We start from the raw sequence: 57671 nt of genomic DNA, 5'->3' as shown, positions 1-57671 counted from the left end.
GACAAAGATAGCTACCAGTGAGAGGACGTATAACGTGGTTCTGGATGTGAAAGGGCTGTTGGAAACAAAGAAACAGTATAAAAATCAGATGATCGATGCGACTGTCGATGCACTGTGTGAAGCGTTCGGCCTTGAGGAGACACAGCTTAGAGAGCAGATTCAGGAGGAGAAAGAAAACAGATATCTGACACTGATCAAAAATGCTGGCTATGAAGAAGGGCAGGCATTTAAAAAGCTGGAGAACGAAAATAAAATGATCGGAGCGGTTACCCTGGAAGATACATATGTAAGAAAATATCCATACAGCACACTTGCGTCGGACGTGATCGGATATACATCTTCCGGAAATGTGGGAACCATTGGACTGGAGGCATATTATAACGAAGAACTTAACGGGACAGACGGAAGAAAAACGGGATATCTGAATTCAGATTCAGACTCCGAAAATGTGATTCAGAATGCGGTGGACGGAAATAACATTGTCACGACCATTGATGTGAATCTGCAGGCCATTGTGGAAAAGCATATCAAAGAACTGAATGATCGGCTCAAAGACAATGCGTACGAAGGAGAAGGCACGAAAAATACAGCTGTCATCATGATGGATCCAAATACAGGAGCGATTCTCGCAGAGGCGAGCTATCCGAATTTTGACCTGAACAATCCGAGAGATCTCAGCCAGTACTATACAAATGAGGAGCTGGAGGCAATGTCCAAAGAAGAAAAGTTGGATGCTATGAATGCTCTCTGGCGGAATTTCTGCATCAGTGATACGTTCGAACCGGGTTCCACTATGAAGCCTTTCACGATGGCAGCAGGATTTGAGACTGGGAAACTGACCGGGAATGAGACTTTTGTATGTGGTGGGTCGTACAAGTACGATGGCGTGCCGCAGCCGGTAGCATGTATTGCTACAAGCGGACATGGAACACAGACGCTGAAACAGGTGCTTGAGAACTCCTGCAATGTCGGTATGATGGAAATCGCCGAAAAACTGGGGGCTGAAGATTTCAGCAGATATCAGCATATTTTCGGGTTTGGCGAATATACCGGGATCGATCTCCCAGGAGAAGGGGATACATCGAGCCTTCTCTATTCTCCGGAAAATATGAAACCGATCGACCTTGGAACAAACTCTTTCGGACAGAACTTCAATGTGACGATGACACAGCTTGCAGCAGGTTTCTGCTCTCTCATAAACGGCGGAAACTATTATGAGCCATATGTGGTAAAAGAGATTCAGGATGCCAACGGAGATGTAGTCTACACAAAGACGCCTGTTCTGGCAAAGAAGACAATATCAAAAGAGACAGGCGAGATACTGAAAGATTATATGCTGGGTGTTGTAGAGGAAGGTAGCGGAAAATCCGCTCAAGTGGCTGGATATGCGATCGGCGGAAAGACAGGGACTGCCGAAAAACATCCACGAAGCGAGGGGAAGAACTTAAACTCCTTTATCGGATACGCACCTCAGGAGAATCCGGAGATCATGATCTATGTTGTTGTAGATGAACCAAATCTGGAACAGCAGGCAGCCAGCTATCTGGCTACCGGTCTTGCGGCTGATATCATGAAAGAAGCGTTCCCGTATCTTAACATTACGAAAACAGAACAAACGCAATAAAAAAGAATAACCTCACAAAAGGATTAATAATCTGTATTAATCGCTTCTGTGAGGTTTTTTGTATGAAGAACAAAACATACAATAAAAGAAAAATCTGTATTGTATTTGCGCTGGCAGTCATCATGATCGTGGGGCTGATTGGAAGGCTTTGTTATCTTATGATTTTTGAAGCGGAATATTATCAGAAAAAAGCGGAGGCTCTCCATGAAAGAGAAAGAGATATTAAGGCGGCAAGAGGAGAGATTGTAGACAGAAACGGGAAAGTGTTAGCGACTAACAGGACGGTGTGTACGGTGTCTGTCATACACAGTCAGATCAAAGAGCCCGAGAAGGTCATAAAATTACTCTCGGATACACTTGGGATGGAAGAGAAAGAAGTAAGGAAAAGAGTGGAAAAAGTATCTTCCATGGAGCGGGTAAAAACGAATGTGGATAAGGAAACAGGAGACAAAATCCGGGAGATGGAGCTTGAAGGGGTAAAAGTCGATGAGGATTTCAAAAGGTATTATCCGTATGAAGAACTGGCAAGTAAGGTTCTGGGATTTACAGGGGGAGATAATCAGGGGATCATAGGGCTGGAAGTAAAATATGAAGATTACCTGAAAGGAGAGAATGGAAAGATCCTGGCTACGACAGACGCCAGAGGGATTGAACTTCCAGACATTGCGGAAGACCGGATTGAGCCCCGGGCAGGGAACACGCTCCGGATTAGTCTGGACTATAATATACAGGAATACGCTCAGCAGATGGCACAGAAAGTTATGGAAGAAAAGCAGGCAGACAAAGTGGCAATCCTTCTGATGAATCCGCAGAACGGAGAAATACTGGCTATGGTTAATTATCCGGAATTCAATTTAAATGAGCCATTTGAGCTGAACACAGGAGGCGATGTGCAGATGGATGATGAAAAAAAGCAGGAACTTCTCAACCAAATGTGGAGAAACGGGTGTATCAATGATACATATGAACCCGGTTCTGTTTTTAAGATCATTACAGCAAGCGCCAGCCTGGAGGAGGGAGTTGTGGAGACGGACGACCAATTTTTCTGCCCTGGATATAAGATCGTGGAAGACCGCAGAATCCGCTGCCATAAAGCAGGAGGACACGGAAGCGAGACTTTTGTTCAAGGGGTTCAAAATTCCTGCAACCCGGTGTTTATGGAGGTTGGGCAAAGGCTTGGATCGGAACGGTTCTGTGATTATTTTGAACAGTTTGGCCTCATGGAAAAGACAGGGGTGGATCTGCCGGGGGAGGCAGGAACTATCATGCACCGAAGAGAAGACATTGGGGAAGTAGAGCTTGCAACCATGTCATTTGGACAGTCTTTTCAGGTTACGCCAATCCAGATGGCAGCTACGGTAAGTTCTCTCATTAATGGCGGAAAACGGATTACTCCTCATTTTGGTATGGAGGTAAAGAGTGCAGAAACAGGTAAGACGATAAAAGAATTTCCTTATAAAAAAGAAGAACGGATCGTGTCAGAAGAGACATGCGAGACAATGCAGAAAATTCTGGAAAGCGTGGTATCGGAAGGATCCGGAAAGAATGGCTATATCGAAGGATACAAGATTGGGGGAAAGACAGCCACATCCCAGACACTGCCGAGAAGCGCCAACAAATATATCTCCTCGTTTCTGGGATTTGCCCCGGCAGATGATCCGCAGGTGCTGGGAATGTGTATCATTTACAATCCGCAGGGAATCTATTATGGAGGGACGATAGCAGCTCCGGTCATGAGGCAGATTTTTGATGCAGTTCTCCCGTATCTTGGGATTGAGAAGACCGGAAACGGCAGAAAGTGAAAAATAAGGGGGAATTTCTTGTAAACAAAGCTTAAATACGGTATAATTGTACGCAGGCATTGTGCCTGTTTAGAAACAGAAGGATGAAGAGGTGTGGATATGGATTATACGTTTGTAATTCCGGTACTGGTAGCCTTTGGGTTAAGTGTTGTCATGGGACCGATTGTGATTCCGATACTCAGGAAGATGAAGATGAAACAGACTGAACGGGTAGAAGGGGTGGAGTCTCATCTGAAGAAAGCAGGGACGCCGACGATGGGGGGTGTCATGATACTTGCTTCGATCGTGATCACGTCTCTGCTCTATGTGAAAGATTATCCCAAAATTATCCCGATCCTGTTTGTGACACTTGGATTCGGACTCATCGGATTTCTGGATGATTATCTGAAGGTTGTGATGAAGCGTTCAGATGGACTTTATCCAAAGCAGAAATTTGCGCTTCAGATCGTAGTAACGGCAATTTTTGCCTATTATCTTGTGAAAGTGACGAATATTCCGCTTACACTTTTGATACCATTTTCAGGAGGAAAATACTGGGATATTGGTTGGGTAGCGATACCGCTGCTTTTTGTGGCCGTGATCGGTACGGTAAATGGAGTCAATTTCACAGACGGACTGGACGGACTTGCATCCAGTGTGACAGTTCTCGTAGCAACATTTTTTACTGTGGTAGCTGTTGGGACGAAGAGCGGGATTGAGCCAATCACATGCGCAGTTGTAGGAGCTTTGCTTGGGTTTCTTCTATTTAATGTATACCCGGCCAGTGTCTTTATGGGGGACACAGGTTCTCTGGCACTGGGAGGTTTTGTGGCGTCCACTGCATATATGCTGCAGATGCCGATTTTTATTATCATTGTAGGGCTTGTCTATCTTGTGGAAGTGGCCTCTGTTATGATACAGGTTACTTATTTTAAAAAGACAGGCGGCAAAAGAATCTTTAAAATGGCTCCTATCCATCATCATTTTGAACTGTGTGGATGGTCGGAGACGAGAGTAGTCGCAGTGTTTTCCATTGTGACCGCAATCTTATGTCTGATTGCTTTGATGGCGATCTAAGGTACGAAAGGACGGAGACGAAATGTTTGAATTTAAAGGAAAGACGGTACTTGTGTTCGGTTCTGGGAAAAGCGGGATCGGTGCGGCAACACTTTTGGACGCGAAAGGTGCCGCCACGATATTATATGACGGAAATGAGAATCTGAATGCGAAGGACATCAAAGAGCGTCTTCCGGAGTATGCAAAGACACAGATTCTCCTGGGAGAACTCCCGGAAGAAGTGATGGATACGCTGGATCTTGTTGTTATGAGTCCCGGAGTTCCGACGGACCTTGCGGTTGTTGAAAAGATGCGAGCAAGGAATATTCCGATCTGGGGCGAAGTGGAGCTTGCGTACTGCTGCGGAAAGGGAGATGTGCTTGCGATCACAGGTACCAATGGAAAGACGACGACAACGACACTTCTGGGCGAGATCATGAAAGCGTATGCAGACGAAGTGTATGTAGTGGGTAATATCGGGAACCCATACACGCTGGAAGCTATGAAGATGACGGAAAAGGCAATAACCGTTGCGGAGATCAGCAGTTTTCAGCTTGAGACGATCCATAGTTTCCGCCCGAAAGTGAGTGCTATATTGAATATCACGCCGGATCATTTGAACCGGCACCATACGATGGAAAATTATATCGCGGCAAAAAAAGCGATTGCATCCAACCAGACAGAGCAGGAAGCGTGTGTGCTGAATTATGAGGATGAAGTTCTGCGTGAGTTTGGGAAAAATCTGAGTGCAAAACCGTTCTTTTTCAGCAGCAAGCGAGAACTGGAAGAAGGAATCTATCTGAAAGATGGAGCCATCGTATATCGGAACCCTGAAACGGTCAAAGTGTGCGATGTACAGGAACTGAAACTGCTCGGAATACACAACTACGAAAATGTGATGGCTGCTGTAGCTATGGCGGCTCTCTACGGGGTACCGATGGAAACTATCCGCGTTGTCATCCGCAATTTCCAGGGTGTGGAACACCGGATTGAGTATGTGACAGAAAAATACGGGGTAGCTTACTACAATGATTCCAAAGGAACCAATCCGGATGCCGCGATCCGTGGAATCTGTGCGATGAATCGCCCGACTGTACTCATCGGAGGAGGATACGATAAGCAGTCGGAGTACAAAGAGTGGATTGAAAGTTTTCAGGGAAAAGTGAAAAAGCTGATTCTCATCGGGGAGACAAGACAGAAGATCGCAGAAGATGCCAAAGCATGTGGATTTTATGACTTTATCTTTGCAGATACCTTCGAGGAGGCGGTAAAGATGGCAAGTGAGATCGCAGAGTCCGGCGATGCCGTTTTGCTTTCTCCGGCATGTGCAAGCTGGGGCATGTTTAAGAATTATGAAGAACGGGGAGAGAAATTCAAAGAATTAGTAAAATCTCTGTAAGGAGTGGATAGAGTGGAACAAGAGGAAAGACGGAGCCAGGGAAAGACTGACAAAGTTCTCCTGGTCATAGTTTTCTTACTTGTGATAACAGGACTTGTCATCCTTTACAGTACAAGTGCCTATAATGGCAAGACAAAATTCGGCGACTCCTTTTACTATTTGAAAAAACAGCTGTTTGCCACATCACTCGGACTGGCAGGAATGTACGCAGTGGCAAAAACAGATTACCATATGTGGGAAAAACTGGCAGTGCCGGCATACATCGGAGCAGTGTTGCTCTGTGTGGCCGTAATGCTTGTCGGAGATGAATACAACGGATCCAAGAGATGGCTTTCTCTGGGTCCGTTTTCCTTTCAGCCGTCTGAGTATGCCAAAATTGCGCTGATCATCTTTCTTTCATGGATCGTAACGAAAAACGTAAAGAAGATAGGAAAGCTTGGCACACTTCTGAAAATCATGCTTTGGGTACTGCCGGTTGTGGGACTTGTGGGGGCAAGTAACCTCAGTACCGCAGTGATTATCCTTGGGATTGCTGTGATACTGATATTTGCGGCCAGTCCTAAATATGCCCAGTTTGTGTGGATGGCTGTACTTGGATGTGGATTTATGGGAATCTTTCTGGCACTGGAAAGCTACCGCCTGGAGCGGATTGCTATCTGGCAGAACCCGGAAAAGTACGAAAAAGGGTATCAGACACTCCAGGGACTTTATGCTATCGGTTCAGGAGGGCTTTTTGGAAAAGGGCTCGGAAGCAGTATACAGAAACTGGGATTTGTACCTGAGGCGCAAAATGACATGATATTTTCTATTATATGTGAAGAATTAGGTCTTGTAGGCGCCTCCTTTATTGTCATTTTGTTTCTTTTGCTCATATGGCGTTTCTTTGTGATCTCCACCCATGCGAAAGATCTGTTCGGCGCCCTTATTGCGGCGGGAGCTATGGCGCATATGATGATCCAGGTCATTTTGAATATTGCTGTTGTGACCAATACGATCCCGAATACTGGGATCACACTGCCGTTTATCAGCTACGGAGGTACTTCTGTTGTGTTTCTTCTCGTGGAAATGGGGCTTGTATTCAGTGTAGCCAGTTGGTAAAATAAGAGTTATCATTGGTCTACAATGTACAATATGGATGTAAAACAGTACAAAATAAGGAGGAACAGCCATGAGCGATCGTATCGCACAGAGGGACGGGACGAGGAAAAGACTGAAAAAAGCCCGGAGAAAACAGCTTTTGATAAGACTTGGAACCGCCGTTGGAGTGGTGGCTCTTTTGATTGCCCTGGCACTGATTTTTCAGGTCAGGACGATCCATATTACAGGAAATTCATTTCTTACGAAAGAAGAAATACTGCAGTATATAGAGAAGCAGGGGGGAGCAGACAATTCCCTGATTCTTCTTGCCAGGACCAAATTTGGATCATTTCCGGTTCCGGATACGGCAGAGTCGATACAGTTTACCATGAAAAATCCGTGGACGATCCAGGTAAAGGTGACAGAGAAGACGCCTATCGGCTATGTGGAATCAGATGGAAAATATGTGTATTTTGATGAGGAAGGATATGTTCTTGGAATACTGGAGGAACTAAGGGAAGACGTCACAAAGATTGAAGGACTGGATGTAAAGAAGGCGTCCAAGGGAAAAAAACTTTCGGTAAAAGATGACGCTGTGTTCGGATATCTTGTCCAGGTAATCGACCTTCTGGAAAGGAAAGAGCTCGCCAGTGACAGGATTCTCTGTGACGGGGAAAATATCACACTGTATTTTGGAGAAATCTGCGTTGAGCTTGGGAGCGGGAATCCGGAGGAAAAAATAGCACAACTTCCAACGATACTTCCTATGCTGGAAGGACAAAAAGGGACGCTTCATCTCGAACATTTTGGAGATAGTACAGACACGATCAGCTTTGAAAAAAAGTAGAAAATTCGTAAAAATTCTATTGAAATTTGCTGTGAAAGACTATATTATATTGTATATATGGCAGAAATATATATACTTGTGGGTGTATAAATAATAAAGCATGACAAAGGAGGAGACACTCTTGTTAGAAATCAAGACAAATGAATCAGAAGCTGCAGCAAAAATTATCGTTGTTGGTGTAGGCGGAGGCGGTAATAATGCTGTAAACCGTATGATAGATGAACAGATTGCCGGAGTAGAGTTTATTGCGATCAATACTGATAAGCAGGCACTTCAATACTGCAAAGCACCAACACTGATGCAGATTGGAGACAAGATCACAAAAGGTCTTGGCGCTGGAGCAAAGCCGGAAGTTGGGGAAAAAGCAGCAGAAGAAAGTGCAGACGAGATTGCATCCGCATTGAAAGGTGCAGACATGGTGTTTGTCACATGCGGTATGGGAGGCGGAACAGGGACAGGAGCGACGCCGGTTGTAGCACGTATTGCAAAAGAACAGGGTTCTCTTACAGTAGGTGTTGTTACAAAACCGTTCCGTTTTGAATCCAGGACACGTATGAACAATGCACTTGCAGGAATTGAAAAATTAAAGGAAAATGTAGACACACTTATTGTGATCCCGAATGATAAACTGCTTGAAGTTGTCGATAGAAGGACAACAATGCCGGATGCTCTGAAGAAAGCGGATGAAGTTCTTCAGCAGGGTATCCAGGGTATCACAGACTTGATCAATGTACCGTCACTGATCAACCTTGACTTTGCAGACATCCAGACTGTCATGACAGATAAGGGTATCGCTCACATCGGTATCGGTCACGGAAGAGGAGATGACAAGGCGCTGGAGGCAGTAAAACAGGCTGTTGCAAGCCCGCTGCTTGAAACGACGATTTCCGGTGCTTCTCATGTGATTATCAATATTTCCGGAGATATCACTTTGATGGATGCAAGCGATGCAGCAGAATATGTACAGGAACTTGCAGGAGAAGAGGCAAACATTATCTTCGGTGCGATGTACGATGAATCAAGAACGGATGAGGCTACTATCACAGTCATTGCGACAGGGTTACATAATGCGGAGAATTCCGGATCCAGACTGAAATCCAGAATAGAAAGCGCAAAACAGAACAGTTCTATGTTTGCGGAGACAAACGAGACACATTCCCAGGCATCTTCTCCGAAGACAGACATGGGAAGAGTAACACGCATGCCACAGCAGCCAAGAACTGCAAGAACATCTGACAATATCACACGGACAGTACCGACACAGACAACTTCCCAGACAGCGACAGGAGGAAGGGTAAAAGAGCAGTCCATCAAGATTCCAGATTTCTTCAAGAGATAGATAAAAAAGAAAAGTGAAATTATTTAGGCGTGCCCGCCAAAAGTGGGCGCGCTTTTTTGTTGTCTTAAATCAGAGATTCTCTTTTTTCTGTATAGACGAACTTCCTCTGAGACATTCTAAATGTGAAAAGGAGCAGATTTTATGGAGGATATCAATTATGAAGGAAATAAAAGAAGATGCGGTCCGGATTTCAAGAAAAGCAAAGATCCTGATGGCGTTTGTTCTTTTGCTTGTCGTTTTGGCTGGTGCATTTACGTATTTTCATTTTCAGAGAAGAATATTGTCAGCGGTTAAACAACAGGCAGACTATACACTGCAAAATGTGAGCATACAAAATGCCAAGCTTGTGGAGACCAGGTTTTATGATCTGAAGAATCTGCTCCGCTCCATTGCTGAAGAAATCGGAAGGACAGAAAACGAAAATACGGAAAGTATCGTGGATACATTGAAAAGTTATGCCCGGCATATGGGAATGTACAATATGGGGATCATTGACAGAGAAGGAATGTGCCGTACAACAAAAGGAGAAGTGCTTGATTTGAGCGGACAAGCTTACTTTAAGGAAAACATGGAAGGCAAGGAGGTTGTGACAGATAAACGCCTTTCCCAGGGAGGGAAAGAAGAAGGCCATATTTTTACTGTGCCGGTACGAAAAGACGGAGAGGTAAAGATGGTTGTTTCTGCGGTCTACCGTGCTTCGGACTTTTTACGCCTCATAAATATTCAGTCTTTTGACGGAAAAGGCGGAAGCCTTATCCTGACGGAAGAAACGGATAACGGAGAAACCAAAGAGGGAACATTGTTTCGGTTTCAGAAGGGAAAAGAGTCCTATATGGCTTGTGAGCATGACCTTTCGATCAACAACTGGAGACTGCTCTCATACGTACAGGAAGATTACCTGTATCGGCACACAAAGACTCTGAAGGAAAATATATTTGTGCTTGTCTTGCTTTTGTATTTACTTCTCGTAGTGGTTTCTGTCATGTATATGACAGTATATCAGAAATTTCAGAAAAGGATTCTGGATATCGTATTTCGGGACAGACTGCTGGGAGAGTGGAATTATCGTTATTTTCGGCAGCAGTTTAGCAAATTGAGCAGTGAGGATAAGAAGGACAGGTATCTGGTCAATTTTGATGTGGACAAATTCAAGATGATGAATCTTCTGTATGGAAAAGAAAAAAGCGATGATGTTTTGAGAAAGATTTATCAGATTTTCCGGAATACATTGCCGGAGGAAGCACTTTATCGCTATCACAGCGATATATTTGTGGCTGTCATAAAAGGAAATAAAAAAGAAGAAGTATGCTGTAAACTGGAATGTTTTTGGAAAAAAGTGCAAAAAGAGATGGATGAAGGAAGGATTGTACAGTGTACAATGTCGTTTGGTATTTGTCCACTCTGTGAATTTGGGGATATTGGGATCATCTACAGCAACGCAGTTTTAGCAAAGCACAAAGCAAAAAGGAGTATAACTGAAAAATATAGTTTCTATGAAGATATAGTAAAAGAAGAGATTGAATCCAAAAATATTGAGATGGATTTTAAGGAAGCGCTGAAGGAAAAACAATTCCACGTAGTCTATCAACCCCAAGTGGATATGCGCACAGGCATGATTTGTGGTGCCGAGGCTCTTGTGCGATGGAAGAAAAAGGATGGCACCCAGGTTTCTCCGGCAAAATTCATTCCGGTTTTCGAGGCGACAGGACAGATTGTGGAGCTAGATGAGGAGGTTGTCCGTCTCGTCTGCGCTGATATCTGCGAGGCAAAAAATCAAGGACTTTCTATGGGAATTGTATCGGTAAATCTTTCCAAACTCCACATTATAAAAGAAGGAATTGCTGACAGGATCAGTCAACTGACAAAATTATATGGGGTAGATGCGGCGGAACTATCTTTTGAAATTACGGAAAGTGCTGAAAAATGCCATGGTAAGAAAGAGATGGACAAATTGGTTGACAGCCTGCACCAAATGGGATTTCAGGTGGAAATGGACGACTACGGGACAGGAAGTTCGACTTTACAGTCGCTTGCGGACACACATTTCGATGTTCTGAAACTCGACAGGTCTTTTGTAAACCTGATTGGTATAAGAAAAATGAATATCATTTTGCAGTCTACGATCAGGATGGCAAAGGAGCTTCGGATGATAGTTGTGGCGGAAGGTGTTGAGACGAAGGAGCAGGCTTGCTTTTTGGTGCGTAATCATTGTTTCATAGCTCAGGGATATTACTTTTACCGGCCTCTTTCTAAAGAACAGTATTTGGAAAAGCGAAAAAAGCAGACGTGGAAGGAACACGAAGAGAACTGACAGGAGGTAAAATTTATGAAAAAATTATATCGAAGACTGGCCATCATACTTCTGTTTTCCACAGTCCTGATTCTTCTATTTTTTACGATAAGCCTGTATGAGAGGAGCAGAAGAGGAAACTATCAGTATTTGAGCCAACTTTTGGGAAGTGTAGAGACGAATATCCGCAATGCATCGAATGAGTATGAAGAGCGTCTGGAGCTTTTAAAAGATGATTACCTCAATCGTGCTCTGGCCGTAGAATATATCCTTTCCAGCGATTCCCAGATGATTTTCGACCGTGGGCTTGATATAGTAAAAGGGCTCATGGAAATCAAGTCCATAAGCGTATATGATAGTTCGGGAAAAATGATAGGCAGTACAGAAGATAGTATGAAGGAGAGAAGCGCAAAACAGGTAAAATCGGAGGAATTTTGGCTGGAAAAAGACGGAAAGCCCTACCATATTCACATTGATCAGGCAGAATTTGACACAATCCCCTCTTCTTTCTACGTCATCGTGCAATCAGATTCCCCACATTTTTCATTCGTGCGGATTGATATGGATACAGAAAATCTGGAGTTTTTAAGCCGAAAGGAACTGATTGAGAAGACACTTAAGCAGGCGACGACAGAATATGATACAAGTGTCATTGCTATTGGAAGAGACAGCGGAAAGATCGTGGGAATGACAAAAAACAATCAGCAGGTAATCAGGATCAGTGGAGGAGAAAATGCGAAAGATTTGCTTTCACTCCTGGAATCGTTGGAGGAAGATAAACCCATTCTTCTGCGGATCAATGGAAAGTACCAGAGAACGGTCATCACAAAACAGGAAGGAATGTTTCTTGCCGCATTTACCGATTTAAGTCAGCTGTACGGCGATATTGCATGGACTTTTTTTGAAGGTCTTATTGGAATCGGCACGATCAGCGTCCTTACGATTGTGATCGTGAGAGTTTATTTGAAAAAATATTTGTTTGGACATTTTGAACTCGTAAAGACGAGTATCCGGGGAATACTGGAAGGTGGAAATGATACGGATATCGAGGAGGCTGGCATACCGGAACTGAAGGCTCTTGTGGAGACGATACTGGAGCTGGAAAAAGGATATATCAGTAAGTCGGAAGGCATCAGCCGAATGGAAGATCAGCTTTCCGTCGCTCAAAGTGAGGCAAAATCCGACAGGCTGACCGGACTTTACAATCGAAATGGTTTTGAACGCCATGTAGAGGAATATCTGCTGCAGCCGAATCCGTCAGGGGTACTTGTACTTTTTGATCTGGACAATTTTAAGCGTGTCAACGATATGGAAGGACATCCGGAAGGCGACAGGATATTGGAACGGTTTGCTGAATGTTTGAGCGTAGGGTTTCGCAAGACTGACTGTATCGCGAGACTTGGTGGGGATGAGTTTATCGTACTCGTGCAGAACCGGGTATCCCAAGGGATATTGGAAGATAAATTTGAAGGAATCCTGACGTCTGTGAGGGCTGCGCTTGGAAATTATTATGCAAAATATGGGGTGTCGGTCAGTATCGGTGCCGTACCTGTAGATGGAACGATAAAAAGCTATGAAAAACTGTACCGCTGTGCGGATACGGCTTTGTATATTGCAAAACATCTCGGGAAAGACCGGTTTTATGTCAATTACAAAAAGATTTCGTGTATGAAAAGAAAATGCATTCAGTGCAGAAAGGACTGTCCAAGAAGTAAAGTGTTGGAGCTGAAAAATGAGAAAAAAGCAGAAGAGGAGTAGGAAAATGGAAGGAATTTATATCATCATACCGGCTCTGGAACCGGAGGAGAGACTGTGCAGTTACGTTTCTGAGCTTTGCAGGAAAATACAGGGACATATCATTGTAGTGGATGACGGATCAGGAGACAGGTATCAGCCGATTTTTGACAGGATTCGGGCAAAGCAAAAATGTACGGTACTAACTCACAGCGAAAACAAGGGAAAAGGAAGAGCGCTGAAGACAGCCTTTGGTTACGTAAAAGAAAAAGGCGGTAAGGGGAGCAGAATCCTCTGTGTGGACAGTGATGGTCAACATGCAGCTGTGGATGTGTTCCGGATACTGGGAAAAATGTGTGACGAGCCGAAGGGAGTTATCCTTGGAGAGAGGGATTTTTCGCGTGGAGGAATTCCCTTTCGTTCCTGGATTGGAAACCGGGTGATCTCTCTTATGTTCTGGCTGGAAAGCGGTAAGTGGCTGCGGGATACACAGACTGGGCTGCGCGCCTTTGATGGAGAGTATCTGGATGTCATGCTGGAAGTGCCAGGTGAGCGGTTTGAATATGAGATGCAGGCACTGCTGACCTGTATCCGGGAGAAGATACCGATAAGGACAGAGAGAATCTGTACCATTTATGAGAACGGAAATGCAGGTTCCCATTTCCGTCCTATACGGGACAGTGTCCGTGTAGTAAAGGTATTGTGTCCTACGCTGTTTCGTTTTATCTTCTCTTCCATATTTTGTACCTTTCTGGATCTTCTATTGTTTTGGATCAGTTTACAGATATTGGAGAAGACATCCCTTGCGGTAGTTTTACAGATTACGGTTGCTACATATGTTGCAAGGGCCGGATCTGCAATGTCCAACTACATCTTAAACAGGATTGGAGTTTTTGGATGTAAAGATGATGGAGCTTCTTTTCTGCGATATTTGTTGCTTTGCTTGTTTTTGGGAGCTGGTTCTGCGGCATTTGTGTCTGCAGTAACTACATTTTTCTCGGTAAATCCGGTTTGCGGGAAAATACTATGCGACACGATCCTTTTTTTCCTGTCCTATCGGATGCAGAAAAGCTGGGTATTTCAGAAAGGAACGAGGGGAAATAGATGAAGAAGGAGACCAAAAGAAAGCTCTTGTTTTTATGCACTATGGTATTTTCCGCCAATTATTTAATCTGGAGGTTTTTCTGTACGATTCCGTGGTCGGAGGGAAAGGTACAGGTGGCGGCAGGTATCCTTCTTGCAGCAGCAGAAGCTGTCACGATTCTTGGTATGTTTGAGTTGATGGTCAGCAAGATGGGGACGGAGGGGAGTGAACTGTGCCTACCGTCTTTACCGGACACAGAATATCCAGATGTGGATGTGCTGATCGCTACACATAATGAGCCGGCGCGTCTCCTGTACAAGACCGTCAACGCATGTACTTTCCTGGAATATCCGGATAAGAAGAAAGTCCACATTTACATCTGCGATGACGGAAACAGAGCCGAGATACGCAAGCTTGCCGAAAGTATGGGAGTCGGTTATCTGGGACTTTCGGACAATCGGCACGCAAAGTCCGGAAATTACAATCATGCCCTCTCCAAGACGGGCTCTCCTCTTGTTGCAACGTTCGATGCGGACATGATACCACGCAGGAAATTTCTTCTGAAGACAGTGCCTTATTTTTTCATTCCGGATAAAAAAATCGGACTTATTCAGACTCCTCAAAGTTTTTATAATCAGGATCTGTTTCAGTTCAATCTGTTTTCAGAGAAAGATATACCAAATGAACAGGACTTTTTTTCCAGAGAGATCAATATTATGAGAAATGCTTCCAACTCAGCCGCCTACACAGGAAGCAATACTGTGATTTCACGGGAAGCATTGCAAGAAATCGGCGGCTTTCCATATGGGACCATTACGGAGGATTTCGAGACAAGTCTGCGTATGCAAAAAGCCGGCTATATCACGTACGCCACATCCGAGGTGCTGGCTTCCGGACTTTCCACAACCACGGTGGAAAGCATGATTGCCCAGAGGAGACGCTGGGCCAGGGGAGTGATTCAAAGTATACGAAATACCAATGCGGTGTTCACGACAAAACTTTCTTTGGCAGGGAGGCTTTCCTATTTGAACGCATATCTGTACTGGTGGTCATTTTTTAACCGGATGGTATTCATCATGGCTCCCATCATGTTTGCCCTATTTGATATAAAGCTTGTGGAATGTGGATTCCTGGAATTATTATGTTTCTGGCTCCCATATTACCTGACTTACAATATGTCCGTAAGATATTTAAGCACCAATATAAGAAATATGCGTTGGAGTCAGGTTATTGATACGATTTTGGCCCCTTATCTGATTGTTCCGGTATTTCTCGAATCTATAGGCATCCGGCAGCAGAAATTTAGAGTTACGGAAAAGAGAAAAACACGTGGGAGGACGACATCGGCTGCTTATATCATTCCTCACGGGATACTGATCGTCCTTACGCTGGCGGCCATTTTCCGATATGTGCACGGAAAATATGGTATGGCACTTGTATACAGCAGCGTTATTTTATTTTGGCTCTTCCACAATATGATTACCCTTGTCTATGCGGCATTTTTTATGCTTGGGAGGGATTCGAAAAGAAAATACGAACGGATCCGGGCAGAAGAAGAGGTCCGCATTGAAATACGGGGAGATGTATTGTACGGAAAAAGCGAAGATGTCTCAGAAGAAGGAATCGCGTTTCGCATGGAAAAGATGCGAAAAATAGCCCCTGGAGAACGATTCCGGATCCGTGTGAGGACAGAATTTTATGAGACGTCTCTGTCGGCCAGGCTGGTATACCAAAAAGAAACGGAAGGGGAATATCTGTATGCGGCGATGGTGGAGCCGGAAGAAGAAAAAAGCAGGAAAAACTGGATGCAGATCATTCATGACAGAGAACATTCCTTGCCAAAAGAGATCGATCCGTGGATGACTGTCTACGATGAAATAAGCCGAAATATCCGGATGCGGATGAAAGACTGGAAAAAAAATCAGGAGAAGGGGGTGCGATAAAATGGAATGGATAAAAGGAGCGGGATTTCTGTTATCATTTTTAGGGTATTTGTATATCGGACTTCAAAAACAGAAGAAAGAGACGTTCTTTGTTCCCATATCGGTTATTGCGGCTCTGGGACTTGTCTTGTATGCGGGAGCGCTTTTAGGGTTCCTTAAAACAACGGCCTCGATTTTGTATGTGGGAGGTTTGGGATGCTTTGGATGGCAGATGATACACGGAAAGGTCTGTCTGCCAAAATGGAATACATTTAGGGTTTGTTTTTTTTCCGGAACGATCGTTTTCGGAAGTTTGATCCTGAGCATGAGACTTCTCCACTATGACAATTTTTCCCACTGGGCTTTGATAGTAAAATATTTGCTCTCTGTAGATGCGCTGCCGGAGGCAGACAGCGTACTTGTCTCCTTTCGCGATTATCCGCCTGGATGTTCACTTTTTATTTACTATGTGTGCCGCTTTCTCGGCCGCTCTCAGTCAGTCATGCTTCTTGCACAGAACAGCATTCTCTTTTCGTGTTTTCTGGCAGTATTCGGAATTGTCAGGGAAAAGAGGAGATTTCTTTGTTATTCTTTTCTTGGGATGGGGTGCTGCATGCTGTCGTATCTGAACCTGACAATACGGATCAACAATCTTTTGGTTGATTTCCTCCTTCCGCTTCTTTCCATGGCAGCGATGGCGGCTGTCTGGCGTTTTGGCGAACAATGTATGAGAGCGTCCGTGACTGTGGGGCTGATTCTTGGATTTACAGTCATCGTGAAAGATACAGGAATTCTGTTTGCTTTGGTTCCGCTTCTTTTTTATCTGTCTGTTTATTGGAAAAAGGAAAAACGAAGTGTAAAAACGGTCACTGCTTCCAGTCTTACAGCCGCTTTTTCCTTGCTCCCTTTCTTTTTGTGGCAGCTGCATGTGAATGAGCGTTTGGCCGGAGTAAACCGAAAGTTTGGCGCTTCTTTTGGGCAGCAGACGACAGGTGCAGTTCCGAAAAAGCTTTATGGACAGGTCATCCAAGAGTTTGTGGAAGAGGCGTTTGACTTGTCAGACCGGGCGTTTCAGGTGTTCATATTATGTAATCTGGCCGCTGTTATAGCTGTTATCCTTGTGAAGACTTTGCTGAAAAAGAAATGGAAACTTGGGAAAGCATTGATTTTTGCAGATATTCTGGTTCTGATATATTATTTGGGAATTTTATGGCTGTATCTGTATGACATGCCGGAGAAAGAAGCACTCAGACTGGCGGGATTTGAGCGATACGCCTGCAGTATCATGACCCTTTTTGCAGGGATTCTCCTCCTGTGTGCAGAACAGGATCTGGAGAACTCGTTTTCAGTGGGAATCGATGAAAGGGGCCCTTACCGGGCGTTTTTTTCCCCGGAGACGAAGCGATATTATCAATATGGTGTGCTTGCAACTCTTCTGATAGGAATCAATTTTTTGTATTCGGAATGGAATGGGCTTGTATTTATCAGAGAGTCTTACACAACTTCTCTTCCTGGGATAATGGAATCTGTCACAGGAGACAGATGGTATGAGGGCAGTCAGGGAGATACGGGGACATATCTGATAGCTGCTTCAGATGAGAGCGGAAAGGTATCGGACTGGAGTGTACAGTATGTGGGAAGATATTTCCTCTATTCGGATAACGTGGATGTGACGGAACAGATCGATTCGGGGAATATTGAACAGATCGTGGACGCTTACGACTGTATCATAGTTCTGGATAGAGAGACGGTACAGCTTGGACGCAAGGATCCCGGATATGAGATTTTACAAGAACCTGGGATGTATCCGACGAAATCGATCGCGTCAGACTTCATGCCTTGAAAAAGCAAAAATACAGCAGACAAATCCGGAATGCAGAGAGTATTTCGGATTTTTTTGTCGAAAGAAAAATCATTTCTCTGTCAGCTTCTGACAAATTTTCAAAATCACATTTTTTATAATATGGGTTGTTCGCACAGAATCGATTTGGCAGCGAAAGGAAAAGAGGGTAAGACGTGTATTACGAAGTGTACATCGATCTGTTGTTCCTGATCAATTTTATGATGGACTATCTCCTTCTTCTTGCAGTCAGGAAGATAGCAGTCTTTGACTCGCCACGCGTACGGATTTTACCGGGGGCGCTTGTGGGAGCCTTTCTGACTTGCCTTACGGTGGCGGTCCCGCTCCCTGCTGTTGTAAAGATGGTCTGCTTTCATCTGCTTATAAACAGCGCTATGATTCTGACAGGGCTCCGCATCCGTTCTCTTCGACAATTTGTGCGTGTGTACCTGATGCTTTATGCAGGGGGATTTTTGCTTGGAGGAATTTTTGGATTTTTCCGGCAATATATTCGTACAGGAAGTCTCTTCTTTCTCTTTGCAGTCATCAGTTATGAGCTGCTTGGAATCATCTGGAAGCTTATGAGGCATATGCAGAGAATGGGGACATATACATGCAGGATCCAGCTTCGGATAGGAGACAAAATGACAGAGATTACAGGACTTTTTGATACGGGAAATAACCTGGAAGATCCCCAGACAGGTAATCCTGTCTGTGTGGTTGAGAAAGAAGCGGTCAAGGATCTGCTGACAGAAAAGGGAGAACGGCCGGTCCGGTATATATGTTGTCGGTCTATAGGGGACGAAAATGGGCTTCTCCCTCTGGTAAAGTTTGATTCTCTACATATTTCAGGAGAAGAAGACCGAACGATAGAGGACGTATGGATCGGAATTTCCGACACGAAGATCTCAGCGAATGGAATTTACAAAATGATTTTAAATCCAGATATTTTAGTAGGAGGGGTAAAATAATGATAATGAATCTTGCAATTGCATATCCGTTTCGGCAGAAAATACTGCCTGCGGTCCGGACATGGCTTTTTCCGGAAAAACTGGATATCCACTACATAGGAGGTTCAGACATCCTTCCGGCTCCGCTGGAACTGGAAGAAGAGACGAAAGCCATTGAAAAGCTTGGATCCGAGCAGAACGAGTATGCAAGAAAACAGCTGATCGAGCATAATCTCCGGCTAGTCGTATACATCGCCAAGAAATTTGATAATACAGGGGTAGGAGTGGAAGATCTTATTTCCATAGGGACGATCGGTCTGATCAAAGCCATCAATACATTCAATCCGGAGAAAAATATCAAGCTTGCCACGTATGCATCCCGGTGTATTGAAAATGAGATTTTGATGTATCTCAGACGAAACAGCAAGACGAAGCTGGAAGTGTCAATCGATGAGCCGTTGAATGTAGACTGGGACGGAAATGAGCTTCTTTTATCCGATATCCTTGGAACAGAAGAGGATACAATATATAAAGATATGGAGACAGAGGCGGAGAAGACGATGCTCATAAGAGCCGTGGGGCGGCTGTCGAAGAGGGAGAGGATGATCGTGAAGATGCGTTTTGGACTTGGCAGAGCAGACGGAGAAGAGATGACGCAAAAAGAAGTGGCCGATGTACTTGGGATATCACAGTCTTATATTTCCAGACTGGAAAAAAAGATCATGGTAAGATTGAAAAAAGAAATTGCAAAATTTGAATAAAATTTCAGAAAAATAAGGAAAATCAATCCGAAAAGTGGTACAATATCTACAAATACCAATGACAGGAAGTGGGGCGATTTTATGAAACTGAAGTTTATCGGCGCGGCACATGAGGTAACAGGAAGCTGCCATGTTCTGGAAGCATGCGGCAGGAATATTCTGGTGGACTGTGGAATGGAGCAGGGACCTGATCTTTATGAAAATCAGGAACTTCCGGTATCCGCGTCTGAGATCGATTTTGTCCTTTTGACTCATGCACATATCGATCATTCCGGCAACCTCCCTCTGCTTGTAAAAAAAGGATTCAAAGGGGAGATTGTAACTACGTTTGCCACAGCAGATCTCTGCAGCATCATGCTCCGTGACAGTGCTCATATACAGGAGTTTGAAGCAGAATGGAGAAACAGAAAGGCAAGGAGGAGCGGGGCGCCGCTTTATGAGCCTGTTTACACTATGCAGGATGCTGTCGATACGATGGAATTGTTCGCTCCCTGTGACTATGGACAGAGAATTACGCTGTGCCAAGGTGTGGATGTAAGATTCAATGACGTGGGACATCTTCTTGGATCGGCAAGCATAGAAGTGTGGATTACGGAAGATGGAGAGACGAGAAAAATTGTATTTTCCGGAGATGTGGGAAATATCAATCAGCCAATCATCAAAGATCCGTCCAATGTATCGGAAGCAGATTATGTCGTGATCGAATCCACTTACGGCAACCGGATCCACGGAGAAGGGATACCGGATTACATAGGAGAGTTCACAAAGATCGTGAGGGAGACATTTGCCGTAGGAGGCAATGTTGTGATTCCGTCGTTTGCTGTGGGACGTACCCAGGAAATACTGTATTTTCTCCGGGAGATCAAGGAGAAAGGACTGATACCGGAAAATCCGGATTTTGAAGTATATGTGGACAGTCCGCTTGCCATCGAGGCGACGAACGTATTTAACAAAAATATGTACGGGTGCTTTGATGAGGAGGCGCTGGCACTTGTGAAGCAAGGGATCAATCCACTGCGCTTTCCAGGTCTTAAGCTTGCAACTTCGACGGAGGAATCTAAGCAGATTAATTTTGACGACCGCCCGAAGATCATCATTTCGGCATCCGGAATGTGTGAGGCGGGCAGGATCCGACATCATCTGAAGCATAATCTCTGGAGAAACGAATGCACCATCCTCTTCGTTGGATATCAGGCCGCAGGGACACTTGGCCGCAAGCTGATCGAAGGAGCCGAGTGTGTCAAACTTTTCGGAGAAAACGTGGAAGTGAATGCAAGAATCTGTTCTCTGAAAGGGATCAGCGGACATGCGGACAAGAACGGACTTTTAAACTGGCTGTCCGCCTTCGAGACGCCAATTCGTCACGTATTTGTCGTTCACGGCGAAGATCAAGTTACAGATGAATTTGCAAAAACGATCACAGAGACATTAGGGTACCCTGCTTTTGCGCCTTATTCCGGAGGCTGTGTGGATCTTTTGAAGGATGAAGTTATAAGCGAAGGAATCCGGATACCGAAGAAAGCAGCTGAGAAGCCGGCAAGGATCCGGGCAAACATGGTATTTAACCGTGTTGTGGCAGCAGCCAAACGTCTGATGGAAGTGGTCATGAAAAACGAAGGACTTGCCAACAAAGATTTGGCAAAATTGGAAAGTCAGATCTTAAACCTGGCCGACAAGTGGGACAGAAACGACTAGAGAAAGAAGAATTGTCAAGGGTAAAAACTTTTTTTATTTTTTCGAAAATCGAATAAGAGACTGTGCGTATGTACATCATTCTAAGTAGAACGGCAGTATGCCGATGCAGGAGGATGTACAATGGTGCCAAACAAGGTAGAAATATGCGGGGTCAATACATCAAAGCTCCCGCTTCTGAAAGAAGAGGATAAAGAGGCGTTGTTTGCCAGGATCAAAGCGGGAGATGAGCAGGCGAAAGAAGAATATATCAAAGGAAACCTGAGACTTGTGCTTAGTGTGATCAAACGTTTTTCGGGAAGCAATGAAAATCCGGATGATCTATTTCAGATCGGATGTATTGGCCTTATCAAGGCTGTCAACAATTTCAATACGGAACTGGACGTAAAGTTTTCTACTTATGCGGTTCCGATGATCATCGGCGAGATTCGGCGCTACATGAGGGACAACAATTCCATCCGGGTAAGCCGCTCTTTGAGAGATACGGCCTACAAGGCCATATACGCAAAGGAAAACTATGTGAAGAAAAATTTGAAAGAGCCAACGGTTCAGGAAATCGCGGAGGAAATCGGAATCTCCAAAGAAGATATCGTTTTTGCACTGGATGCCATTCAGGCTCCGGTAAGTCTGAATGAGCCGGTCTATAACGACAGCGGAGACGCACTTTATGTCATGGATCAGATCAGTGACAAGAAGAACAAAGAGGAGAGATGGGTGGAAGACCTGTCTTTGGAAGCCGCGATGGAGCACTTGAATGAGCGGGAAAAATACATCATCCGGCTTCGGTTTTTTGAAGGTAAGACGCAGATGGAGGTGGCAAAAGAAGTTCATATTTCCCAGGCGCAGGTAAGTCGTCTGGAAAAAAATGCCCTGAAAACGATGAAGCAGTATCTTGTGTAAAAAGGAAGAGGAGACAGAGTATAAGAATACGGTCTCTTCTTTTTTTGTTGAAATTTTTCTTGTGTTATATTATGCTTTATGTGTACAGAAAATCCAAAACAGGAATGAGGCGACAGAGATGATTAAGACTTGTATATTTGATCTGGATGGAACGCTGACGGACACACTGGAGTCCATTACCTATTCGGTCAATCTGACTTTGAAAGAGATGAAGTTACCTGCCATTACGATGGAACAATGCCGTATGTTTGTGGGCAACGGTGCAAGAGTACTGATGGAAAATGCGATGAAGGCGTGTGGGGATACCGATCTTTTGCGGATTGAAGAGGCAATGCAAATATACGGGAGAGTGTTTTCTGAAAACTGCACTTACCGCGTAAGGCCATACGACGGAATAACGGAGACTTTAATGAAGCTCAAAGAAGAAGGAGTCCATCTGGCGGTACTGTCCAATAAGCCGGACGGACAGGCGGTGGATGTCGTACATACCTTTTTTGGCAAAGAGTTGTTTGATTACGTACAGGGACAAAGAGAAGGGATACCAAGGAAGCCGGATCCGGCAGGAGTTTTTCTGATCATGGACAGAACAGGATCAAAAGCATCGGAATGCCTTTATATCGGGGATTCCGATGTGGACATGCATACGGGCAAAAATGCCGGAATGAAAACGATTGGTGTAAGCTGGGGCTTTCGTTCTAGAGATGTACTGACAGGAGCGGGGGCGGATGTGATCATAGACCGTCCGCAGGAACTTCTCTCGTTTACAGAAGAAAAAAAGGAATAGGAGGGATTTGCATGTACGAGTACAGCGAAGAATGTCTGCAGACGTTTTTAAAAAAGCAATCTCAGCTTTTTGATGAGCCGGTGGCAGAGACACAGGAAGAAGCAGAAGCATTTTTGGAAGACTGTATGGCGGTTGTTCTGGATTCACTGGAAGAAGTAAAAGAATATCTGGAAGAGTCCGGAGCCGATGTGGATGGAATGACACTGGATGAGATCGAGGATGCATCGGAAGTATTTTCACTGCCTGGCGGACAGTACCTGGTAGTAGAAGGGTAGTATGACAAAGTAAAGAAAGCAAAAAAAGCCGGGATCACTTCTCCTCGGCTTTTTTTAATGCATCGTTTATGGCATCTGTGATGAGTTTGGAAGTATAAGAATCTTCCGAACTGGATGTGATATTGTCGGTGGTCTGGTTCTTTACTACCTGATCTGCGACGTCCTCCATGGCAGGCTGGATCAGAGGGTACATGGTTGTTACCGTCTCATCAAGATTGGAAAATCGTACGGAGTTGATGTGATGCTTATCTACCGAGACTTCCACCTGGAGTGGTGTGTTGTTCAATGTAATGCTGGATGTATAGATGCCTGGCATATACTCTTTAGAAGAAGATTTCTCCTTGGAATCATCGGGGAGAAACATGAAAAGCAGGATGAGTATGAGCAGGATGCCAAGCAGCGCAAACACTGCGGTGTAGATTATTTCTTTCATGTGAAGTACAACGATCTTTGTTTTGGAACTCATGGGATAGATTGCCTCCTTTGGTAAAATGATTTCCGCTTGTTTGGATTTCCCTTTTTATACTATATGATGGGAAAAGGATCCTCATGCAAAAATGTACATAAATACGTAGGGAAACGCCGTTGCCAAAGAGATGGTTTTGGTTTACAATAGAAAGACAGCAAAAAAGGAGAGATGAGAAAGATGTTTATAATTGTAGGGTTGGGGAATCCATCCTCCCGCTACGAAGGCACGAGACATAACATTGGGTTCGATGTCATAGACAGGATTTCGGAGGAATACCATATACCAGTTGACACAAGAAAACACCGGGCGCTGATCGGAAAAGGTGTGATAGACGGGACGAAAGTCATCCTGGCAAAACCTCAGACATTCATGAATCTGAGCGGTGAAAGCGTGCGGGAACTTGTGGATTACTATAAGATCGATGAGGAGAACGAACTGATCGTGGTCTACGATGATATCAGCCTGGATGTGGGAAAAATCCGCATTCGCAAAAAAGGGAGTGCCGGCGGACACAACGGCATCAAAAATATTATTGCGCATTTGGGACATGATGTATTTATGAGAGTGAAGGTCGGCGTGGGAGAAAAACCAAAAGGGTATGATCTTGCAGACTATGTGCTTGGACATTTCTCAAAAGAAGAAAGGGAAGCCATGGATGAAGCCTGCGAAAATGCGGTTCAGGCAGTAAGCATGGCAGGCCGCGGCGAAGTGGACGAGGCCATGAATAGGTTTAACCGAAAAGGATAAGGAAGGAGAACGTTCGATGAAAGCTTTTACGGAACCTCTTCTGGAACTGGCAGAATTTGAGACCATTCAGAAAACAAAAAAGCAAAAAACGGGCTTGCTGCAGATTGCGGGCTGTACAGGTTCCCAGAAGACGCATCTTGCTTACGCCCTGGCTGAGGATGGAACACGCAGTCTCTATGTTCTTTCCAATGAAGAACGTGCAAAAGAGGTGTACGAGGAATATCGCTTTCTGGATCCGGATGTGTACTTTTATCCAGCCAGAGATTTTTTGTTTTATCAGGCAGACATCAGAGGTATTTTTCTGACAAAGCAGCGCATGGAAGTAATGCGCGCACTTCTTGAAGAAGAACGCGCTACAGTCATCACTACCATTGACGCTTTGATGGATGCCGTCGACTCTCTGGAGGCTATCCGGGCAAAGGTGTTTTGCATGGAAGTAGGACAGACTATGGATTTCGAAAAGCTGAAAGAGACGATCGTGTCCATGGGGTACCGCAGAGAGGAACAGATTGAAGGGCCAGGGCAGTTTGCGGTTCGAGGCGGAATTTTGGATTTCTTTCCGCTTACAGAGGATCTGCCTGTCCGGATTGAATTTTGGGATGATGAGATCGATTCCATCCGTTCCTTCGACACGGATACGCAGCGATCTGTAGAAAATATGGAGAGAATCACTGTCTTCCCGGCCGGAGAAATGTCAGATGATAAGGATAAAGTATCGTTTCTGTCTTGTTTTGAACGGGAAGAAACTCTTATTTTTCTGGATGAACCTCTCCGCCTCTCAGAGCGTGGAAGTGAAGTGGAGGAAGAAGTGCGCCAGGCGGAGGAAAACCGGAAAAATGCAGAACAGACAAAGGCTCAAAGTAAGAGAGAACCAATCTGTATCTTCCGGATAAAGGATGTCATACAGGAGCTGAATCTTTTCCCGTCCATCGGATTTACAGCCCTTGAAGTAAAAATAAAAGAATTTCAGATGCGTGCGGCATATAGTATCCAGGCGAAAAATGTCAATCCGTATAACAGTAGTTTTGAGGTGCTCACGAAGGACCTTGCGAGGCTGAAACGCAGCGGATACCGGGTCATTTTGCTTTCCGGATCGCGTACGAGAGCCAGACGTCTGGCAGAAGATTTGAGAGATTATGGACTCAACAGTTTCTACGATGAAAATCTGGATCGGCTCGTGAAACCAGGAGAGATCATGGTCTCTTACGGGCATGTGACGACCGGATATGAGTACCCGCTTCTGAAATTCAGTGTGATATCGGAAACGGATATTTTCGGAAAAATCCGGAAAAAAAAGAGGCATAAAGTATATGAAGGGGAAAAGATCCACAGTTTTACAGAATTAAAGCCTGGAGATTACGTTGTACATGAGAATCATGGTATCGGTGTATACCAGGGGATAGAGAAAGTGGAAGTGGACCGTGTTGAGAAAGACTATATGAAGATCTCATACGCGGGAGGCGGGAATCTCTACATTCCGGCAACACAGATGGATCTGATCCAGAAGTATGCAAGTGCGGATGCAAAAAAGCCGAAGCTCAATCGTCTTGGAGGACAGGACTGGGGACGGACAAAGACGAGAGTAAAAAAGGCGGTTCAGGAGATCGCAAAAGATCTCGTGAAGCTGTACGCAGCGCGGCAGCAGAAAGAAGGGTATTCTTATGAGCCGGATACCGTCTGGCAGAAGGAATTTGAGGAAATGTTCCCGTTTGAGGAGACAGATGATCAGATCCTTGCTATCGAAGCAACAAAAAAGGATATGGAAAGTCATAAGATCATGGATCGTCTGATCTGCGGGGATGTGGGATTCGGAAAGACGGAGGTGGCTATAAGGGCTGCCTTCAAAGCGGTGCAGGAGAATAAGCAGGTGGCTTTTCTTGTGCCGACTACGATTTTGGCCCAGCAGCACTACAATACACTCATCCAGAGGATGAAAGACTTTCCCGTCAGAGTGGACCTTCTGTGTAGGTTCCGTACGCCTTCTCAGCAAAAGAAAACCCTCTCGGATCTGGAGAAAGGGCAGGTGGACATTCTTGTCGGGACACACCGGATCCTAAGTCAGGATGTCCGTTTTAAAGACCTGGGACTTTTGATCATTGACGAGGAACAGAGATTTGGAGTCCAACATAAGGAAAAGATCAAAAAACTGCGGGAAAATGTGGATGTTCTGACACTCACAGCCACACCGATCCCAAGGACACTCCACATGAGTCTCATCGGAATCCGTGATATGAGTGTCCTGGAAGAAGCTCCTATGGACAGAATGCCGATTCAGACGTATGTCATGGAGTATCAGGATGAGATGGTGCGGGAAGCTATCACACGAGAATTGTCGCGACAGGGACAAGTGTATTATGTGTACAATAAAGTCAAAGATATTGCCGAGATCGCCGCAAAGATCCAGAACCTTGTGCCGGAGGCGAGTGTGGCGTATGCCCACGGACAGATGAAAGAACATCAGCTGGAGCGGATCATGTACGATTTCATCAACGGAGATATCGATGTTCTTGTGTCTACCACAATTATTGAGACCGGGCTTGACATCTCTAACGCAAACACAATGATCATTCACGATTCCGACAAGCTGGGGCTTGCCCAGCTCTATCAGCTGCGGGGAAGAGTCGGCCGTTCCAACCGTATGGCCTACGCTTTTCTTCTATACCGGAGAGACAGGCTTTTAAGAGAGGTGGCGGAAAAACGTCTCGCAGCAATCCGGGAATTCACGGATCTCGGATCCGGATTCAAGATTGCTATGAGGGATCTGGAGATCCGGGGAGCGGGGAATCTTCTGGGAGAAGCACAGCATGGGCATATGGAGGCCGTTGGATATGACTTGTACTGTAAGATGCTGAACGCGGCAGTCAAGAGCATGAAAAACGGGGAAGAGGAGGACGAGATCGAAAGCTACACTACCACGATTGATCTGAATGTCGATGCTTTCATTCCGGCATCCTATGTGCCGAATGAATATCAGAAGCTGGATATCTACAAGCGGATCGCCGCCATCGAGACAGACGAGGAGATGGACGATATGATGGAAGAACTCATTGACAGGTTCGGAGATATCCCGAAAAAAGTCCAGAAGCTGATTCTGATCGCGAGGCTTAAAGCACTTGCACACTCTGTCTATGTCACGTCAGTGGAACAAAAAGGCAATGTGCTGAAACTTGTCATGTACGAAAAAGCAAAGGTAAAGGTAGAAGAGATACCGAAACTCCTGGAAAGAAGAAAAGGAGAGCTTGTGTTTAAGACGGATTTGGCACCTTATTTTCTCTATGAAAAGAAAAATAAGAACAGAAAAGAAAAAGATCCGGATATTCTGGAAGTCGTGAAAAATCTGTTAAATGATATAAAAACATTGATTGTATAGAGGAAAAAAGATATAATAAGAAGGCTAAATATACGAAGGAGGCTTTTGGAATTATGAAAAAGCGTTTTGCAGCACTTCTGCTTGCGGGTACTCTCGCGATGAGTACACTTGCCGGATGTGGAGGGCTTGAAGATAGTGATGTTATGGCTACGGTAGGAAAAGAAGAGATCACAGGAAATGTGGCGAATTTTTTTGCAAGATACCAGCAAGCCATGTACGAGGCCACCTATTCATCCATGCTTGGCGATAATATGTGGGAAACACAGATTGAGGCGGGAAAGAGCTACGAAGAAACTACAAAGAAAAATATCATGCAGTCTCTGGAAGAGCTCTATCTCATCGATCAGCATAAAGAAGACTACAATGTAAGCCTTACGGATGAAGAGAAGAAGAAAATTTCTGATGCGGCTGATGCTTTTGTGAAAGGCAACAGCGAAGAGGCAAGGAAAATGATCTCAGGAGACAAAGAGACGATCGAAAAGATTTTGACACTTTTGACAGTCCAGAATAAAATGCAGCCGGAAATGATCAAGGATGTGGATCAGAATGTATCTGACGAGGAGGCGGCACAAAAAAAGATGCAGTATGTCTATTTCCTTTATTCCAAGGATGCATCCTCAGAAGACTCTTCTGCAGAAGGCGAGACAGACACCGATACTAAGGATGAGGCAAAGACAAAAGCAGATGCTTTCTTAAAAGCAGTCAAAGAGGGAAAAGACTTCAGCGCGTCTGCCGAAGAACAGGGGGCTACGGCTTCGGAGCTCACATTTGATTCTTCCTCACAGTCTCTGGATGAAAAGGTTATAAAAGCGGCAGATGCACTGAAGGCCGGAGAAATGACAGATGTTATCGAAACAGACACCGGTTTTTATGTGGCAAGATTAACTTCAGACTTTGACCGGGAAGCAACGGACAGCAAGAAGCAGCAGATCATTGATCAGAGAGAGCAGGACAGATACGACGAACTTCTGAAAGAATGGAAAGAAGACACAGAGATCAAAGAATACGGGAAAGAATGGAAAAAGATCGATTTTGTGAAACAGGGAGTGAACGTAAAGGCCGCTGAGACAACGGAAGATACGTCTGAGAACACAGAGGAAACTACGGAAGAAAACACGGAAGATACAACGCAGGAAAACTCTGAGAACACAGATGCAGAATAAAGATCAAATATACGAATATACAGGGCATCCGGATCCGAAGAAATCTGGATGCCCTGTTTTTCTTCTACTCAAAAAAAGTGCTGACCATTTCGTTTACGAGCTTTCCGTCCGCTTTTCCTTTTACTTTCGGCATCAGCTCTTTCATGATCTTTCCTTTGTCTTTTCCGGTTGGGTGTTCAAGGCCCAAGTCGGAAAGGACAGATGCGATGACAGATCGGATTTCTTCCTCATCCATCATTTTTGGTGCGAATTCCTCCAGGACAGAGATACGTCCTTTGCATTCTTCGATGATCTCGGTCCGGTCTGCAGGTGTTAATTCCAGGGTTTCTTTTGTCTGTTTGATCTCTTTTAAAACAACTTGTACTTCTTCTTCCTCTGTGAGGTCTGCTCTTTTGTCGATAGCCTTATTTTTGAGAGATGCCAAAAGAAGGGAGAGAGTTTCTTTTCTGGCTTTGTCGCCGGATTTCATGGCAGCCACCATCTGTTTTCTGACTTCTTCTATTTTGCTCATACGGATGTCCTCCTAATTATTATTTTCCTTTATTTTACACGTTCAAATAAAAAAGTGCAATGCGGAAAACTTCTTTCGGCGGGAAAGAAGCGCATAAAAAAGAAGTTTTCACAGATAATAGAAGTATTACCAAGGAACAGGAAAAAATGGCAGATGGAGGAAAACAGATATGAAAGCGACAGGAATCGTAAGAAGGATCGATGATCTGGGGCGGGTAGTCATTCCAAAAGAAATCAGAAGAACACTCTGTATACGGGAAGGTGCTCCCCTTGAAATATTTACCGGAAGAGAAGGGGAGATTGTGTTGAAAAAATACTCTCCTCTTGGGGAAATCCACTCTTTTGCGGAGCAGTACGCAGAAAGTCTCTCGCAGACGGCAGGGCTCCTTGTTTGCATTACGGATATGGAAAAGATCATTGCAGCCTCGGGGGCAGGAAAAAAGGAAATGTTGGAAAAAGAAATATCGGAAGAGCTTATGGATGCGGCGGAAGGGAGAAAACCGATAATTGCAGAAATCGGCCAAAAAGAGTACATTGCGATATCGAAAGCAGAACAGACCTCCTATCAGGAGGAGATCATCTATCCGATTCTATCAGGAGGAGATGTCATCGGAAGCGTCATATTTTTGAGCAGGGAAAAAGGAAAAGAAAGGGAAGTTCGCCAGAAACTTGCCGCATGTGCGGCGATGTTTCTCGGAAGTCAGATGGAAGCGTAAAGGCGTTTGAGTCATAAATCCCGAAAAAACATCATACAATAGTCTTAGAAAAAGGACAAGGAGGGTGTGATGGGGAAAAGTCAGAAAACAGGAATTATGCGCATCTTTCAGGCATTGTTGGTATCCTATGCCATCACGGCGCTGCTGCTTCTTGTATTGGCGGTGCTTCTTTACAAACTGAATCTTGATAAAGGGAAAGTGTCGGCAGGTATCATAGGGATCTATGTGGTTTCCGCCTTTGCAGGAGGATTTTTGCTTGGGAAACTCCAGAAAGTCAGAAAGTTCATATGGGGGCTTGTATTAGGCATTTTGTACTTTCTCCTCCTGTTGCTCGTCTCGTTTGGAGTGTATCACACGTTGCAGGGAGATGTGGTCAATCTTTTGACGACACTTGTACTTTGCTCGGCAGGAGGAATGCTGGGAGGTATGTTTTCTTGAGAAGGAAGAAAAAAATACTTTAAAAAGAGAGGGCAGTATGCTATAATATCGAATAGCATAAACCAAAGGAGGAAACAGGAAATGAAACACATTAAAACATTAAATACACAGACTTTAAACAACACAATGAAGAAAGGCGGATGCGGAGAATGTCAGACATCCTGCCAGTCTGCATGTAAGACATCCTGCACAGTAGGAAACCAGACCTGCGAACAGAAGAAATAAGCAGAAATCATACAGGGGAAATTTTCACAGACAGCGGCTGACCGGTCGCTGTCTGTTGATGTTGCAAGAAAATCTCAGAAAAAATATCGATAAACAGAAAGGGGTACCGTTTGTGATTCACCAGTACCAGAACAACGGATATAATATTGTCCTGGACGTCAACAGTGGATGCGTGCATGTTGTGGACCAGATGGGATACGATGTGATCGCCTGCCTGGACAGATTGTGTCAGGATCAGACTGCGGAGACGATCCAGTCAGAAGAAACGAAGAAAGCAGTGCTTGAAGAGCTTTCAGATAAATACAGCGAAAAAGAACTTCTCTCCCTGCTTCCGGATTTGGCCGAATTGGCAAAAGAAGGACAGCTTTTTGCACCAGATACACATGAGTCTTGTATCGGGGAAGTTATGAAGAGAAAGACGGTAGTAAAAGCGCTTTGTTTACATATCGCTCACGATTGTAACCTGGCATGCAAATACTGTTTTGCGGAGGAAGGGGAATACCACGGAAGAAGGGCGCTTATGTCTTTTGAAGTTGGGAAAAAGGCGCTGGATTTCCTGATCGCAAATTCCGGAAGCAGAAGAAATCTCGAAGTGGATTTCTTTGGCGGAGAGCCGCTTATGAATTGGCAGGTCGTAAAAGACCTGGTGGCATACGGAAGAGAGCAGGAAAAGAAATATGACAAGCATTTCCGCTTTACGCTGACTACGAACGGAGTGCTTTTAAATGACGAAATCCAGGAATTCCTGAACAAAGAGATGGATAATGTGGTCTTAAGTCTTGATGGACGAAAGGAAGTCAATGACGCAATGAGACCGTTCCGGAACGGAAAAGGAAGCTATGATCTGATCGTGCCGAAGTTTCAGAAGCTTGCAGACAGCCGCGACCAGATCCGCTACTATGTGAGAGGAACATTTACGAGAAATAATCTGGATTTTTCAAAAGATGTGATGCATTTTGCGGATCTTGGATTTAAACAGATGTCTATTGAACCTGTGGTAGGAGACGAGACAGATCCGTATGCGATCCGCAAAGAAGATCTTCCGCAGATTTTTGATGAGTATGACAAGCTTGCACAATATATGATCCAGCGGGAGAAGGAAGGCAAAGGATTCAACTTCTTCCATTTCATGATCGATCTGGAAGGCGGACCGTGCATCGCTAAACGGCTTTCCGGATGCGGATCGGGAACGGAATATCTTGCAGTGACGCCTTGGGGAGATTTCTACCCATGCCATCAGTTTGTCGGGGATGAGGACTTCCTGATGGGCAATGTGGATGAAGGGATCACGAAGCCTGAGATTGCCGAGGCGTTCCGTGGATGCAATGTGTATTCCAAGGAAAAATGCAGAAACTGTTTTGCAAAGTTTTACTGCAGCGGCGGATGTATGGCAAATGCATATCATTTCGAAGGATCTCTCAATGAGGCCTACGATATCGGATGTGAGATGGAGCGCAAGAGGGTTGAGTGTGCCATCATGATAAAAGCAGCGCTTGCGGACTTGGGAGAATCCGAAGCGTAGAAGCAGAATGGAAGGGTGTGAAGGCATGAAGAAAAGCGGAGGGATAGCAAGTCTCTTTGTCGTGGCGGCTTTGATCGTGATACTGGGATTCACGACTCTTGTCGGATTTGGCAGCCGCAATACCGGCGCGATGAAAAACATCAAGCTTGGACTGGATTTGGCCGGAGGTGTCAGCATTACGTACAAGGTAACGGATAAAAATCCGACGAGTGAGGAAATGCGCGATACAGTCTATAAGCTTCAGAAACGTGTGGATGGGTACAGTACAGAAGCAACGGTGTATCAGGAAGGCGATGACAGGATCAGCATCGAGATACCTGGGGTAAACGATGCAAATGCCATCCTTACAGAACTCGGAAAGCCAGGTTCTCTGGAATTTCAGACAGAAGATGGAGAGACGGTTCTTTCCGGAAGTGACATCAAGACAGCGGAGGCAAAGACGGGGCAGAATCAAGACACTGGTGCCGCAGAATATATGGTGGAGCTTCAGCTGAACGAAGAAGGAAAAGAAAAGTTCGCCAAGGCTACAGAAGAAAATATCGGAAAACAGATCGCTATCATCTACGATGGAGAGACGATCAGTTCTCCGAACGTAGATGAAAAAATTCCAGATGGAATGGCTTATATCAATGGAATGTCAAGCTTTGAGGAGGCGGAAGAACTCGCATCTACCATCCGTATCGGCGGATTGAAGCTCGAATTAGAAGAACTCAATTCTCAAGTGGTAGGGGCGCAGCTCGGGGAAGAAGCAATCAGTACAAGCCTGAAAGCAGGTGTGATTGGTCTGATCATCGTTTTCATCTTCATGTGCGTGGTTTATCTCCTGCCGGGGCTTGCATCCAGTATTGCCTTATTGATTTATACTGGGATCGTGCTTGTACTTCTGAATGCATTTGATATCACGCTCACACTTCCGGGGATTGCAGGTATCATCCTGTCTATCGGAATGGCGGTAGATGCGAATGTCATTATTTTTGCACGTGTGAGGGAAGAAATCACAGATGGAAAGAGTGTGAAGTCGGCATTGAGACTTGGATTCCAGAAAGCTCTTTCTGCCATCGTGGACGGAAATGTCACAACGCTGATCGCAGCGGTTGTGCTCTGGCTGAAAGGAACAGGGAGTGTCAAAGGATTTGCTCAGACGCTGGCCCTTGGTATCGTTGTGTCTATGTTCACAGCACTGGTAATTACCAGGATGATCATCAATGCGTTCTATGCCATCGGAATCCGGAAGGAAAAATTCTATGCGAAAGTGAAGCCGGCAAGAAAGCCGATCAATTTCCTTGGAAAAAGAAAGATTTTCTTTGCCGCCTCCATTGCGGTTATCGCTGCTGGCTTGATTGTCATGGGCGTGAACGGCGCAAGAGGAAAAGGAATGCTGGAGTACAGTCTGGAGTTCCAGGGAGGTACGTCCACAAATGTTACTTTTAATCAGGATTATTCCCTGGAGGAGATTGATTCCAAGGTTGTTCCTGTAGTGGAAAAGGCAACCGGAGATGCGGAAGTACAGACACAGAAAGTGCGTGATACCAATCAGGTCATTATCAAGACAAAAGCACTTGATCTGGAAAAGAGGGAGGCTCTGGATCAGGCTCTGGTGGAAGAGTTCCAGGTAGATGAATCGAAAATTACGTATTCCAATATCAGCTCTACTATCAGTTCCGAGATGAGACAGGATGCGATCATCGCAGTTGCGATCGCAGCAGTATGTATGCTCCTTTACATCTGGTTCCGGTTTAAAGATATCCGATTTGCGACAAGTTCCGTTGCCGCATTGGTTCATGATGTACTTGTGGTACTTGTATTTTATGCAGTGTCAAGGATCAGCGTGGGCAATACTTTCATTGCCTGCATGCTTACCATCGTCGGATATTCCATCAATGCGACTATCGTTATTTTCGACCGCATAAGGGAAGAACTGAAGACGAGAAGAAGAAAAGAGCCGCTTGCAGATATTGTCAACAGAAGTATCACGATGACATTGACAAGAAGCATCTATACATCGCTTACGACATTTATCATGATATTTGTGCTCTTCGTTATGGGTGTAAGTTCTATTAAGGAATTTGCACTTCCTCTGATGGTAGGTATCGTGTGCGGAGCGTACTCTTCTGTATGTATCACGGGAGCGCTCTGGTATGTAATGAGGACAAAAATCGGAAAAAACAGAGAAAAAATAACAGCGTAATCAGAAGGGGATGCAGTGGAAACGGCATCCCTTTTTGTACAGGAAAGAGGTAAAGAAGATGAAAAACTGGGTTCTGCTCAGGAAGGGCGGCAATTTTACAGAGCTTGGCAGGCGGTTTGGTATTCATCCGAGGACGGCGGCTCTTATCAGGAACAGAGATATCATCGGCGAAGACGCCATGGATCGTTACCTGAATGGGACGATAGCGGATCTCTACGACGGAATGCTTATGAAAGATATGGATAAAGCAGTGGAGATCCTGAAGGAAAAGATCACGGAAGGTCAGAAGATCCGTGTCATCGGAGATTATGACATCGATGGGGTCAATGCGACATATATTCTTATGGAAGGTCTGGAAGGCCTTGGGGCAGAGGTGGACAGCGACATTCCGGACCGGATCAAAGATGGGTATGGGTTAAATAAGGATCTCATCGACCGGGCGCTGGACGACAACATCGACACTATTGTGACATGCGATAATGGAATTGCCGCAAAAGAAGAAATCGCATACGGAAAAGATATGGGGATGACGATCATCGTGACAGATCATCATGAAGTGCCTTTTGAAGATCTGGAAGAAGGGAGAAGATATCTGATTCCGCCGGCAGATGCAGTTGTAGATATCAAGAGAGAGGACTGTCCGTATCCGTTTAAAGGGCTCTGTGGAGCAGCTGTCGCCTACAAGTTGATAGAGGCGCTTTACAATGCCATGGGGAAAGATCCGGAAGATGTGGATTATCTTATGGAAAATGTGGCTATCGCCACAGTGGGAGACGTCATGGATCTGACAGATGAAAACCGGATTTTTGTCCGCCAGGGTCTCGATATGCTGAAACAGACGAAGAACTACGGATTGGCAGCGCTTTTCGAGTGTACTGGGGTAGACAAAAACCATCTTTCTTCCTATCATATCGGTTTTGTGATAGGGCCATGTATCAATGCCGGAGGACGGCTGGATACTGCTAAGAGAGCTCTGGAGCTTCTCAGGGCAAAAACAAAAAAAGATGCGGATATTCTTGCAGGAGATCTCAAAGCGCTCAATGACAGCAGAAAGGCGCTGACTGAAGAGGCAGTAAAAGATGCCATATTTCAGGTTGAGACAACCGGTCTGAAAGATGACAAGGTGCTTGTCATCTTTCTCCCGGAATGTCATGAAAGTTTGGCCGGAATCGTGGCGGGAAGGATTCGTGAGCGGTACTATAAGCCTGTCTTTGTCTTGACAAAAGCGGAAGAAGGTGCAAAAGGATCGGGAAGGTCCATTGATGCGTATCATATGTACGAAGAGCTGAGCAGATGTAAAAATCTGCTGACTAAGTTCGGAGGACATAAATTGGCGGCAGGTCTTTCTCTGCCGGAGGAGAATATCCTAAAGCTTCGCAGGGAACTGAATGAGAATACGACAATGACGAAAACGGATATGACGGAGAAAGTTCTGATCGACATGCAGCTTCCGCTGGAGGAAATACAGGAAGATTTCATTGAGGAACTTTCCCTGCTGGAACCATTCGGAAAAGCAAATGGGAAACCGGTCTTCGCGGAGCGGGGACTGGAATTCAAAAAGGCTCGGATACTTGGAAAAAACAGAAATGTACTGAAATTTGAAGTGTGCGATACAAAAGGGACGTACATAGATGCAATGTTTTTTGGCGATCCGGAGGAATTTTTTGGATATCTTTCGGAAAAATATGGGATGAATTCCAAAGAAAGGTTATTAAACGGCTGTACACCGGGTATGCTTATGGATATCACATATTATCCGGGAATCAACGAATATATGGGCAGAAAAAGTCTTCAGATCGTCATAAAAGATTACAGATAGCGACAGAATGATTTGAAACTTTGAAAAAATAATGATATACTAGTTGATATCCCCAAAATTGAAACTAGGGAATTGAGGGTAAAACAGGCATTTTTACATATTAGAAAAAGGAGGGGAATGATATGGCAGGAGAAATCAGACCGGAAGAAGTCACGATGGAAGTCAGACAGGGACTCAGGATAGTGGATGGCCATGCGGTAAAAGAACCTGCAGATTATCAGGACCCGGATGAGTTATATCGTTATCTTATCGGACACATACGCAAGTACCACCCGTCAGCCGATGTCTCCTTGATCGAGAAAGCATATGGGCTGGCCAGAGACAAACATAAAGATCAGTTTAGAAAATCGGGGGAGGCTTACATCATCCACCCCCTCTGGGTAGGAATTATACTTGCACAGCTTGAGATGGATAAAGAGACGATTGCGGCCGGGATTCTTCATGATGTGGTAGAAGACACAGACACGACAAGGGAAGACATCGAACGGGATTTTGGAGCAGAAGTTGCACTGCTCGTGGATGGAGTCACAAAACTGGGACAATTGTCCTACTCTTCCGACAAGCTGGAAGTTCAGGCGGAAAATTTGAGAAAGATGTTCCTGGCCATGGCAAAGGATATCCGGGTCATCATCATCAAGCTGGCCGACCGGCTTCACAATATGCGGACGCTGCAGTTTATGAGACCAGAGAAGCAGAAAGAAAAGGCCAGAGAAACAATGGATATTTATTCGCCGATCGCACAGAGGCTTGGTATTTCCAAAGTCAAGACAGAACTTGACGATCTGGCGCTGAAATATCTGAAGCCGGAAGTGTTCTACGATCTGGTACAGCAGATCAACGAGCGAAAAACAGAGCGGGAAGAGTTTGTGGCCCAGATTGTCAAAGAAGTCTCGCAGCATATGGAGAATGCCAACATCAAGGCAGAAGTAAACGGCAGAGTCAAACATTTCTTCAGTATCTACAAGAAGATGGTCAATCAGGATAAGACGGTAGATCAGATTTATGATCTGTTTGCAGTCAGGATCATCGTAGATACGGTCAAAGACTGTTACGCGGCTCTTGGCGTCATCCATGAGATGTACACGCCGGTTCCAGGCCGATTCAAAGATTATATCGCGATGCCGAAGCCAAATATGTATCAGTCCCTTCACACGACACTGATGAGTTCTGTGGGGCAGCCTTTCGAGATCCAGATACGGACGAAAGAGATGCATAAGACTGCGGAATATGGTATCGCAGCACACTGGAAATACAAAGAATCCAATGACGGAAAGAAGAATATCAAGGCTCAGGAAGAAGAGAAACTGAGCTGGCTCAGACAGATTCTGGATTGGCAGAAAGATATGTCGGACAACAGAGAATTTTTAAACCTGATCAAAGGCGATCTCGATCTGTTTGCCGAAGATGTGTACTGCTTTACTCCGAACGGAGATGTAAAGAATCTTCCAAACGGCTCTACGCCGATCGACTTTGCCTACGCGATCCATAGCGCGGTAGGGAATAAGATGGTTGGAGCCCGTGTAAACGGAAAATTGGTAAAAGTAGATTATAAGATCCAGAACGGAGATATGATCGAAATCCTTACTTCACAGAATTCCAAAGGACCAAGCCGTGACTGGCTCAATATCGTAAAGAGCACGCAGGCGAAGAACAAGATCAATCAATGGTTCAAAAAGGAATTTAAGGAAGAAAATATTATCAAAGGAAAAGAAATGATATTGGCTTACTGCAAGGCCAAAGGGTTCAATCAGTCAGATTTGATGAAGCCGAAATATATGCAGGTTGTACAGAAAAAATATGGATTCCGTGACTGGGAGGCAGTGCTTGCAGCTCTTGGACATGGGGGTCTGAAAGAAGGCCAGGTCGTAAACAGACTGGTAGAAGAATACAGCAAAGAGCACAGACAGGAGATCACAGATGAGGCGGTACTTGAGAAAGTAGCCGAAGCGTCAAGAAATAAAGTGCAGATCACAAAATCGAAGAGCGGAATCATTGTCAAAGGAATCGATGACATGGCAGTTCGATTTTCCAGATGCTGCAGCCCTCTCCCGGGAGATGAAATCGTTGGATTTGTGACGAGAGGACGAGGGATGACGATCCACAGAACAGACTGCGTAAATATCCTTCATTTGACAGAAAGAGAGAGAGCCCGTCTGATTCCGGTCGAATGGGAACCGGATGCGGTAGAAGAGACAGAAGGAAGATTCCTTGCAGAGATCAAGATGTATGTGGTAGACAAACCAGGAATGCTCATGGAGATATCCAAGGTCTTTACTGAGGCGGAGATCGACATCAAGACAATGAATGTAAGGACCAGTAAGAAAGGCACGGCCACGGTAGAGATGGGATTTGTCGTATGTGGAAAGGCAGAGATGACAAAGATGATTGAGAAGCTACGCCAGATAGATAACGTGATCGATATCGAAAGAGCAACGGGCTGATGCTGGAAAGAGGTAGAAGATGAAGATAGAAACATTTGTGACAGGGATCATCGGGACGAACACTTATCTTGGGATCAACGAAAACACGGGAGAGGCAGTGCTGGTAGATCCGGCTGCCTGCCCGAAAAAGCTGCTTTCCTATATCCATGAAGAAAAGATCCAGGTTAAGGCGATTCTTCTCACACATGGACATTTTGATCACATTATGGGGATCGATGAATTTCGTGACCATTATGAGGTGCCGGTTTACGTGGGAGAAAATGAAAAAGAACTGATCTGCGACGCGCACTGGAATCAGTCCGACATTTACACGAATGGATATGTATTTCGTGACGCGATCTATGTAAAGGATCAGGAAGTGCTGAATATAGCCGGATTTTCTTTCCAGGTATTCCATACGCCGGGACATACACCTGGTGGAGTATGCTACTATGAAGCGGCGGAAAAAATACTTTTCAGCGGAGATACGCTGTTTTGCAATTCCGTAGGGCGGACGGACTTTGAAGGCGGCAGTATGTCGGATCTGATCCGTGGGATTAAAGAAAAACTGATGCCGCTTCCGGACGACACGAAAGTGCTTCCGGGACATATGAATGCTACAACAATCGGGCATGAAAGAAAATATAATCCTTTTTTATGATGCAGGAGATACTATGATAGAATTGATATGTAATGATACTTTATATACATATGATGCATATCATCTTCTGAAGACGTTTTATCCGGACGAGGAAATCAAACAAAAGGTGGACATGGAACAAGAGTCACAGATTATAGTAAAAACATGTGATTCTTGTTTTTCTGTAAGCCTGGCTGGATCGAAGGAGGAAAAAGAGGGAATGGAAAGAGGGGAGCGCAAGCACCAGGTCATCCATTCCTTCTATGAAATGTTGTCTAAAAGGACAGGAGTCCGCCAGCCGTGGGGAAGTTTGACCGGAGTACGTCCCACAAAGATGTTTATGCAGAAGCTGGAAGAAGGAGTGCCGGAGGAGGAAATCCTTCGCTGGATCGAAAGAGAGCATTTTGTGACGGAGAAAAAGGCAGAACTTGGGCTAGCCATCGCAAAGCGGGAGAAGGAACTTTTGTCCCGTCTGGACTATCAGAATGGTTATAGCCTGTATGTAGGGATTCCATTTTGTCCCACTACATGTGCATACTGTTCTTTTACGTCCTATCCGATTTCTCAATGGGAAGGAAGAACAGACAACTATGTGGATGCGCTTTTGAAAGAACTTTCCTACATCGGACAAGTTTCAAAAGAAAAAAAGCTCAACACGGTTTATTTCGGCGGAGGAACGCCGACATCCCTGACAGCTCCGCAGCTGGACAGGATTCTGACCCATATGGAGAATACGTTTTCCTATGAACATCTCCTGGAATTTACAGTGGAAGCAGGAAGACCGGACAGTATTACAAAAGAAAAGCTTGTGGTGCTGAAAAATCACGGCATCGATCGGATCTCCGTCAATCCGCAGACAATGCAGCAGAAAACGCTGGATCGTGTGGGGAGAAGACATACAGTGGAAGATGTGATCGAGACGTTCTCTCTTGCAAGAGAACTTGGATTTACGAACATCAATATGGATCTTATCGCAGGGCTTCCGGGGGAGACACCGCAGGATATGGAAGATACGCTGCGGCAGATCAGAGCGCTTCGCCCGGACAGCCTGACGGTTCATGCACTTGCGGTAAAACGGGCATCCAGACTGCGGCAGGAACAAAGAAGCGGGGAAGGGTTTCATGGGCATGAACTTTCCGCACCGGAACTGACGGCTATGATCGAAGCGGCGTACCAGTGCGCACAGGAAATCGGACTTGTACCGTATTATCTGTACCGTCAGAAAAATATGGCCGGAAATTTTGAAAATGTCGGTTATGCAAAGGTTGACAAAGCAGGAATATACAATATACTGATTATGGAAGAAAAACAGTCTATTATTGCGGCGGGGGCAGGAGCTTCCACCAAAGTGGTCCTCCCTCATGAAGTCGTGATGCCGGGCAGCAGAAGCGGGAAAAAGACAAAACTCATACGAATTGAAAATGTCAAGAATGTAGATGAATACATTGCCCGGATAGATGAAATGATAGAACGAAAAGGAGAATGGTTATGGCATTAAAGAAAAAACCGGTTACCGGAATGAAAGACATGCTTCCAAGGGAGATGGAAATCCGTGATTACGTAATTCAGATGATCAAAGACACATATCGCACATTCGGATTCTCCTCGATGGAGACGCCTTGTGTGGAACATATAGAGAATCTTCTGAGCAAACAGGGAGGGGAGAATGAGCAGCTCATCTTCAAGATCCTGAAAAGAGGAGCCAAACTCAATCTGGAGACAGCATCCTGCGAGGCAGATCTCGTAGATGGAGGTCTCAGATATGATCTGACACTTCCATTGTCCAGATATTATGCGAACCATGCCAACGAACTTCCTTCTCCGTTTAAAGCGCTTCAGATCGGAAATGTGTGGAGAGCGGATCGCCCGCAGAGAGGACGTTTCCGTCAGTTCATGCAGTGCGATATCGATATCCTTGGAGAAGCTTCCAACCTGGCAGAGATCGAACTGATTCTTGCTACAAGTACTTTGCTCGGGAAACTGGATTTTAAAAACTTTACGATCCGTATCAACGACAGAAGGATCCTGAAAGCTATGGCAGCGTACAGTGGTTTCCCGGAAGACAGCTACGATGAAGTCTTTATTATCCTGGACAAGATGGACAAGATCGGTCTGGAAGGTGTGGAGACAGAGTTGAAAGAGGCAGGATATGGTCAGGAGAAGGTGGATAAATATCTGGAGCTTTTCAAAGAAGTGACAAACGATCTTGCAGGGATCAGGTATTTGAAAGAAAAACTCGGAAGTTTTCTTGACCAGGAAGTGGCGGATGGACTTTCCATGATCATTTCAAGTGTGGAGGAGACAAAAGAGGCTGAGTTTAAGATGAGTTTCGATCCGACTCTTGTGAGGGGAATGTCTTACTATACCGGCACTATATTCGAGATTTCCATGGATGAATTCGGAGGATCTGTAGGAGGCGGCGGACGTTACGACAAGATGATCGGAAAATTTACCGGACAGGAAACGCCGGCATGTGGCTTTTCTATCGGATTTGAACGTATTGTCATGCTCCTTTTGGAGAGCGGTTATCAGGTGCCGACGCAGAAAGAAAAGAAAGCATTTTTGATTGAAAAAGGAATGCCGGAACAAGGTATCGTGAAAATCCTGGCCTTGGCAAAGGAAGAACGGGAACAGGGCAAGCAGGTCATGATCGCCAACATGAAGAAAAACAAGAAATTCCAGAAAGAGCAGCTTGCACAGGAAGGTTACACGGATGTGAAAGAATGTTTTGTGCGGGAATTTTTACCGGAAGAATAAAAGAAAAACAAAAGCATGGAGGAAAATAAAATGGCAGAATCAATGAAAGGTTTAAAAAGAAGCCATCGTTGTGCGGAACTTGGGAAAAGCAACATCGGCGAGACAGTGACCGTCATGGGATGGGTCCAGAAAAACAGAAACAAAGGCGGAATTGTTTTCGTGGATCTGAGAGACCGTTCCGGAATTTTACAGCTTATTTTTGAAAACGGAAGTATTGATGAACAAGGATTTGAGAAAGCCGGAAGACTCAGAAGCGAGTATGTGATCGCTGCGGTAGGGACGGTCGAAGCACGTTCCGGTGCGGTCAATGAAAACCTGGCTACAGGAGAAATCGAAGTCCGTGTCCGGGAGCTCCGGGTATTATCTGAATCCGAGACGCCTCCGTTCCCGATCGAGGAAGACAGCAAGACAAAAGAAGAGCTGCGTTTGAAATACCGTTTTCTTGATCTGAGAAGACCGGATATGCAGAGAAATCTTCTGATGAGAAGCCAGATTGCCACACTGACGAGACAGTTTTTGTCTGAAGAAGGATTTCTGGAAATCGAGACACCGACACTTGTTAAGAGCACGCCAGAAGGGGCAAGAGACTATCTTGTGCCAAGCCGGGTACACCCAGGCAGTTTTTACGCACTTCCGCAGTCTCCTCAGACGCTGAAACAGCTTTTGATGTGTTCCGGATGCGACCGCTATTTCCAGCTTGCGAGATGTTATAGAGACGAGGATTTGAGGGCAGACCGCCAGCCGGAGTTTACTCAGATTGACATGGAACTTTCTTTTGTGGATGTGGACGATGTTCTGGATGTAAATGAACGTCTCCTTGCAAAACTCTTTAAAGAAGTGCTGAATATCGAAATACAGCTTCCGATCCAGAGAATGACATGGCAGGAAGCGATGGATCGTTACGGCTCAGACAAACCGGACACACGGTTTGGAATGGAGCTTACTGATGTGAGTGAAGTTGTAAAAGAATGCGGATTTGCGGTGTTTAAAGGTGCTCTGGATCAGGGCGGAAGCGTAAGAGGAATCAACGCCAAAGGACAAGGAGCGATGCCGCGTAAAAAGATCGACAAGCTTGTGGATTTTGCGAAAGGATTCGGCGCAAAAGGGCTTGCTTATGCAGCAATCCAGGAAGACGGAAGCATCAAATCTTCTTTTGCGAAATTCATGAAAGAAGAAGAGATGGAAGCACTTGTAAAAGCTATGGACGGACAGCCGGGCGACCTTCTTCTTTTTGCGGCAGACAAAAACAAAGTTGTCTGGGATGTGCTTGGAAATCTCCGGCTCGAAATCGCAAGACAGCTGGATCTTCTCGATAAAGGCGACTATAAGTTCCTCTGGGTAACAGAATTCCCGCTTCTTGAATGGAATGAAGATGAAAATCGTTTCGTCGCAATGCATCACCCGTTTACGATGCCGATGGAAGAAGATCTTCAGTATCTGGATACAGATCCAGGACGAGTGCGCGCGAAAGCATATGATATTGTGTTGAATGGAACCGAAATCGGCGGAGGAAGTGTGCGAATCCATCAGAATGACATTCAGACAAAGATGTTTGAAGTGATCGGATTTACAAAAGAAGAAGCACAAGAACAGTTCGGTTTCCTCTTGGATGCATTCAAATATGGAGTTCCGCCACACGCAGGACTTGCATACGGATTGGACAGACTTGTCATGCTCATGGCAAAAGAAGACAGTATCCGTGATGTCATTGCATTCCCGAAAGTAAAAGATGCTTCTGATATGATGCTGGAGGCGCCGTCAGAAGTGGCGACAAAACAGCTGGAAGAGCTTGGAATCGCAGTGATACCGGCGGAAGAGACAGAAGAATAAGATATAAAGCGTGCGGCTTCTTCCATTATTGTACAGTGGGGAAGCTGCCTTTTTACAGAGAAGGAGTGTGCCGGGATAGGAGGCAAAATGGAACGGATCGTAATCAGAAACATGGAAGAAAAAGATATAGAAGGTGTAGCTGAAGTTCATGTAAGCAGCTGGAAAACGGCATATCGAGGAATCGTACAGGACCGATATCTGGATGCAATGAAAAAAGAAGAGAAAATAGTTTCCTACAAGAAAAAGCAAATGGATGTACGCGAAAAATTTCTGGTAGCTGAGCAGAATGGAGAAATTGTGGGATTTTGCAGATATGCGGACGATAATCGGTTTTCTGAAAATATGTCAGATATTGATTGTGAAATAGTAGCGCTCTATGTAAGTCCGGATAAGATGTATCATGGGATTGGAACAAAGCTGTTTCAGGCTGCAGTGGAAACATTTATTTGTCAAAAGAAACATAAGATGATCATATGGTGTCTGAGAGAAAACAAATCATCAAAACGGTTTTATGAGAAAATGGGAGGAAAAATGCAGAGAGAAAAAAAAGTATGCATCGGGGATAAAAGTTACTGCGAAGATGGATTTGTTTATGATATCAGAGGTTAAGAACGGAACAGAAAATCTGCCCTCTTATCAGAAAAAATAAAATAGAAAAATTTAGAAAAAAGTATTGACAGATCAGCGATCATATAGTAATATATTTTTTGTTCCGAGCGAACAAAAAATGTGCGACAGTGGCTCAGTTGGTAGAGTACGACCTTGCCAAGGTCGGGGTCGCGGGTTCGAGCCCCGTCTGTCGCTTATCTCTCTTTTAATTTGATATAAAATATATAAATGCGACAGTGGCTCAGTTGGTAGAGTACAACCTTGCCAAGGTTGGGGTCGCGGGTTCGAACCCCGTCTGTCGCTTTCAAAAAATCAGTCCATTGCAGGGCTGTTTTTTTGTATTGCAAAAGTTTTGTGATTCGTCCAAAGTATAAGAATTGGCCTTAAAAGATGTGGTATTTGGAGGCGATAAGATGAAAGAGGTATGGACAAAGGAAGGAAAGGACGGAAGCTGTTTTCGCGGGCAGGATCTTTCGTGGGCTCAGGGAGAAGGGAGCTCGTTTGATGGAGCGGATTTTCAGGACAGTTGTCTGCGAAATACAAGATTTCGGGAATGTACGTTCCGAAATGCAGATTTCCGAAATGCCGATTTGTCTGGTGCAGATTTCCGAGGATGTGATCTGAGCGGGGCTGATCTTCGGGGGACGGATATCCGTCTTTCAGTTTTGGAAGGGGCGGTGCTTTCAGGGATCAAGACAGATGAGAAAACAGAAGGATGGGAGATGTGCTGTCCTAAGACCGGAGCCTTTGTAGCATACAAAAAATGTGTCTACGACAGGATCGTGCAGCTTTTGGTTCCGGCAGATGCGAAGAGAAGTTCTGCCACAGGTCGAACATGCAGATGTGACAAGGCAAAAGTACTCACGATCAGAAGTATAGACTGCCAAAAAGAATACGAGGAAGCATGGTCTCTTGTAGACGAAAATTTTGTGTACAGGAAAGGAATGTGGGTGTACGCAGACTCTTTTACAGAAGACCGTTTTCGGGATTCTACACATGGAATCCATTTCTGGATGACACGGGAAGAAGCAATAACGTATTAAATTGCTTTACGCTTCTTCCTGTTTATGCTATAATGCAGGAGAAAATGAAAGAGCAGAGTAGAGATATGTGCGTTAAGTGCCAGCCGGACGGGGAGTTGCCGATGGACGAAAAGGGAATTCTTGCGGTACATATTTCGCATCCCGCTGCTGCACATAGACAGATAGCGTTTCGAGATACTATACCTGCTGTGCGTGGCAAAAGGACTACTGCAAAGGAGGTATATTTTTATGGAAAAAAGAATGAAACCCAAAAACATATTCCGGGAATCTCTGGAAGAGCTTCGGGACAGCCGTACACTTTCGGTTATCGCTATGCTTCTTGCCATGGCAGTCGTGCTGATGATCTTTGGAACGATACAGGTAACCGATTACTTGAAGATCGGTTTTTCCTTCCTTCCAAATGAACTTGCAGCCATGATGTTCGGACCTTCCGTGGGAGGGATCGTGGCAGGCCTTGCAGATATCCTGAAATATCTCGCAAAGCCGACGGGAGCCTTTTTCCCGGGATTTACAGTAAGTGCTTTGCTTGGAGGAGTGATCTATGGATTGTTTCTCTACAAAAAGCCTTTTTCCATTCCGCGGATGATCGCAGCCAAAGTGACGGTAGCCGTGTTGATCAACAGTCTCCTGAATACATGGTGGTTGATGGTTATGTACGGGAATTCATTTTTCGCCTTGCTGCCGGCCAGATTTTTGAAGCAGATCATTATGGTGCCGATAGAGACGTTATTGTTTTATCTTGTTGTCAAGACGTTATCCAAAGCAAATATATTTGCTTTGGTAAGATCAAAAAGATAGAAAGCAGAGAAAGGAAGGAAAAGCCAGATGAGTTATGCTGATCAGGTGTTTATCAACATGTGCCGGGATATCATTGACAACGGCACGAGTACAGAAGGAGAAAAGGTGCGTCCGAAATGGGAAGACGGGACACCGGCCTACACGATCAAAAAATTTGCCGTTGTGAACCGCTATGATCTTTCCAAAGAGTTCCCGGCCCTGACACTTCGAAAGACAGGGATTAAAAGCTGCACGGATGAGCTGCTCTGGATATGGCAGAGAAAATCCAATAATATCCATGATCTCAAGCCGCATATCTGGGACAGCTGGGCGGATGAGGACGGATCTATCGGAAAAGCGTACGGATACCAGATGCAGGTAAAACATCAGTACAGGGAAGGGATGATGGATCAGGTCGATCGGGTCATCTATGATCTCAAACACAACCCGTACAGCCGCAGGATTCTGACAAATATTTATGTACATCAGGATCTGCATGAGATGAATCTGTATCCGTGTGCCTACAGTATGACATTCAATGTGACGAAAAAGCCGGACAGTGAGAAACTGGTTCTCAACGGAATTCTCAATCAGCGTTCCCAGGACGTCCTTGCAGCAAATAACTGGAATGTGTGCCAGTATTCAGTTTTGATGCATATGTTGGCTCAGGTATGTGATATGCAGGTGGGAGAGTTTGTCCATGTGATCGCGGATGCCCATATCTATGACCGGCATATCCCTCTTGTGGAGGAGCTGATCGGCAGAGAGACATATGAAGCGCCAAAATTCTGGCTGAATCCGGAGGTCAAAGACTTCTATGAGTTTACCACAGATGATGTAAAACTGATCGACTATGTGACAGGACCGCAGATCAAGGATATCCCGATCGCGGTATAAGGAGGAAGAAGATGAATCTGATCGTTGCTGTAGATAAAAACTGGGCAATCGGAAATAAGAATAACTTGCTTGTAAGTATTCCGGCTGATATGAAGTTTTTCCGGGAAACGACGACAGGTAAGGTTGTTGTTATGGGAAGAAAGACGCTTGAGAGTTTCCCGGGGGGACAGCCTCTGAAAAAGCGGACAAATATCGTCCTTACGAAAGACAGGGGATATAAAGTAAAGGATGCCATCGTCGTACACGATGTGGAAAGTCTCTTAAAAGAGCTTCAGAATTATCCGGATGAAAGTATCTATGTGATCGGTGGAGAGAGCATTTACCGTCAGATGCTTCCGTACTGCACGGATGCATATGTGACAAAGATCGACCATGCCTATGAGGCAGATACGTTTTTCCCAAATCTGGATGAAGATGTGGAATGGACGCTGGAAGGAGAGACAGAAGAACAGACATATTTCGATCTGGAATATGTCTTTACGAAATATAGACGGACAAAATAAAAATCAGCTTGACAATTGACAGGCAGAAAACGTATAATGGCTGTAAACACTTTAGCAAAACAGAGAAATGCAGTGACAGGGAGCAGTATGAAAGTACTGGCAGAGCACAGAAAGATTCTGGATGTGGGTGGCAGCACAGATTTATATTCGCCCTAAGCGTTTGCTTAGGGCGTTTTTATATCATTCGAGCAGCAAGAAGAGAGCGATTTCTTCGTCTGCTGAAGAAAAAAGAAGAAAAGGAGGAAGAAGCATGAGGAAAATAACGGGGAATAAACTTTTGGTAAAAGCGCTGAAGGAAGAAGGTGTGGATACACTTTTTGGTTATCCTGGGGCATGCACCATCGATATCAGCGATGAATTGTATAAACAAGGAGACATTCGGATTATCCTTCCGCGCCATGAGCAGGCACTTGTACATGAGGCGGATGCCTACGCAAGATCGACAGGAAAGGTAGGAGTGTGTCTCGTGACAAGCGGACCTGGGGCGACAAATCTTGTTACCGGGCTTGCCACAGCCAATTATGACAGCGTACCGCTCGTGTGCTTTACAGGACAGGTGGCGCGCCATCTGATCGGAAACGATGCATTTCAGGAAGTGGATATTGTCGGTATCACGAGAAGTATCACGAAGTATGGAGTGACCGTCCACAACAGAGAAGAGCTTGGAAGGATCATAAAAGAAGCGTTTTATATCGCAAGAAGCGGAAAACCGGGACCGGTTCTTGTGGACCTTCCGAAAGATGTGATGGCAGAACTTGGTTCTCCGGAATATCCTCAGGAAGTCAATATCAGAGGTTATAAACCAAATAAAACAGTCCATATCGGACAGTTAAAAAGGGCAGTCAAACTGCTGGCTCATGCAAAAAAGCCACTTTTCCTTGCCGGAGGCGGAGTCATTATCGCCGGGGCTAACGAGGTGTTTACCAAATTGGTAGAGAAAACAAAAGTTCCGGTAATCACGACGGTTATGGGAAGAGGGGCAATCCCGACAGATCATCCGTATTACGTGGCCAATCTTGGAATGCACGGTGCATATGCAGCCAATATGGCAGTGGAAGAGTGTGATGTACTGTTTTCCATAGGGACACGTTTTAATGACAGGATTACCGGAAAACTGCACGCTTTTGCTCCAAATGCCAAGATCGTACACATCGATATCGACACTGCGTCCATTTCCAGAAATATCCATGTAGACATCCCGATTGTTGCTGACGCAAAAGAGGCGATTGAGAAGATGCTGGAATACGCAGAGGCAAACGAGACAGAGGAATGGATGCAGCAAATTGAAGGATGGAAGAAAGAACATCCGCTTCAGATGAAGAAAAAAGACGGCACGATGCAGCCGCAGGATATTATCGAGTGTATCAATCACTGCTTTGATGAAGCGATCATTGTGACAGACGTAGGACAGCATCAGATGTTTACGGCTCAGTATGCACAAATCACAGAGAAGAAGAGACTTCTGATGTCTGGAGGACTTGGAACGATGGGTTACGGATTTCCGGGCGGTATCGGGGCGAAACTTGGCAATCCTGACAAACCGGTCATCGTGATATCAGGGGACGGCGGCATGCAGATGAATATCCAGGAGTTTGCAACGGCGGTGCTTGAGGAACTTCCGATCATTGTCTGTGTTCTCAACAATACATATCTGGGAATGGTAAGACAGTGGCAGAAGCTGTTTTACGGAAAACGTTATTCGATGACGAATCTGCTTGCAGGAGCTGCTCTTCGCAGAGGGGACGAAAAGCTTCCGGAATACACGCCGGATTTTGTCAAGCTTGCCGAAAGTTACGGGGCGAAAGGTATCCGGGTAACACAGAAAGAAGATATCGAAGCTGCATTTTCCCGGGCAAAGAAGGAAACAAAAGTACCGACTCTGATCGAATTTATCATCGATCCGGAAGAGCTGGTTTATCCGATGATCAAACCGGGAGGCACACTCCAGGAAATGCTGATGGACTGTTAGGAGGAAGGAAATATGAACAGAATACTGAAAAAAAGATGGATTTCTTTGTATGTGGAAAACCAGATCGGTGTTTTGTCCAAAATATCAGGACTGTTTTCCGGGAAATGCTATAACCTGGAGAGTCTTACGGTAGGAAGGACGGAAGATCCGACAGTTTCCCGTATGACAATAGAGACAAAAAGTGATGAGGAGACATTTGAACAGATCAAAAAACAGCTGAACCGCATGGTGGAAGTCATTAAAGTGGTGGATTTTACGGATCTGTCTGTATGTATGCATGAGATTCTTTATGTGAAAGTGAGAAAGTGCGGTCTCAAAGAGAAAACAGAGCTGTTCCAGATCGCTGAGACATTCAATGCGGAAGTGGTGGATTACGGAAAGGACAGCATGCTTCTGGAATTTGTACAGACAGCCACAAAAAATGACGCGGTCATCAAGCTGATGCAGGAAGAATTCCATTCTATTGAAGTAGTGAGGGGCGGAAGCGTCGGCATCGAGGCAATCAGTATGGCAGAGCGGTAAAATGTATCTGCAAAAAAACAGAGCGCACTCTTGAATTTTTGTAAAAACAGTTTTATACTAGAAAAATAGAAAAGTGAAGAGAATGGAGTGGTTGAAACATGGAAAAGAAAAATATCGACTGGTCAAATCTGGGATTTGGGTATATTGAGACAGATAAAAGATATGTCGCTAACTATAAAGATGGAAAGTGGGATGACGGAGAGCTCATATCAGACGCCAATATTGTCTTAAATGAATGTGCCGGGGTACTTCAGTATGCACAGACCGTATTTGAAGGGCTGAAGGCATATACGACAGAAGACGGACGTATTGTGACATTCCGACCAGATCTGAATGCACAGCGAATGGAGGATTCTGCAAAGCGGCTTGAGATGCCGGTATTTCCGAAGGAACGGTTCGTAGATGCAGTTACAAAGACAGTAAAAGCAAATGCAGCCTGGGTACCTCCGTATGGTTCCGGAGCAACCCTGTATATCCGCCCGTACATGTTTGGTTCTGACTCAGTTATCGGGGTCAGTCCGGCAAATGAGTATCAGTTCCGTGTCTTCACAACACCGGTAGGACCATATTTTAAAGGAGGGGCCAAGCCGATAACAATCAAGATTTCTGATTTTGACCGTGCAGCGCCGCACGGTACAGGACATATCAAGGCAGGCCTGAACTATGCCATGAGTCTTCACGCGATCGTGAGAGCACACGAAGAAGGGTATGCGGAAAATATGTATCTGGATGCAGCCACAAGGACGAAAGTAGAGGAGACCGGAGGAGCAAACTTCATTTTCATCACAAAAGATAAAAAGGTAGTTACCCCGAAATCCTCATCCATTCTTCCGTCTATCACAAGGCGTTCTCTGCTGTATGTTGCAAAAGAATATCTTGGACTTGAGACAGAAGAAAGAGAAGTGTATCTGGATGAAGTGAAAGATTTTGCAGAATGCGGTTTGTGCGGCACAGCGGCAGTTGTATCTCCGGTAGGAAAGATCGTAGATCACGGAAAAGAGATCTGTTTTGCATCCGGTATGGAGGAGATGGGGCCTGTCACAAAACAACTTTACGACACACTGACGGGCATTCAGATGGGAAGGATCGAAGCACCGGAAGGTTGGATCCATGTAATTGAATAGGTCAAAATACCGGAAGGAAGGGACTTTTTGAAGTCCCTTCTTTTAAAATCTGAAAAATCATGCTATAATAAGCCGGATATTCGGATGCAGATGAGCATCTGAAAGGCCAGACGGCAGGAGGAAAGAAAAGATGGATGCATATACAGGGTTTGCGGAAGTATATGATACGTTTATGGACAATATTCCGTACGAGGAATGGGCAGACTATATCATCGGAATCTTAAGAGAATACGGCATCAGAGACGGTCTTGTCCTGGACCTTGGATGTGGAACTGGTACGATGACGGAATTGTTGTCAGAAAGCGGTTATGATATGATCGGGGTAGACTATTCGGAGGAAATGCTGGAAATCGCGATGAAGAAAAAAGAGGACTCCGGAAATGATATTCTGTATCTGCTTCAGGATATGAGAGAGTTTGAACTCTACGGCACTGTGAGGGCAGTTGTCAGTGTGTGTGATTCTGTCAACTATATCACGTCGCCTGAGGAACTCACGGAAGTGTTCCGTCTTGTCAACAATTATCTGGATCCGGAAGGGCTTTTTCTGTTCGACTTCAATACCGTCCACAAATACAAGGACATTATGGGAGACACTACCATCGCGGAGAACAGGGAAGAATGCAGCTTTATCTGGGAAAACTATTATTATGAAGAGGAAAAGATCAACGAGTATGACCTGGCTGTCTTCGTGAAGGAAGGGGAATTGTATCGGAAGTTTGAGGAGACTCATTACCAGAGAGGGTATACGATAGAGGAGATGAAAGACATCGTGGAGGCTTCCGGCCTGCGTTTTCTTGCATCCTACGAGGCATTCTCAAAAGAAGCGCCGGACGAGTCAAGCGAGAGGGTCTACGTGATCGCGCAGGAATGCCAAAAAAAGAGAAAATAGAACGAAAAGAGGAAGAATAATGAAGGATTATCTTGTAAGAGCGACTGCAGCAGGCAGTCAGATTCGAGCGTTTGCCGTGACGTCACGCGAGATGGTGGAGACGGCAAGGAGACATCACAATACGAGTCCAGTGGCAACGGCTGCGCTTGGCCGGCTTCTCACGGCGGGCGCCATGATGGGAAGTATGATGAAAAATGATACGGATGTGCTCACTGTCCAGATCAAAGGAAGCGGACCGATTCAGGGACTTACGGTAACAGCGGACAGCCATGCCAATGTCAAGGGGTATGTGGAAAACCCGGATGTCATGCTGCCGCCGAAAAACGGAAAACTGGATGTAGGGGGAGCGCTTGGCATTGGCCTTATGAATGTGATCAAAGATATGGGGCTCAAAGAACCATACGTAGGACAGACGATTTTGCAGACAGGGGAGATCGGAGATGATCTTACGTATTATTTTGCCAACTCTGAGCAGGTCCCGTCTTCCGTGGGGCTTGGCGTGCTCATGGAGAAAGATAATACGGTAAAATGTGCCGGCGGATTCATCGTGCAGGTCATGCCGTTTATCGAGGAAAAAGTACTGGAGCAGCTGGAGGAAAATATCAAAAATATCCATTCTGTCACAGCGATGCTGGAAAAAGGATATACACCAGAGCAGCTTCTTTCTGAAGTGTTAAAAGGGATGGAAGTGGAGATCACGGACACGATGCCGACAAAATTTTATTGTGACTGCTCCAAAGAAAAGGTTGCAAAAGCGATCATCAGTATCGGGAAGAAAGACATCGAGGAGATGATCAGCGAAGGCAAAGATATTGAAGTGAAGTGCCATTTCTGCAACACAGCTTACACATACAGTGTCGAGGAATTAAAGGAAATCTTGCAATACGCAAAAAGAAAATAGAAGTTCTGCGGGAAAGAAAAGAGGAGAAGCATGAGACAGGGATTTATCAAGACAGCGGCAGTCACGCCTGATATCCGTGTGGCTGATGTAGCGTATAATACGGAAGAAATCATAAAAAAGATGAAAGAGGCGGCCGGTCTGGGAGCGAAGATCATTGTATTTCCGGAACTTTGTATTACCGGATATACATGTGGGGATTTGTTTACCCAGGATGTGCTTTTGAAGGAGGCAAAGAAAGGGCTTGGGAAGATTATTGCAGCGTCCCAAGATGTGGATGCCCTGGTTTTCATTGGATGTCCGGTAGAGGCGGACGGGGAGCTTTTCAATACGGCAGCTGCTGTCTGCAAAGGAAAACTCCTTGGACTTACGACAAAGACCTTTCTTCCGAATTACGGAGAATTTTACGAGATGAGGCAATTTTGTCCGGGACCGGATACGGTACGGAATATCCGTTTTCTTGGGGAGACGATTCCGTTCGGCCCAAAGATTCTTTTTGAATCAGAAGAGGTAGAAGGGCTTATCGTGGCGGCGGAGATCTGCGAGGATGTCTGGTCGCCGATCCCTCCAAGTATACAGGAAGTGATGGAGGGGGCAGTGATCATCGTCAACTGCTCTGCCAGCGATGAAACCATCGGAAAAGATCGTTACCGGGAAGAACTGATCAAAGGTCAGTCCGCCAGGCTGATCGCCGGTTATGTATACGCAAATGCCGGAGAGGGAGAATCCACTACGGATGTGGTGTTCGGAGGACACAATATCATAGCGGAAAACGGAACAATCCTTGCAGCCTCACAAAGATTCCGAAATGAGATCATATACAGTGAGATCGATATTCAAAGACTGCTTTCCGAGAGAAGAAAAAATACGACGTTTAAGGCAAACGAGAAAAAAGAACTCACAAAGGTAACATTTTCCGTAGGACAGGAAGAGACGGTGCTTTCCAGAACATTTTCGCCTCTCCCGTTTGTTCCTCAGGCGACAAAGGAGCGGGAGAGAAGATGCGAGGAAATCCTCACGATCCAGGCAATGGGACTGAAAAAGAGGCTTCTTCATACCCGCGCTCAAAGTGCGGTAGTCGGAATATCTGGCGGCTTGGATTCCACTTTGGCTTTACTCGTGACGGCGAAAGCGTTTGACATGCTTTCCATTCCGCGGGAACAGATCAAAGCCGTCACGATGCCTTGCTTTGGAACGACAGACCGGACATATCAGAATGCCTGTCTGATGTCCAAAAAGCTTGGGGCGACACTGTTGGAGGTGCCGATCAGAGAAGCGGTCACGATCCACTTCAGGGACATCGGACATGATATGGATGATCACAGCGTGACATATGAAAACGGACAGGCGAGAGAGCGTACACAAGTGCTGATGGATATTGCCAACAAAGATGGGGGGCTGGTCATTGGTACCGGAGACATGTCGGAGCTGGCCCTTGGGTGGGCTACTTACAACGGAGATCATATGTCCATGTACGGGGTCAATGCATCTGTGCCGAAGACCTTGGTACGCCATCTCGTAAAGTATTACGCGGACACGTGCGGGGATAACGAGCTGCAGGCAGTCCTGGAGGATGTTCTGGATACGCCGGTAAGCCCTGAACTTCTTCCTCCAGAGGACGGACAGATTGCGCAGAAGACAGAAGATTTGGTAGGACCGTATGAACTTCACGACTTTTTCCTCTACTATGTACTTCGTTTTGGTTACGAGCCGTCCAAAATTTATCGGATCGCGAAGATTGCCTTTGACGGGATGTACGAAGAAAAGACTATTCTGAAATGGCTTAAGAAATTTTACTGGAGATTTTTCTCCCAACAGTTCAAGAGATCCTGTCTGCCGGACGGACCGAAAGTAGGGACCGTGGCGCTCTCGCCGAGGGGAGATTGGAGAATGCCAAGCGATGCATGCGCAGATGTGTGGATCCGGGATTTGGAAGATATAGAACCTTAAAAACTGCAAAAAGAAACAGCAGACTGAGCCGAAATGGTTCGGTCTGCTGTTTCCGTAAAGACTAAAGACTTATATTTTTGAAGAGATCTCCCAGTTTTGTGCCGATTTCTTCGGATTTTGGAAGCGGCACATCGATTTCCGGTTCCTTTTCTTCTTCTGCCTCGATCAGCGCTTTTATGCTGAGGCTTAACTTTCCATCTTTGATCCCGATGACTTTGACTTTGACGGTATCTCCTTTTTTCAGGACATCGGCAGGTGTCTTGATTCGCTTTTCGCACACCTGTGATACATGGACGAGACCGGAAAGACCGTCTGCAAATCGGATGAAAGCACCGTAGGATTGGATGCTTTCCACTTCGCCTTCCATGATATCTCCTACATGGATCTTGGAAATTTTTTCAGCTTTTTCCTGTGCTTCCTCTTCTTTTAAGATTTCACGGGCAGACAGTACGAGACGATTTTCAGATTCATCAACGTCGATCACTCTGACGCGCACATCTTTTAAAAGGTAATCTTCCAGATTTTCGATATAGGTAAGAGACAGACGGGATGCAGGGATGAATCCTCGAAGCCCTTCAACCTTAACGATCACGCCGCCGTTTACGATTCCTTCTACTTTGAGGGTAAGGGTGGTCTTTTCATCCATATATCTCTGTACAATATTCCATGGGTTTGCAATATCGAACTGATCTTCATAATCTTTCATGGATTCCTGTACCGGCTCGTTGGATGCCGGAGCTTTTTCTAACTGTTGTTCGCTCATTTTTGTATACACCTCTTTATTCATATTTTGATAATTGCTTAACTATCAGTATAGCATAGAATGCAGACAAGAAAAAGAAAAAAAACAGTTGGCTTAAAAGAAAAAAAATGCTACTCTAATGGTAGACAGATTCGAAAGGATAATAGACAGGTATGACTTTAAACGAAAAAGAACGAAAAATCTATATTGTCGGCCATAAAAATCCGGATACGGATTCTATCTGTTCGGCGATCGCGTACGCAAATCTGAAAAAAATGATAACCGGAAAAAACTATGTAGCAAAGCGGGCCGGTGAAATTTCAGAAGAGACGCGCTATGTCCTCGATACATTCGGGGTTCCGGAACCGGCACTTCTGAACAATGTTTTTCAGCAGCTGAAAGATGTAGACATAGGAAAGGTAGAAGGAGTGCCTAGCAGTGCTTCCCTCCGGGAGGTATGGAGCAGGATGAAAGAACATAATATCAAGACGCTCCCGGTATTGAATGATCATAAACTGGAAGGGATCATCACGATCGGAGATATTGCCAATTCCTACATGGAGCAGCATGACAGCCATCTGCTCTCTGTGGCGAGGACACAGTACAGAAGTATTGCTCAGACGCTGGATGGAACGACCGTGATAGGAAATGAGCATGCTTACTTCATCAAAGGAAAGGTTGTTATTGCAGCATCCAGCCCGGATATGATGGAAAACTTCATTGAAGAAGATGACCTTGTTATCGTAGGAAACCGGTATGAGTCACAGCTTTGTGCCATCGAGATGAATGCCAGCTGTCTTGTCATCTGCCAGGGCGTGGAAGTGTCAAGGACGATACGGAAACTGGCAGCAGAACGGGATGTGGTAATCATCAGCACCCCTCATGACACATTTACGACAGCCAGACTGATCAACCAGAGTATTCCGGTCAAGTGTTTCATGACAAAGGAACATCTCACGACATTCCATATGAATGATTATCTGGAAGAGATCAAAGAAGTCATGACGAAAAAGCGATACCGTGATTTCCCGGTTGTTGACAAAAAGGGAAGGTTTGTGGGATTTATCTCCAGAAGGAGACTTTTGAAACCAAAAAGAAAACAGGTCATTCTTGTGGATCACAATGAGAAGACACAGGCAGTGGATGGGATTGAGGAAGCGGAGATCCTGGAGATCATAGATCACCACAGACTGGGAAGCATGGAGACGATGGGACCGGTCTACTTCCGCAATCAGCCGCTTGGATGCACGGCCACGATCATCTACCAGATGTATCAGGAAAATCAGATTATACCGGATAAGATCACTGCGGGACTGCTCTGCTCTGCCATCATCTCAGATACACTTTTATTCCGATCTCCTACCTGTACGCCAATCGACGAGGCAGCGGCGAGAGAACTGGCGCAAATTGCAGAGATCCAACTGGAAGAACATGCAAGAGAAATGTTCAAGGCGGGCAGCAATCTTGGGAACAAGTCAGCTCAGGAGATCTGTTTCCAGGATTTCAAGGAATTCAGTGTCAATGAACTGTCATTTGGCGTAGGACAGATCAATTCCATGAGTGAGGAAGAATTAAGGGA

47 protein-coding genes, 2 tRNA genes and 1 riboswitch (2 of these 50 only partly in view) are annotated in these 57671 nt (G+C 45.2%); of the genes, 46 read left to right on the top strand and 3 right to left on the bottom strand.

Annotation, left to right across the window (positions count from 1 at the left end; genetic code table 11):
- The 18 genes from FLB61_RS01640 to FLB61_RS01555 all read left to right on the top strand — a co-directional run.
- Positions 1 to 1624: the 3' portion of a peptidoglycan D,D-transpeptidase FtsI family protein gene (locus tag FLB61_RS01640; protein WP_087200164.1), read on the top strand. The gene continues 242 nt to the left of window position 1, outside the view; only the last 1624 of its 1866 coding nucleotides appear in the window; the start codon falls outside the window, past its left edge; the stop codon is at positions 1622 to 1624.
- 62 nt (positions 1625 to 1686) lie between these two features.
- Entirely contained in the window at positions 1687 to 3426 is a 1740-nt protein-coding gene (locus FLB61_RS01635; RefSeq protein ID WP_221919228.1) for a peptidoglycan D,D-transpeptidase FtsI family protein, read from the top strand.
- A gap of 99 nt (positions 3427 to 3525) precedes the next feature.
- On the top strand, positions 3526 to 4482 hold the full coding sequence (mraY, locus tag FLB61_RS01630; protein ID WP_087200169.1) for a phospho-N-acetylmuramoyl-pentapeptide-transferase: 957 nt from the start codon (positions 3526 to 3528) through the stop codon (positions 4480 to 4482).
- Positions 4483 to 4504: 22 nt separating this feature from the next.
- Positions 4505 to 5860 (top strand): UDP-N-acetylmuramoyl-L-alanine--D-glutamate ligase, encoded by a 1356-nt coding sequence (gene murD / locus FLB61_RS01625; protein WP_087200172.1) that lies wholly within the window; start codon positions 4505 to 4507, stop codon positions 5858 to 5860.
- A gap of 12 nt (positions 5861 to 5872) precedes the next feature.
- Positions 5873 to 6958 carry an FtsW/RodA/SpoVE family cell cycle protein gene (locus FLB61_RS01620; protein WP_087200174.1) on the top strand — a complete coding sequence of 362 codons (1086 nt, stop codon included), beginning with the start codon at positions 5873 to 5875 and terminating at the stop codon, positions 6956 to 6958.
- Positions 6959 to 7028: 70 nt separating this feature from the next.
- Positions 7029 to 7784 carry a cell division protein FtsQ/DivIB gene (locus tag FLB61_RS01615; RefSeq protein ID WP_221919227.1) on the top strand — a complete coding sequence of 252 codons (756 nt, stop codon included), beginning with the start codon at positions 7029 to 7031 and terminating at the stop codon, positions 7782 to 7784.
- Between the two features lie 121 nt (positions 7785 to 7905).
- Positions 7906 to 9123: a cell division protein FtsZ gene (ftsZ, locus tag FLB61_RS01610; RefSeq protein WP_087200177.1), complete on the top strand. Its 1218-nt coding sequence runs from the start codon at positions 7906 to 7908 to the stop codon at positions 9121 to 9123.
- A 157-nt stretch (positions 9124 to 9280) separates the two neighbouring features.
- Positions 9281 to 11434, top strand: a complete 2154-nt coding sequence (locus FLB61_RS01605; protein ID WP_221919226.1) for a GGDEF domain-containing protein — start codon at positions 9281 to 9283, stop codon at positions 11432 to 11434.
- A 15-nt stretch (positions 11435 to 11449) separates the two neighbouring features.
- Positions 11450 to 13171 (top strand): GGDEF domain-containing protein, encoded by a 1722-nt coding sequence (locus tag FLB61_RS01600; RefSeq protein WP_221919225.1) that lies wholly within the window; start codon positions 11450 to 11452, stop codon positions 13169 to 13171.
- Positions 13172 to 13175: 4 nt separating this feature from the next.
- Positions 13176 to 14255, top strand: a complete 1080-nt coding sequence (locus FLB61_RS01595; RefSeq protein WP_221919224.1) for a glycosyltransferase — start codon at positions 13176 to 13178, stop codon at positions 14253 to 14255.
- Positions 14252 to 16174 carry a glycosyltransferase family 2 protein gene (locus FLB61_RS01590; protein WP_087211913.1) on the top strand — a complete coding sequence of 641 codons (1923 nt, stop codon included), beginning with the start codon at positions 14252 to 14254 and terminating at the stop codon, positions 16172 to 16174. Before FLB61_RS01595 ends, FLB61_RS01590 begins: the two co-directional genes overlap by 4 nt.
- Before the next feature lies 1 nt (position 16175).
- A complete protein-coding gene (locus FLB61_RS01585) occupies positions 16176 to 17996 on the top strand; it encodes a hypothetical protein (protein ID WP_221919223.1) in 1821 nt (606 codons plus the stop codon).
- Positions 17997 to 18169: 173 nt separating this feature from the next.
- Positions 18170 to 18964, top strand: a complete 795-nt coding sequence (locus tag FLB61_RS01580) for a sigma-E processing peptidase SpoIIGA (RefSeq protein WP_087200189.1) — start codon at positions 18170 to 18172, stop codon at positions 18962 to 18964.
- Positions 18965 to 18969: 5 nt separating this feature from the next.
- Entirely contained in the window at positions 18970 to 19704 is a 735-nt protein-coding gene (sigE, locus tag FLB61_RS01575; RefSeq protein ID WP_405121552.1) for an RNA polymerase sporulation sigma factor SigE, read from the top strand.
- 81 nt (positions 19705 to 19785) lie between these two features.
- Positions 19786 to 21399, top strand: coding sequence for an MBL fold metallo-hydrolase RNA specificity domain-containing protein (locus tag FLB61_RS01570; protein ID WP_087211904.1), 1614 nt, complete (start codon positions 19786 to 19788; stop codon positions 21397 to 21399).
- A 120-nt stretch (positions 21400 to 21519) separates the two neighbouring features.
- Positions 21520 to 22296: an RNA polymerase sporulation sigma factor SigG gene (gene sigG / locus FLB61_RS01565; RefSeq protein WP_087200195.1), complete on the top strand. Its 777-nt coding sequence runs from the start codon at positions 21520 to 21522 to the stop codon at positions 22294 to 22296.
- Between the two features lie 118 nt (positions 22297 to 22414).
- Positions 22415 to 23080: an HAD family hydrolase gene (locus tag FLB61_RS01560; protein ID WP_087200299.1), complete on the top strand. Its 666-nt coding sequence runs from the start codon at positions 22415 to 22417 to the stop codon at positions 23078 to 23080.
- Between the two features lie 11 nt (positions 23081 to 23091).
- Positions 23092 to 23355, top strand: a complete 264-nt coding sequence (locus FLB61_RS01555) for a glyoxalase (protein ID WP_087200197.1) — start codon at positions 23092 to 23094, stop codon at positions 23353 to 23355.
- A 34-nt stretch (positions 23356 to 23389) separates the two neighbouring features.
- Here FLB61_RS01555 and FLB61_RS01550 read toward each other — a convergent pair whose 3' ends face one another.
- Positions 23390 to 23821 (bottom strand): FMN-binding protein, encoded by a 432-nt coding sequence (locus FLB61_RS01550; protein ID WP_221919222.1) that lies wholly within the window; start codon positions 23819 to 23821, stop codon positions 23390 to 23392.
- A 180-nt stretch (positions 23822 to 24001) separates the two neighbouring features.
- Here FLB61_RS01550 and pth point away from each other — a divergent pair, with 180 nt between their 5' ends.
- Genes pth through FLB61_RS01535 form a run of 3 tightly spaced genes read left to right on the top strand, consistent with a single transcriptional unit; the run spans position 24002 to position 29104 of the window.
- Positions 24002 to 24571 carry an aminoacyl-tRNA hydrolase gene (gene pth / locus FLB61_RS01545; protein ID WP_087200201.1) on the top strand — a complete coding sequence of 190 codons (570 nt, stop codon included), beginning with the start codon at positions 24002 to 24004 and terminating at the stop codon, positions 24569 to 24571.
- A 16-nt stretch (positions 24572 to 24587) separates the two neighbouring features.
- On the top strand, positions 24588 to 27941 hold the full coding sequence (gene mfd, locus FLB61_RS01540; RefSeq protein ID WP_221919221.1) for a transcription-repair coupling factor: 3354 nt from the start codon (positions 24588 to 24590) through the stop codon (positions 27939 to 27941).
- Between the two features lie 53 nt (positions 27942 to 27994).
- Positions 27995 to 29104, top strand: coding sequence for a peptidylprolyl isomerase (locus tag FLB61_RS01535; protein WP_221919220.1), 1110 nt, complete (start codon positions 27995 to 27997; stop codon positions 29102 to 29104).
- A 64-nt stretch (positions 29105 to 29168) separates the two neighbouring features.
- Here the strand turns inward: FLB61_RS01535 and FLB61_RS01530 are convergent, their stop codons facing one another.
- Positions 29169 to 29615 carry a GatB/YqeY domain-containing protein gene (locus tag FLB61_RS01530; RefSeq protein WP_221919219.1) on the bottom strand — a complete coding sequence of 149 codons (447 nt, stop codon included), beginning with the start codon at positions 29613 to 29615 and terminating at the stop codon, positions 29169 to 29171.
- 169 nt (positions 29616 to 29784) lie between these two features.
- On the opposite strand from FLB61_RS01530, the gene FLB61_RS01525 reads away from it, so the two are divergent.
- The 24 genes from FLB61_RS01525 (at position 29785) to FLB61_RS01410 (ending at position 55350) form a co-directional block, all read left to right on the top strand.
- Positions 29785 to 30330: a stage V sporulation T C-terminal domain-containing protein gene (locus FLB61_RS01525; RefSeq protein ID WP_221919218.1), complete on the top strand. Its 546-nt coding sequence runs from the start codon at positions 29785 to 29787 to the stop codon at positions 30328 to 30330.
- A 69-nt stretch (positions 30331 to 30399) separates the two neighbouring features.
- Positions 30400 to 30768, top strand: coding sequence for a TIGR04086 family membrane protein (locus tag FLB61_RS01520; protein ID WP_221919217.1), 369 nt, complete (start codon positions 30400 to 30402; stop codon positions 30766 to 30768).
- 81 nt (positions 30769 to 30849) lie between these two features.
- Complete coding sequence (gene scfA, locus FLB61_RS01515; RefSeq protein WP_008976445.1) at positions 30850 to 30993, top strand: six-cysteine ranthipeptide SCIFF; 144 nt, start codon at positions 30850 to 30852, stop codon at positions 30991 to 30993.
- Positions 30994 to 31105: 112 nt separating this feature from the next.
- Positions 31106 to 32515, top strand: coding sequence for a thioether cross-link-forming SCIFF peptide maturase (scfB, locus tag FLB61_RS01510; protein WP_087200300.1), 1410 nt, complete (start codon positions 31106 to 31108; stop codon positions 32513 to 32515).
- A gap of 25 nt (positions 32516 to 32540) precedes the next feature.
- A complete protein-coding gene (gene secD, locus FLB61_RS01505; RefSeq protein ID WP_221919216.1) occupies positions 32541 to 34703 on the top strand; it encodes a protein translocase subunit SecD in 2163 nt (720 codons plus the stop codon).
- A gap of 58 nt (positions 34704 to 34761) precedes the next feature.
- Positions 34762 to 36522, top strand: coding sequence for a single-stranded-DNA-specific exonuclease RecJ (recJ, locus tag FLB61_RS01500; protein WP_087200215.1), 1761 nt, complete (start codon positions 34762 to 34764; stop codon positions 36520 to 36522).
- Between the two features lie 122 nt (positions 36523 to 36644).
- Positions 36645 to 38963 (top strand): RelA/SpoT family protein, encoded by a 2319-nt coding sequence (locus FLB61_RS01495; protein ID WP_087200217.1) that lies wholly within the window; start codon positions 36645 to 36647, stop codon positions 38961 to 38963.
- Positions 38964 to 38982: 19 nt separating this feature from the next.
- Positions 38983 to 39603: an MBL fold metallo-hydrolase gene (locus tag FLB61_RS01490; protein WP_087200219.1), complete on the top strand. Its 621-nt coding sequence runs from the start codon at positions 38983 to 38985 to the stop codon at positions 39601 to 39603.
- A 13-nt stretch (positions 39604 to 39616) separates the two neighbouring features.
- Positions 39617 to 41080, top strand: a complete 1464-nt coding sequence (hemZ, locus tag FLB61_RS01485; RefSeq protein ID WP_221919215.1) for a coproporphyrinogen dehydrogenase HemZ — start codon at positions 39617 to 39619, stop codon at positions 41078 to 41080.
- Entirely contained in the window at positions 41071 to 42339 is a 1269-nt protein-coding gene (hisS, locus tag FLB61_RS01480) for a histidine--tRNA ligase (RefSeq protein ID WP_087200221.1), read from the top strand. The genes hemZ and hisS overlap by 10 nt, the downstream gene beginning before the upstream one ends.
- Before the next feature lie 30 nt (positions 42340 to 42369).
- A complete protein-coding gene (gene aspS, locus FLB61_RS01475; RefSeq protein WP_087211848.1) occupies positions 42370 to 44169 on the top strand; it encodes an aspartate--tRNA ligase in 1800 nt (599 codons plus the stop codon).
- A gap of 87 nt (positions 44170 to 44256) precedes the next feature.
- Positions 44257 to 44778, top strand: a complete 522-nt coding sequence (locus FLB61_RS01470; protein ID WP_221919214.1) for a GNAT family N-acetyltransferase — start codon at positions 44257 to 44259, stop codon at positions 44776 to 44778.
- 122 nt (positions 44779 to 44900) lie between these two features.
- Positions 44901 to 44973: transfer RNA gene (locus tag FLB61_RS01465), tRNA-Gly, on the top strand.
- A gap of 35 nt (positions 44974 to 45008) precedes the next feature.
- Positions 45009 to 45081, top strand: a tRNA-Gly gene (locus FLB61_RS01460).
- 110 nt (positions 45082 to 45191) lie between these two features.
- A complete protein-coding gene (locus FLB61_RS01455) occupies positions 45192 to 45821 on the top strand; it encodes a pentapeptide repeat-containing protein (protein WP_087211845.1) in 630 nt (209 codons plus the stop codon).
- A 51-nt stretch (positions 45822 to 45872) separates the two neighbouring features.
- Positions 45873 to 45970, top strand: a riboswitch (THF riboswitch).
- 79 nt (positions 45971 to 46049) lie between these two features.
- The gene (locus FLB61_RS01450; protein WP_246599054.1) at positions 46050 to 46619 is read left to right on the top strand and encodes a folate family ECF transporter S component; all 570 of its coding nucleotides are present in this window, start codon (positions 46050 to 46052) and stop codon (positions 46617 to 46619) included.
- Positions 46620 to 46646: 27 nt separating this feature from the next.
- Positions 46647 to 47495 (top strand): thymidylate synthase, encoded by an 849-nt coding sequence (gene thyA / locus FLB61_RS01445; RefSeq protein WP_087200228.1) that lies wholly within the window; start codon positions 46647 to 46649, stop codon positions 47493 to 47495.
- 11 nt (positions 47496 to 47506) lie between these two features.
- Positions 47507 to 47998: a dihydrofolate reductase gene (locus FLB61_RS01440; RefSeq protein ID WP_087211843.1), complete on the top strand. Its 492-nt coding sequence runs from the start codon at positions 47507 to 47509 to the stop codon at positions 47996 to 47998.
- A gap of 250 nt (positions 47999 to 48248) precedes the next feature.
- A complete protein-coding gene (ilvB, locus tag FLB61_RS01435) occupies positions 48249 to 49967 on the top strand; it encodes a biosynthetic-type acetolactate synthase large subunit (protein ID WP_087200233.1) in 1719 nt (572 codons plus the stop codon).
- Positions 49968 to 49979: 12 nt separating this feature from the next.
- On the top strand, positions 49980 to 50489 hold the full coding sequence (gene ilvN, locus FLB61_RS01430; protein ID WP_221919213.1) for an acetolactate synthase small subunit: 510 nt from the start codon (positions 49980 to 49982) through the stop codon (positions 50487 to 50489).
- A 98-nt stretch (positions 50490 to 50587) separates the two neighbouring features.
- Positions 50588 to 51613, top strand: a complete 1026-nt coding sequence (locus FLB61_RS01425) for a branched-chain amino acid aminotransferase (protein ID WP_087200237.1) — start codon at positions 50588 to 50590, stop codon at positions 51611 to 51613.
- A gap of 130 nt (positions 51614 to 51743) precedes the next feature.
- Positions 51744 to 52502 (top strand): class I SAM-dependent DNA methyltransferase, encoded by a 759-nt coding sequence (locus FLB61_RS01420; protein ID WP_087200239.1) that lies wholly within the window; start codon positions 51744 to 51746, stop codon positions 52500 to 52502.
- A 19-nt stretch (positions 52503 to 52521) separates the two neighbouring features.
- Positions 52522 to 53403 carry an Hsp33 family molecular chaperone HslO gene (hslO, locus tag FLB61_RS01415; protein ID WP_087200241.1) on the top strand — a complete coding sequence of 294 codons (882 nt, stop codon included), beginning with the start codon at positions 52522 to 52524 and terminating at the stop codon, positions 53401 to 53403.
- Between the two features lie 30 nt (positions 53404 to 53433).
- On the top strand, positions 53434 to 55350 hold the full coding sequence (locus FLB61_RS01410; RefSeq protein WP_221919212.1) for an NAD(+) synthase: 1917 nt from the start codon (positions 53434 to 53436) through the stop codon (positions 55348 to 55350).
- A 61-nt stretch (positions 55351 to 55411) separates the two neighbouring features.
- Here the strand turns inward: FLB61_RS01410 and FLB61_RS01405 are convergent, their stop codons facing one another.
- On the bottom strand, positions 55412 to 56113 hold the full coding sequence (locus FLB61_RS01405) for a S1 RNA-binding domain-containing protein (RefSeq protein ID WP_087211825.1): 702 nt from the start codon (positions 56111 to 56113) through the stop codon (positions 55412 to 55414).
- Positions 56114 to 56265: 152 nt separating this feature from the next.
- Here FLB61_RS01405 and FLB61_RS01400 point away from each other — a divergent pair, with 152 nt between their 5' ends.
- On the top strand, positions 56266 to 57671 hold the 5' portion of the coding sequence (locus FLB61_RS01400) for a putative manganese-dependent inorganic diphosphatase (RefSeq protein ID WP_087200247.1). Its footprint extends 247 nt past the window's final position; only the first 1406 of its 1653 coding nucleotides appear in the window; the start codon lies at positions 56266 to 56268; its stop codon lies off the right edge, out of view.

The sequence above is a fragment of the Sellimonas caecigallum genome, from assembly GCF_019754295.1.
Taxonomy (GTDB): Bacteria; Bacillota; Clostridia; order Lachnospirales; family Lachnospiraceae; genus Sellimonas; species Sellimonas caecigallum.
The sequence above is the reverse complement of the archived record's forward strand: the minus strand, read 5'-3'. Positions and strand labels throughout refer to the sequence as shown.

What these genes read in the sequence shown, in the direction of transcription:
- FLB61_RS01470 (WP_221919214.1), top strand. Translation starts at nt 44,257, where the DNA reads ATGGAACGGATCGTAATCAGAAACATGGAAGAAAAAGATATAGAAGGT.
- FLB61_RS01535 (WP_221919220.1), top strand. Translation starts at nt 27,995, where the DNA reads ATGAAAAAGCGTTTTGCAGCACTTCTGCTTGCGGGTACTCTCGCGATG.
- FLB61_RS01425 (WP_087200237.1), top strand. Translation starts at nt 50,588, where the DNA reads ATGGAAAAGAAAAATATCGACTGGTCAAATCTGGGATTTGGGTATATT.
- pth (WP_087200201.1), top strand. Translation starts at nt 24,002, where the DNA reads ATGTTTATAATTGTAGGGTTGGGGAATCCATCCTCCCGCTACGAAGGC.
- hemZ (WP_221919215.1), top strand. Translation starts at nt 39,617, where the DNA reads ATGATAGAATTGATATGTAATGATACTTTATATACATATGATGCATAT.
- FLB61_RS01590 (WP_087211913.1), top strand. Translation starts at nt 14,252, where the DNA reads ATGAAGAAGGAGACCAAAAGAAAGCTCTTGTTTTTATGCACTATGGTA.
- aspS (WP_087211848.1), top strand. Translation starts at nt 42,370, where the DNA reads ATGGCAGAATCAATGAAAGGTTTAAAAAGAAGCCATCGTTGTGCGGAA.
- FLB61_RS01495 (WP_087200217.1), top strand. Translation starts at nt 36,645, where the DNA reads ATGGCAGGAGAAATCAGACCGGAAGAAGTCACGATGGAAGTCAGACAG.
- scfA (WP_008976445.1), top strand. Translation starts at nt 30,850, where the DNA reads ATGAAACACATTAAAACATTAAATACACAGACTTTAAACAACACAATG.
- FLB61_RS01595 (WP_221919224.1), top strand. Translation starts at nt 13,176, where the DNA reads ATGGAAGGAATTTATATCATCATACCGGCTCTGGAACCGGAGGAGAGA.
- mraY (WP_087200169.1), top strand. Translation starts at nt 3,526, where the DNA reads ATGGATTATACGTTTGTAATTCCGGTACTGGTAGCCTTTGGGTTAAGT.
- FLB61_RS01410 (WP_221919212.1), top strand. Translation starts at nt 53,434, where the DNA reads ATGAGACAGGGATTTATCAAGACAGCGGCAGTCACGCCTGATATCCGT.
- FLB61_RS01600 (WP_221919225.1), top strand. Translation starts at nt 11,450, where the DNA reads ATGAAAAAATTATATCGAAGACTGGCCATCATACTTCTGTTTTCCACA.
- murD (WP_087200172.1), top strand. Translation starts at nt 4,505, where the DNA reads ATGTTTGAATTTAAAGGAAAGACGGTACTTGTGTTCGGTTCTGGGAAA.
- FLB61_RS01555 (WP_087200197.1), top strand. Translation starts at nt 23,092, where the DNA reads ATGTACGAGTACAGCGAAGAATGTCTGCAGACGTTTTTAAAAAAGCAA.
- FLB61_RS01455 (WP_087211845.1), top strand. Translation starts at nt 45,192, where the DNA reads ATGAAAGAGGTATGGACAAAGGAAGGAAAGGACGGAAGCTGTTTTCGC.
- hslO (WP_087200241.1), top strand. Translation starts at nt 52,522, where the DNA reads ATGAAGGATTATCTTGTAAGAGCGACTGCAGCAGGCAGTCAGATTCGA.
- recJ (WP_087200215.1), top strand. Translation starts at nt 34,762, where the DNA reads ATGAAAAACTGGGTTCTGCTCAGGAAGGGCGGCAATTTTACAGAGCTT.
- FLB61_RS01570 (WP_087211904.1), top strand. Translation starts at nt 19,786, where the DNA reads ATGAAACTGAAGTTTATCGGCGCGGCACATGAGGTAACAGGAAGCTGC.
- FLB61_RS01550 (WP_221919222.1), bottom strand. Translation starts at nt 23,821, where the DNA reads ATGAGTTCCAAAACAAAGATCGTTGTACTTCACATGAAAGAAATAATC.
- thyA (WP_087200228.1), top strand. Translation starts at nt 46,647, where the DNA reads ATGAGTTATGCTGATCAGGTGTTTATCAACATGTGCCGGGATATCATT.
- sigE (WP_405121552.1), top strand. Translation starts at nt 18,970, where the DNA reads ATGAATCTTGCAATTGCATATCCGTTTCGGCAGAAAATACTGCCTGCG.
- FLB61_RS01635 (WP_221919228.1), top strand. Translation starts at nt 1,687, where the DNA reads ATGAAGAACAAAACATACAATAAAAGAAAAATCTGTATTGTATTTGCG.
- FLB61_RS01560 (WP_087200299.1), top strand. Translation starts at nt 22,415, where the DNA reads ATGATTAAGACTTGTATATTTGATCTGGATGGAACGCTGACGGACACA.
- mfd (WP_221919221.1), top strand. Translation starts at nt 24,588, where the DNA reads ATGAAAGCTTTTACGGAACCTCTTCTGGAACTGGCAGAATTTGAGACC.
- FLB61_RS01440 (WP_087211843.1), top strand. Translation starts at nt 47,507, where the DNA reads ATGAATCTGATCGTTGCTGTAGATAAAAACTGGGCAATCGGAAATAAG.
- sigG (WP_087200195.1), top strand. Translation starts at nt 21,520, where the DNA reads ATGGTGCCAAACAAGGTAGAAATATGCGGGGTCAATACATCAAAGCTC.
- ilvB (WP_087200233.1), top strand. Translation starts at nt 48,249, where the DNA reads ATGAGGAAAATAACGGGGAATAAACTTTTGGTAAAAGCGCTGAAGGAA.
- ilvN (WP_221919213.1), top strand. Translation starts at nt 49,980, where the DNA reads ATGAACAGAATACTGAAAAAAAGATGGATTTCTTTGTATGTGGAAAAC.
- FLB61_RS01530 (WP_221919219.1), bottom strand. Translation starts at nt 29,615, where the DNA reads ATGAGCAAAATAGAAGAAGTCAGAAAACAGATGGTGGCTGCCATGAAA.
- FLB61_RS01520 (WP_221919217.1), top strand. Translation starts at nt 30,400, where the DNA reads ATGGGGAAAAGTCAGAAAACAGGAATTATGCGCATCTTTCAGGCATTG.
- FLB61_RS01615 (WP_221919227.1), top strand. Translation starts at nt 7,029, where the DNA reads ATGAGCGATCGTATCGCACAGAGGGACGGGACGAGGAAAAGACTGAAA.
- FLB61_RS01450 (WP_246599054.1), top strand. Translation starts at nt 46,050, where the DNA reads ATGGAAAAAAGAATGAAACCCAAAAACATATTCCGGGAATCTCTGGAA.
- FLB61_RS01405 (WP_087211825.1), bottom strand. Translation starts at nt 56,113, where the DNA reads ATGAGCGAACAACAGTTAGAAAAAGCTCCGGCATCCAACGAGCCGGTA.
- secD (WP_221919216.1), top strand. Translation starts at nt 32,541, where the DNA reads ATGAAGAAAAGCGGAGGGATAGCAAGTCTCTTTGTCGTGGCGGCTTTG.
- FLB61_RS01420 (WP_087200239.1), top strand. Translation starts at nt 51,744, where the DNA reads ATGGATGCATATACAGGGTTTGCGGAAGTATATGATACGTTTATGGAC.
- FLB61_RS01490 (WP_087200219.1), top strand. Translation starts at nt 38,983, where the DNA reads ATGAAGATAGAAACATTTGTGACAGGGATCATCGGGACGAACACTTAT.
- FLB61_RS01525 (WP_221919218.1), top strand. Translation starts at nt 29,785, where the DNA reads ATGAAAGCGACAGGAATCGTAAGAAGGATCGATGATCTGGGGCGGGTA.
- FLB61_RS01605 (WP_221919226.1), top strand. Translation starts at nt 9,281, where the DNA reads ATGAAGGAAATAAAAGAAGATGCGGTCCGGATTTCAAGAAAAGCAAAG.
- hisS (WP_087200221.1), top strand. Translation starts at nt 41,071, where the DNA reads ATGGCATTAAAGAAAAAACCGGTTACCGGAATGAAAGACATGCTTCCA.
- FLB61_RS01585 (WP_221919223.1), top strand. Translation starts at nt 16,176, where the DNA reads ATGGAATGGATAAAAGGAGCGGGATTTCTGTTATCATTTTTAGGGTAT.